Annotated in this window: 50 protein-coding genes and 1 pseudogene (2 of these 51 only partly in view); 38 read left to right on the forward strand and 13 right to left on the reverse strand. The window is 71.2% G+C overall.

All coding sequences use genetic code 11. The annotated features are described in order from the left end of the window. Both GA0070607_RS25315 and GA0070607_RS25320 read left to right on the forward strand, forming a co-directional pair. Positions 1–1,392 carry the 3' portion of a beta-propeller domain-containing protein gene (locus tag GA0070607_RS25315; RefSeq protein ID WP_231930334.1) on the forward strand. 552 nt of this gene lie to the left of the window's left edge, so only the last 1,392 of its 1,944 coding nucleotides appear in the window; the start codon falls outside the window, past its left edge; its stop codon occupies positions 1,390–1,392. Between the two features lie 99 nt (positions 1,393–1,491). Then, the gene (locus tag GA0070607_RS25320) at positions 1,492–1,842 is read left to right on the forward strand and encodes a hypothetical protein (RefSeq protein WP_231930336.1); all 351 of its coding nucleotides are present in this window, start codon (positions 1,492–1,494) and stop codon (positions 1,840–1,842) included. A gap of 64 nt (positions 1,843–1,906) precedes the next feature. On the opposite strand, the gene GA0070607_RS25325 is transcribed toward GA0070607_RS25320, so the two are convergent. The 5 genes from GA0070607_RS25325 to GA0070607_RS25345 form a co-directional block, all read right to left on the reverse strand. Continuing rightward, positions 1,907–3,364: an NAD(P)-dependent oxidoreductase gene (locus tag GA0070607_RS25325; RefSeq protein ID WP_157743258.1), complete on the reverse strand. Its 1,458-nt coding sequence runs from the start codon at positions 3,362–3,364 to the stop codon at positions 1,907–1,909. A 136-nt stretch (positions 3,365–3,500) separates the two neighbouring features. After that, a complete protein-coding gene (locus GA0070607_RS32835; RefSeq protein WP_089020413.1) occupies positions 3,501–3,785 on the reverse strand; it encodes a hypothetical protein in 285 nt (94 codons plus the stop codon). Continuing rightward, on the reverse strand, positions 3,785–4,930 hold the full coding sequence (locus GA0070607_RS25335) for a WXG100 family type VII secretion target (RefSeq protein ID WP_231930338.1): 1,146 nt from the start codon (positions 4,928–4,930) through the stop codon (positions 3,785–3,787). Before GA0070607_RS25335 ends, GA0070607_RS32835 begins: the two co-directional genes overlap by 1 nt. Next, on the reverse strand, positions 4,927–5,247 hold the full coding sequence (locus GA0070607_RS25340; RefSeq protein WP_089020414.1) for a type VII secretion target: 321 nt from the start codon (positions 5,245–5,247) through the stop codon (positions 4,927–4,929). Before GA0070607_RS25340 ends, GA0070607_RS25335 begins: the two co-directional genes overlap by 4 nt. Next, positions 5,234–5,635 (reverse strand): YbaB/EbfC family nucleoid-associated protein, encoded by a 402-nt coding sequence (locus GA0070607_RS25345; RefSeq protein WP_089020415.1) that lies wholly within the window; start codon positions 5,633–5,635, stop codon positions 5,234–5,236. Before GA0070607_RS25345 ends, GA0070607_RS25340 begins: the two co-directional genes overlap by 14 nt. A gap of 283 nt (positions 5,636–5,918) precedes the next feature. Between GA0070607_RS25345 and GA0070607_RS25350 the strand changes: the two genes are divergently transcribed. Beyond that, positions 5,919–6,896 (forward strand): Fic family protein, encoded by a 978-nt coding sequence (locus GA0070607_RS25350; protein ID WP_231930346.1) that lies wholly within the window; start codon positions 5,919–5,921, stop codon positions 6,894–6,896. A gap of 42 nt (positions 6,897–6,938) precedes the next feature. Then, positions 6,939–7,832, forward strand: coding sequence for an NAD-dependent epimerase/dehydratase family protein (locus tag GA0070607_RS25355; RefSeq protein WP_089020416.1), 894 nt, complete (start codon positions 6,939–6,941; stop codon positions 7,830–7,832). Positions 7,833–7,838: 6 nt separating this feature from the next. Here the strand turns inward: GA0070607_RS25355 and GA0070607_RS25360 are convergent, their stop codons facing one another. Continuing rightward, positions 7,839–9,710: a sigma-70 family RNA polymerase sigma factor gene (locus tag GA0070607_RS25360; protein ID WP_231930348.1), complete on the reverse strand. Its 1,872-nt coding sequence runs from the start codon at positions 9,708–9,710 to the stop codon at positions 7,839–7,841. Between the two features lie 226 nt (positions 9,711–9,936). Here GA0070607_RS25360 and GA0070607_RS25365 point away from each other — a divergent pair, with 226 nt between their 5' ends. Beyond that, the gene (locus GA0070607_RS25365; RefSeq protein WP_197701166.1) at positions 9,937–12,747 is read left to right on the forward strand and encodes a family 78 glycoside hydrolase catalytic domain; all 2,811 of its coding nucleotides are present in this window, start codon (positions 9,937–9,939) and stop codon (positions 12,745–12,747) included. 182 nt (positions 12,748–12,929) lie between these two features. Here GA0070607_RS25365 and GA0070607_RS25370 read toward each other — a convergent pair whose 3' ends face one another. After that, a complete protein-coding gene (locus GA0070607_RS25370) occupies positions 12,930–14,042 on the reverse strand; it encodes an RNA-guided endonuclease InsQ/TnpB family protein (RefSeq protein WP_089020418.1) in 1,113 nt (370 codons plus the stop codon). Between the two features lie 81 nt (positions 14,043–14,123). On the opposite strand from GA0070607_RS25370, the pseudogene GA0070607_RS33605 reads away from it, so the two are divergent. Both GA0070607_RS33605 and GA0070607_RS25385 read left to right on the forward strand, forming a co-directional pair. Next, positions 14,124–15,404: pseudogene (locus GA0070607_RS33605) on the forward strand (family 78 glycoside hydrolase catalytic domain); the annotation flags it as partial. A 64-nt stretch (positions 15,405–15,468) separates the two neighbouring features. After that, the gene (locus GA0070607_RS25385; RefSeq protein WP_089020419.1) at positions 15,469–17,595 is read left to right on the forward strand and encodes an alpha-L-rhamnosidase-related protein; all 2,127 of its coding nucleotides are present in this window, start codon (positions 15,469–15,471) and stop codon (positions 17,593–17,595) included. Positions 17,596–17,690: 95 nt separating this feature from the next. Here the strand turns inward: GA0070607_RS25385 and GA0070607_RS25390 are convergent, their stop codons facing one another. Next, a complete protein-coding gene (locus tag GA0070607_RS25390; RefSeq protein ID WP_089020420.1) occupies positions 17,691–18,722 on the reverse strand; it encodes a LacI family DNA-binding transcriptional regulator in 1,032 nt (343 codons plus the stop codon). Positions 18,723–19,031: 309 nt separating this feature from the next. Between GA0070607_RS25390 and GA0070607_RS25395 the strand changes: the two genes are divergently transcribed. The 14 genes from GA0070607_RS25395 (at position 19,032) to GA0070607_RS25460 (ending at position 34,509) form a co-directional block, all read left to right on the forward strand. Continuing rightward, the gene (locus tag GA0070607_RS25395) at positions 19,032–20,555 is read left to right on the forward strand and encodes a sugar ABC transporter ATP-binding protein (RefSeq protein ID WP_089020421.1); all 1,524 of its coding nucleotides are present in this window, start codon (positions 19,032–19,034) and stop codon (positions 20,553–20,555) included. Next, positions 20,552–21,613 (forward strand): ABC transporter permease, encoded by a 1,062-nt coding sequence (locus tag GA0070607_RS25400; protein WP_089020422.1) that lies wholly within the window; start codon positions 20,552–20,554, stop codon positions 21,611–21,613. Before GA0070607_RS25395 ends, GA0070607_RS25400 begins: the two co-directional genes overlap by 4 nt. Further along, positions 21,603–22,658 (forward strand): ABC transporter permease, encoded by a 1,056-nt coding sequence (locus tag GA0070607_RS25405; protein WP_089020423.1) that lies wholly within the window; start codon positions 21,603–21,605, stop codon positions 22,656–22,658. Before GA0070607_RS25400 ends, GA0070607_RS25405 begins: the two co-directional genes overlap by 11 nt. Positions 22,659–22,695: 37 nt before the next feature. Then, complete coding sequence (gene rhaS / locus GA0070607_RS25410) at positions 22,696–23,781, forward strand: rhamnose ABC transporter substrate-binding protein (RefSeq protein ID WP_089020424.1); 1,086 nt, start codon at positions 22,696–22,698, stop codon at positions 23,779–23,781. A gap of 62 nt (positions 23,782–23,843) precedes the next feature. Beyond that, positions 23,844–24,221 (forward strand): L-rhamnose mutarotase, encoded by a 378-nt coding sequence (locus GA0070607_RS25415; protein WP_089020425.1) that lies wholly within the window; start codon positions 23,844–23,846, stop codon positions 24,219–24,221. Then, the gene (rhaI, locus tag GA0070607_RS25420) at positions 24,218–25,399 is read left to right on the forward strand and encodes an L-rhamnose isomerase (RefSeq protein ID WP_089020426.1); all 1,182 of its coding nucleotides are present in this window, start codon (positions 24,218–24,220) and stop codon (positions 25,397–25,399) included. Before GA0070607_RS25415 ends, rhaI begins: the two co-directional genes overlap by 4 nt. Positions 25,400–25,433: 34 nt before the next feature. Then, positions 25,434–27,467, forward strand: a complete 2,034-nt coding sequence (locus tag GA0070607_RS25425; RefSeq protein WP_089020427.1) for a bifunctional aldolase/short-chain dehydrogenase — start codon at positions 25,434–25,436, stop codon at positions 27,465–27,467. Positions 27,468–27,494: 27 nt separating this feature from the next. Next, positions 27,495–28,937, forward strand: coding sequence for a rhamnulokinase (locus GA0070607_RS25430; RefSeq protein WP_231930349.1), 1,443 nt, complete (start codon positions 27,495–27,497; stop codon positions 28,935–28,937). A 2-nt stretch (positions 28,938–28,939) separates the two neighbouring features. After that, positions 28,940–29,716 (forward strand): (Fe-S)-binding protein, encoded by a 777-nt coding sequence (locus GA0070607_RS25435; RefSeq protein ID WP_089020428.1) that lies wholly within the window; start codon positions 28,940–28,942, stop codon positions 29,714–29,716. After that, entirely contained in the window at positions 29,713–31,167 is a 1,455-nt protein-coding gene (locus tag GA0070607_RS25440) for a lactate utilization protein B (RefSeq protein WP_089020429.1), read from the forward strand. The genes GA0070607_RS25435 and GA0070607_RS25440 overlap by 4 nt, the downstream gene beginning before the upstream one ends. Next, a complete protein-coding gene (locus GA0070607_RS25445; RefSeq protein ID WP_089020430.1) occupies positions 31,164–31,778 on the forward strand; it encodes a LutC/YkgG family protein in 615 nt (204 codons plus the stop codon). The genes GA0070607_RS25440 and GA0070607_RS25445 overlap by 4 nt, the downstream gene beginning before the upstream one ends. A 196-nt stretch (positions 31,779–31,974) precedes the next feature. Continuing rightward, positions 31,975–32,793: a basic amino acid ABC transporter substrate-binding protein gene (locus tag GA0070607_RS25450; protein ID WP_089020431.1), complete on the forward strand. Its 819-nt coding sequence runs from the start codon at positions 31,975–31,977 to the stop codon at positions 32,791–32,793. Between the two features lie 76 nt (positions 32,794–32,869). Continuing rightward, entirely contained in the window at positions 32,870–33,664 is a 795-nt protein-coding gene (locus GA0070607_RS25455; RefSeq protein ID WP_089020432.1) for an amino acid ABC transporter permease, read from the forward strand. Positions 33,665–33,669: 5 nt separating this feature from the next. Further along, the gene (locus tag GA0070607_RS25460) at positions 33,670–34,509 is read left to right on the forward strand and encodes an amino acid ABC transporter ATP-binding protein (RefSeq protein ID WP_089022100.1); all 840 of its coding nucleotides are present in this window, start codon (positions 33,670–33,672) and stop codon (positions 34,507–34,509) included. Between the two features lie 35 nt (positions 34,510–34,544). Here GA0070607_RS25460 and GA0070607_RS25465 read toward each other — a convergent pair whose 3' ends face one another. Then, entirely contained in the window at positions 34,545–35,711 is a 1,167-nt protein-coding gene (locus GA0070607_RS25465; RefSeq protein ID WP_172899224.1) for a D-alanyl-D-alanine carboxypeptidase family protein, read from the reverse strand. Between the two features lie 217 nt (positions 35,712–35,928). On the opposite strand from GA0070607_RS25465, the gene GA0070607_RS25470 reads away from it, so the two are divergent. Next, the gene (locus tag GA0070607_RS25470) at positions 35,929–36,387 is read left to right on the forward strand and encodes a YdeI/OmpD-associated family protein (RefSeq protein ID WP_089020433.1); all 459 of its coding nucleotides are present in this window, start codon (positions 35,929–35,931) and stop codon (positions 36,385–36,387) included. A 54-nt stretch (positions 36,388–36,441) separates the two neighbouring features. On the opposite strand, the gene GA0070607_RS25475 is transcribed toward GA0070607_RS25470, so the two are convergent. Further along, entirely contained in the window at positions 36,442–36,999 is a 558-nt protein-coding gene (locus tag GA0070607_RS25475; protein ID WP_089020434.1) for a dihydrofolate reductase family protein, read from the reverse strand. A 308-nt stretch (positions 37,000–37,307) separates the two neighbouring features. On the opposite strand from GA0070607_RS25475, the gene GA0070607_RS25480 reads away from it, so the two are divergent. Beyond that, positions 37,308–38,426 carry a low temperature requirement protein A gene (locus GA0070607_RS25480; RefSeq protein WP_157743261.1) on the forward strand — a complete coding sequence of 373 codons (1,119 nt, stop codon included), beginning with the start codon at positions 37,308–37,310 and terminating at the stop codon, positions 38,424–38,426. 35 nt (positions 38,427–38,461) lie between these two features. On the opposite strand, the gene GA0070607_RS25485 is transcribed toward GA0070607_RS25480, so the two are convergent. After that, on the reverse strand, positions 38,462–39,364 hold the full coding sequence (locus GA0070607_RS25485) for an anti-sigma-D factor RsdA (RefSeq protein ID WP_089020436.1): 903 nt from the start codon (positions 39,362–39,364) through the stop codon (positions 38,462–38,464). Continuing rightward, a complete protein-coding gene (gene shbA, locus GA0070607_RS25490; protein ID WP_089020437.1) occupies positions 39,361–39,933 on the reverse strand; it encodes an RNA polymerase sigma factor ShbA in 573 nt (190 codons plus the stop codon). The genes GA0070607_RS25485 and shbA overlap by 4 nt, the downstream gene beginning before the upstream one ends. A 166-nt stretch (positions 39,934–40,099) precedes the next feature. On the opposite strand from shbA, the gene GA0070607_RS25495 reads away from it, so the two are divergent. The 13 genes from GA0070607_RS25495 (at position 40,100) to GA0070607_RS25555 (ending at position 53,682) form a co-directional block, all read left to right on the forward strand. After that, a complete protein-coding gene (locus tag GA0070607_RS25495) occupies positions 40,100–41,092 on the forward strand; it encodes an ABC transporter ATP-binding protein (protein ID WP_089020438.1) in 993 nt (330 codons plus the stop codon). Positions 41,093–41,097: 5 nt separating this feature from the next. After that, entirely contained in the window at positions 41,098–41,868 is a 771-nt protein-coding gene (locus tag GA0070607_RS25500; RefSeq protein WP_089020439.1) for an MlaE family ABC transporter permease, read from the forward strand. Position 41,869: 1 nt separating this feature from the next. After that, complete coding sequence (locus GA0070607_RS25505; protein WP_089020440.1) at positions 41,870–42,673, forward strand: MlaE family ABC transporter permease; 804 nt, start codon at positions 41,870–41,872, stop codon at positions 42,671–42,673. Positions 42,674–42,675: 2 nt separating this feature from the next. Then, positions 42,676–43,959, forward strand: coding sequence for an MCE family protein (locus GA0070607_RS25510; RefSeq protein WP_089020441.1), 1,284 nt, complete (start codon positions 42,676–42,678; stop codon positions 43,957–43,959). After that, entirely contained in the window at positions 43,956–44,987 is a 1,032-nt protein-coding gene (locus tag GA0070607_RS25515) for an MCE family protein (protein ID WP_089020442.1), read from the forward strand. Before GA0070607_RS25510 ends, GA0070607_RS25515 begins: the two co-directional genes overlap by 4 nt. Beyond that, positions 44,984–45,964 (forward strand): MCE family protein, encoded by a 981-nt coding sequence (locus GA0070607_RS25520; RefSeq protein ID WP_231930350.1) that lies wholly within the window; start codon positions 44,984–44,986, stop codon positions 45,962–45,964. The genes GA0070607_RS25515 and GA0070607_RS25520 overlap by 4 nt, the downstream gene beginning before the upstream one ends. Continuing rightward, positions 45,964–47,214: an MCE family protein gene (locus GA0070607_RS25525; protein ID WP_089020444.1), complete on the forward strand. Its 1,251-nt coding sequence runs from the start codon at positions 45,964–45,966 to the stop codon at positions 47,212–47,214. Before GA0070607_RS25520 ends, GA0070607_RS25525 begins: the two co-directional genes overlap by 1 nt. After that, on the forward strand, positions 47,211–48,629 hold the full coding sequence (locus tag GA0070607_RS25530; RefSeq protein ID WP_231930351.1) for an MCE family protein: 1,419 nt from the start codon (positions 47,211–47,213) through the stop codon (positions 48,627–48,629). Before GA0070607_RS25525 ends, GA0070607_RS25530 begins: the two co-directional genes overlap by 4 nt. Beyond that, positions 48,626–49,882 (forward strand): MCE family protein, encoded by a 1,257-nt coding sequence (locus tag GA0070607_RS25535; protein ID WP_089020445.1) that lies wholly within the window; start codon positions 48,626–48,628, stop codon positions 49,880–49,882. The genes GA0070607_RS25530 and GA0070607_RS25535 overlap by 4 nt, the downstream gene beginning before the upstream one ends. Then, positions 49,879–50,661 (forward strand): hypothetical protein, encoded by a 783-nt coding sequence (locus tag GA0070607_RS25540; RefSeq protein ID WP_157743262.1) that lies wholly within the window; start codon positions 49,879–49,881, stop codon positions 50,659–50,661. The genes GA0070607_RS25535 and GA0070607_RS25540 overlap by 4 nt, the downstream gene beginning before the upstream one ends. Positions 50,662–50,675: 14 nt before the next feature. After that, the gene (locus GA0070607_RS25545; protein WP_089020447.1) at positions 50,676–51,203 is read left to right on the forward strand and encodes a hypothetical protein; all 528 of its coding nucleotides are present in this window, start codon (positions 50,676–50,678) and stop codon (positions 51,201–51,203) included. Between the two features lie 192 nt (positions 51,204–51,395). Continuing rightward, a complete protein-coding gene (locus GA0070607_RS25550) occupies positions 51,396–52,613 on the forward strand; it encodes a PP2C family protein-serine/threonine phosphatase (protein ID WP_231930352.1) in 1,218 nt (405 codons plus the stop codon). A gap of 127 nt (positions 52,614–52,740) precedes the next feature. After that, positions 52,741–53,682, forward strand: a complete 942-nt coding sequence (locus tag GA0070607_RS25555; RefSeq protein WP_089020449.1) for a sensor histidine kinase — start codon at positions 52,741–52,743, stop codon at positions 53,680–53,682. A 33-nt stretch (positions 53,683–53,715) separates the two neighbouring features. Here GA0070607_RS25555 and GA0070607_RS25560 read toward each other — a convergent pair whose 3' ends face one another. After that, positions 53,716–54,669 carry an AraC family transcriptional regulator gene (locus GA0070607_RS25560; RefSeq protein ID WP_172899103.1) on the reverse strand — a complete coding sequence of 318 codons (954 nt, stop codon included), beginning with the start codon at positions 54,667–54,669 and terminating at the stop codon, positions 53,716–53,718. A 244-nt stretch (positions 54,670–54,913) separates the two neighbouring features. On the opposite strand from GA0070607_RS25560, the gene GA0070607_RS25565 reads away from it, so the two are divergent. Together GA0070607_RS25565 and GA0070607_RS25570 are read left to right on the forward strand one after the other, a co-directional pair. Beyond that, a complete protein-coding gene (locus GA0070607_RS25565) occupies positions 54,914–56,449 on the forward strand; it encodes a flavin-containing monooxygenase (protein WP_089020451.1) in 1,536 nt (511 codons plus the stop codon). Between the two features lie 219 nt (positions 56,450–56,668). Next, positions 56,669–57,671 carry the 5' portion of a low temperature requirement protein A gene (locus GA0070607_RS25570; RefSeq protein ID WP_089020452.1) on the forward strand. Its footprint extends 197 nt past the window's final position, so 1,003 of the gene's 1,200 nt are visible here — the first part of the coding sequence; the start codon lies at positions 56,669–56,671; its stop codon lies off the right edge, out of view.

Genomic DNA, 57,671 nt, shown 5'->3' on the forward strand with positions numbered 1-57,671 from the left:
GGGCGCGTCGCAGACGCCCCGACGCCGGACGGCATCGTCGGCCCCCGGCTGGTCATGGTCGACCTGTCCGGCCAGCCGAAGATCCTCGGCGAGTACCGGATCGACGGCAATCTGGTGGACGCCCGCCAGGTCGGCACGATGGTCCGGGTCGTGGTCCGATCCGCGCCCCGGCTGAACTTCCCGCACCCGCAACAGGCCACCGACGAGCAGCGCACCGCCGCCAACCGGGAGATCATCGACAACGCCACCGTCGACGACTGGCTGCCCCGGTACGAGGTCACCTCCGATGGGCGAACCAGCGCCGGACGGGTCGGCTGCGAACGGGTCAGCCGGCCGACCGCCTACTCCGGCACGTCGCTGGTGACCATGCTCAGCTTCGACCTCGGCACCGCTGCGCTCGGCGCTGGCGACCCGGTCACCGTGATCGCCGACGGCGACACCGTCTACAGCAACGGACCCCGGCTGTACGTCGCCAACGACCAGCGCTGGCGGGTGCTGCCGACGCTGACCGCGCGGAACATCGCACCCGATCCCGAAGACGAGACCACCGAGATCTACCAGTTCGACATCTCGGGCGCGGGTGCCCCGCGGTACGTCGCCGACGCGTCCGTACCGGGCTGGCTCATCAACCAGTACGCCATGTCCGAGTGGGACGGTCACCTGAGAGTGGCCACCACCAGTGGCCGTACCTGGGGCAACAAGCCGGACTCGACGTCCAGCGTGCACGTCCTGCGCGCCGACGGCACGGCGCTGACCCAGGTCGGCAAGGTCACCGGCCTGGGCAAGGGGGAGCGGATATACGCGGTACGGTTCGTCGGCGGCACCGGGTACGTCGTCACCTTCCGGCGGACCGACCCGCTCTACACAGTCGATCTGCGTGATCCGGGGGCGCCGAAGGTGAGCGGCGAACTGAAGATCAACGGGTATTCGGCGTACCTGCACCCGGCCGGCGAAGGACGGCTGCTCGGCGTCGGCCAGGAGGCGTCCGACCAGGGCCGTGTCCAGGGGACACAGCTCTCACTCTTCGACGTCGCCGATCCGGCCAGGCCGACCCGGATCGCCCAGTATCACGTCAAGCAGGGACACTCCGAGGTGGAGTTCGACCCGCATGCGTTCCTCTACTGGCCGGCCGAACGCCTGGTGGTGGTCCCACTGACCGTCTACGGCAAGGGCATGCCGAGCAACGTGGCGCTGGCCCTGCGAGCCGGCGACGGCGGCTTCACCGAGGTCGCCAGGATCGACCACACGCTGGGCACCGGGCGTACCGCGGGGTTCACGCCGATCCGCCGGTCACTGGTGGTCGACGGAGTGCTCTGGACCGTCTCCGCCGCAGGCCTCAAGGCGACCAGCCTCTCCACCATGAAGACTCTCGGCTGGCTGCGTACGACGTGAGCGGGACGGTGGTGTCGGCCGGCCGCGCATTGCCCTGACGTCCGCTCGACTACGAGTGATCAGGCCCGTGGTGATCAGGCGGCGGGTACCGTGAACGCCGTGGAGGATCTCGGCGCGAAGGTCTCGTACCTTGCGCTCGCCGTCGGCACCCGGGTCTACGACGTCGACTCGGCACCCGTCGGCGTGGTCGAGCACGTGCTCACCGACGAACGCTCCGACATCTTCCACGGCGTGATCGTGGCCCCGCCGAAGCCGTACGGTTCCCACCGCTTCGCCCACCGGGAGCAGATCGCCGACCTGTACGAGCGGGGGGTCATGCTGTCGGTACCCGGCGGCGAGATGCACGAGCCGGGCGAGGACACGCCGGCCAGAGAGGTCGAGGGCGCGGATGGCGACCCGGTGCGGGTGGCCCTCCGCCGCGCCTGGGAATGGCTGAGTCGACCACGCTGAATCTGGCTGCCTGCTGCCCGGTGAGTTCAACGGTCACCGGACGGGCCTGCCGCACGGCCAGGTCTCAGGCTGATCGCGCCGCGTCGGTGATGTGCGCGATCACGGCCGAGTAGTCCCGGTCGCCAAGGCCGGCCTCCCGGGCTGACGCGACCCACTGCCGCGCGGCCGCCGCGACCGGCAGGTCGACGCCTGCCGACTCGGCGGCCGACACGACCAGATCGGCGTCCTTGAGCGCGAGTGACAGCGCGAACCGCAGTGGGAACTGACCGGACTCGACCGCTGGTCGTCGCCGATCCGCCTGGGAGCCGACGGGAGTCGCGGACAAGACCTCGAACGCCGTGTCACGCGGCAGTCCAAGCCCATCCGCGAGAGCGAGCGCCTCACCGAGAACGGCGAGCACTCCGAACAGGGTCGAATTGGCGACCAGTTTGGCCGCAGCGCCGGCACCGAGCGGTCCGACATGCATCGGCGAGCCGAGCGCGCCCAGCACCGGCATCCACCGTTGGGCGAGCTGCTCCGGCCCTCCGACGAAGATCCGCAGCGAACCCGACTCGGCCTCCGAGACGCTGCCCAGCACCGGCGCGTCGAGCAGGCCCACACCATCCGGCAGCATCTCGGCCAACCGTCGCACCGCCGGCGGCCCGACCGTGGACATCTCAGCGAGCGTGGTGGACGCGGTAGCGCCGGCGAGGATGCCCTGCGGGCCCTCAGCCACCTCTTGCAGCGCGGCCGGGTCGGCCAGCATGGTGATGACCAGATCGGCCCGGCGGGCAGCCTCTGCCGGACTGTCGGCAGCGACCGCGCCGCGCGCCACGAGATCGCTGGCCCTCTGCGGCGTACGGTTCCAGACAACGAGGTCATGGCCGGCATCGAGCAACCGGCCCGCTATCCGGCTACCCATCCCACCCAGACCGATCACAGCGACCGTGGCCATGGGCCAATCCTGCCAACTCCGCGGCTTGACCGCTGCCCGTTCCCTCCGAAGCGGATCCAGATGGTCCGTCACCCCGTTCAACCAGTATGGAGTAGCGGCTGATTGACGGCCCGACATCGACTGTGCGGGCTCGTTCGGCCCGGCGACACCCGCGGAGTACGTCGCGTCGACCAGTTCCTGAAGATGACGGATGACATCGGCCTTGTGCTCGGTGTCCGGCAGTTGCTGCTCCCCGGCCGCGACCAGGCCGTCTCGCCAGTGGTCGACAACCTCCTGCCGGGCTGCGGCGGGTAGGTCGTCGATCCAGAAAGATCCGAGGTTGTCGTCGACAATCTCCTGAAGGTGGGCCGCGGTCTGCCTGTCCGAGAGGCGGGCGATCAGGAACTCCAGCGTCCAGTCGAACAAGCCGCTCGTCGCGCTCCAGTCGACCCCGGGTTTCAGCACGACAAGGCCAGCCATCATTTCCCCACGATGAAACTCGCGGACCGAGGCTCCGGTCCGGTGTGAACTGTTCGATCCGAGCAACCACCCGGGCGCTGTTGGGTGAGGACGCTGTCGGTCGATCAATGGGCTGAGGCCGTCGAGCACATTGATCAGCTCGTCGTTCTCGAGTCGCGTCGTACCTCCGGCCTGCGTGCCACCAGTGTGATTGCGAGTCAGCCCTCTCAGCGGGAGTGCCAGTCTGTGGCCGATGCCGTAACCGACCTTGCTCGTTCAGAGAACGCTACGTGACGATCCGATAGTCGGGGATTCCCCTGTTGCGGTCCTCGGCCGGAGCATCGAGGGGTCGTGCCGCTACTCCGTCCGGGATAGGCACTCTGGACAGGTGGATACCCTCCAGGCACGTGTCGCACCAGAACGAGGCGTAGCCGTATCCAGATCCGCGTGGCCCGGTGAAGACCAGACGCAGCGTCCGGTGGCCACAGTTCGGGCATCGCAGGTCCGACGTCACCGGCAGCGTGCGGTAGACAACGTCGTACGCGTCCAGCCACTCGTCGAAGGTCGCCATCAACTCGTTCCCTCTGGCCTGATCCGGTGGCTACTCCACCACTGTTCCTCGTGGGCGTAGGCCCGATCCTCGAAAGCGTCGGCACGATCGCGGGTCGTGGGGTACGGGCTTCCATCCTGGAGCTCCGACACGTGGAACCTCTCGTGTTCGAGAGTGCGCGCCAGGTCCTCCTCGCTCCGGAACGCCTCTCGGCAGAGCATGACCGACTGATCGGGCTTGGTCACCCCGCACACGCCCGAGATTCTGTTGTTGATGGTGAACGTGATGCCCGAGACGTCGCTGCCGTACTTGGCGGCGATCGCCTGTACCGACTCCATGTTCATCGGCATTCGGGGTCCACGGCCTCTGCCACGTACCCGAGCCAGGTCGTCGGGGTCTGGTCCAGTTCGCCTCGAACAGCTGAGCACCTGCTTCAGCATCTCGATCAGATCGCCGAGCCGTCGGATCTCGGGTACCAACCTGCGCAAGCTGGCCAGCAGGCCCCGCAGCAGCCGGGCGATGCGTGCCCCCCATGAGGCCACCGTGGTGACGACCTGCTCCACCACCAGCGGTGTGGCGAGCCCGCCGGTGAGGACCAGTTCGCCCGCGTACACGATGAGGCGGGAGACGCAGGTGGCGATGGCGTCCCGGACCAGCAGTCGGATGGCGGCGACCAGACCGGCGGCGCCCTCGGTGATCGCGGCCAGGGTGTCGGCGCCCGAGGCGAGCCCGGTGATGGCCTGGGTCTGCTGCGCGTTCCAGGCCCGGTACGCGGGGCCGGCGCTGCCGCCCCAGCCGGCGACGTCAGCGCGGACGGCGGCGGCCAGGCCGGCGGCCTCCTCGCGCAGCGAGGCGGCGACGTTACGCCAGGTCTGCGCGTGGGCGACGATCTCTGCCGGGTTGCCGGCGAGCCAGTCCAGAGCCTCACCGAGCGGCTTGACGTGCTCGATGAGCCAGGCGATGCCGTACTGGAGCAGCGCGCTGACCGGGTCGGAGACGACAGCGAGAGCGTCGAGGCCGGCGTTGACCACGCCGAGGCTGCCGTCGATCCAACTGCCGTCACGAACACCCTGGGCGATGAGCTCGATGTCTTCGCAGATCCAGATGCCGGCCCAGGAGCTGGGTGGGGTGTCGGAGGCGGTGGCGATGAGCGGATTGGCCGTCACCGCTGGCGCCCAGCCTGGCGCAACACCTGCTCGGCGCGGGCGTCGGAAGCCCGATAGTGGGCCGCGCTCGTGCGCAGCTTCCCGGCGGTGTCGCGCACCGATCCGGCGGCGGTGCCGATGCCGTCGACCAGGGTGCGCTGCAGCCCGTCCAACAGGACGGGCATGATCGCGCAGAGCTGCCCGTAGGCCTCGGTGCTCAAGCGGACGTGCTGACCGGCCTGACGGGCGGTATCGAGGCTGTCGGCGTTGCGGTCGAGGCGTGCGGCGTGGGCGGTCAGACCGTCCGGGTCGACCTGGATGCCGTCACCGCTGGGCATCTGGCGCGCTCTCGTCCGACCCGAGTCGGCGCTGGTAGGAGTCGATCAGCGCTCGTCCGGTGGGGTCGTTGTTACCGAGCGCTTCGGTGGTCGTCTCGGTGAGCCGCTTCAGCAGATCGGCGTGGGCGGCCCTGGTGGTTTCCATGATCTGGCGGGCGGTGTGGGCCGCGGAACGCTGCCGGATCCGCTCGTCCAGCCGTAGGTCAGTCAGCAGGCCGGAGGAGTCGACGGTTACTTCGATCATCCGGTCGCAGCTGGTGGCGACGCCGGTCAGTGCCTGGAGCCGTTCGGACAGGGTCGTCGCCCGGGCCGCTCGTTCGGCCAGGGACGACTCCCACTCATCGAGCCGGCGTCGCGCCGCGTCCAAGGCAGCCTCGTCCGCCCACATGTCGGCCCTCCCCAGGGACATCGGCGGCCATCACCGCCGAAACCGACGCCACGTTACCAATCGATAGCCCTCCGTGTTGTCCCCGTGCGTGCCTTACTGATATTGGTTTCGCTGCGCGCCCTCGCTCACCGACTCGCAGAACTTGATAAGTTCAATTAGCCGTCGGAATCCTATGACAAGTTTTGTTCATCGATATGCGAACGGCGGTTGCTGAGAAGGGGTGTGCGTGGTCGGTAGAGGGCGCCCAAGCCGGGCCACCGTTTACCAGCGTCTGGATCAGGCGTTGGGCGAACTGAACCAGCGACTCGGTGGCCTCCCGAGCCCGAAGGAGGCCCAGACGATCTGGGACGATATCTGGCACCAGGAGGCCCATCACTCCACAGCGCTGGAGGGCAACACGCTCGTACTGCGTGAGGTGCAGGCGCTGCTCGAACGGGGTCGGGCCGTCGGGTCGAAGCCGCTGAGGGAGTACAACGAGGTCCGCGGCTATGCGGACGCCGCCCGCTGGGTCTACAGCCAGGCCCTCGAACCCGACGGATGGCACGATGGTCGCCTGGTCAGCGTCACAGAGGTCCGCCAGGTCCATCACACCGCCATGACTCCCGTCTGGGACGTTGAACCTCACCCTGACGCCACCGGCAGCGAAGGGCCCGGAAGCTTCCGGCAGCACGATATTCGCCCGTTCTCCGCCGGGATGACCCCGCCGGCATGGCCCCTGATTCCGGCTCAGGTGGACCGATGGACCGAGGATGCCTGCACGACAGGGCAACGTCTCGCGTCCGGCGGCCCGCTGCGTCGGCCGTTGCCGGAGGAACTAGCCCGGCTGCACAACGACTTCGAGCGGGTGCACCCCTTCATCGACGGAAACGGGCGCGCAGGTCGGCTGCTGCTCAACCTGATCCTCGTACGCCTCGGCTACCCGCCGGTGATCATCTTTAAGCGCCAGCGTGACGCCTACCTCGCCGCGATGCAGAGGGCAGATCTCGGAGACTACGGTGCGCTGGGCGAACTCATCGCGCGTGCCATGTATGACAACCTGAATCGCTTCATCGTGCCGAACGTCGCCGGCCCCGCCCGCCTCGTGCCGCTCGCGGCCCTGGTGACAGCGGAGTTCAGCCTTGCAGCCTTGCGACAGGCTGCGCAGCGCGGCCGTCTGGACGCCGTACAGGGGGCGGACGGCATCTGGCGAAGTTCCCGCAAGGCGGTCGAGGCGTACCGCGCGACGAGGAACCAGAGGCGGCGCCGCTCCGAGGGAACCTGACCCAGTTGACTCGCATCGCTCCTCGCCGGAGAAGATGTCGGCATGACCGAACCCGTACTGCCCAAGCGCGTCGTCGTCACCGGTGCCACCGGCAAACTCGGCCGCGCCGTCGTCGCGCACCTGCGCGCCGCGGGTGTCGACGTGCTGGCCGTCGACCGCGCCGGAGGCCGTGACCCCCGCGACGTCAACGGCGAGTTCCTCCTGGTCGACCTCACCGACTACGGGCAGGTGGTGGAGGCGTTCACCGGCGGCGCCGACGAGCACGCCGGCGGGATCGACGCCATCGTGCACCTGGCGGCGGTTCCGGCCCCCGGGCTGATGTCGAACGCGACCACCTTCGCGAACAACTCCGCCGCCACGTACAACGTCTTCGCGGCGGCGAGGGCGGCGGGCATCAAGCGGGTGGTGTGGGCGTCGAGTGAGACGGTGCTGGGGTTGCCGTTCGACACTCCGCCGCCGTACGCGCCGGTCGACGAGGAGTACGCGCCGCGACCGGAGTCGACGTACTCGCTGAACAAGGCGCTCGAGGAGGAGATGGCGCGGCACTTCTGCCGGTGGGACCCGGAGCTGGTGATGGTGGGCCTGCGGTTCTCGAACGTGATGGACGTCGAGGACTACACGCCGTTCCCCTCGTTCGACGCGGACCCGCAGCTGCGTCGGTGGAACCTGTGGGGCTACATCGACGCCCGTGACGGGGCCCAGGCGGTCGAGCGGGCACTTGCCCACGGTCAGCCGGGCGCCGAGGTCTTCATCATCGCCAACGCCGACACCGTGATGAGCAGGTCCAGCGCGAGCCTGATGGCCGAGGTCTATCCGGGTGTCGAGGTTCGCAAGGAGCTCGGCGAGCACGAGACTCTGCTCAGCATCGACAAGGCGCGCCGGGTGCTGGGCTACGAGCCCCGGCACTCGTGGCGGGACCACGTGGACGTGCTGTAGTCCAGGTCAGCGCGCCGCCTGGTAGGCGCGGCCGACGGCGGTCGCCGTGCTGCCGGTACGGAAGAGCCCGGTCTGGTCCTTGTCCGTGGCGGGCAGGCCGAACCAGGCGTACCGGTGCAGCCAGGGCAGCCCGCCCAGCATCCGGGTCGCCGCGGTGAGGAACGCGGCCTGCTGGGCCTGGCTCGGGAAGCGGACGCCGTTGGAGAAGTCGATCAGGGCGAACTCGGTGAGCCAGATCGGCAGCTTGTAGCGGTTGTGGACCGCCTGGAGGTACGACCTGAGCTGGTTGACCGCGTTGGCGGTGGTGAAGTCGCCGCCGTACCAGTGCAGCGCGATGAAGTCGACCCGGTAGCCGCGGTCCTTCGCGCCGGTCATGAAGCGGTCGAGCCACTCGCCCGGTCGGTCGCCGCCCCAGGCGACGGCGGGGCTCCCCAGCGGGAGGCCGGTCGACTCCAGTCGCGGCCACAGGTCCAGCGCCTGCTCCACGCTCATGTTCGCCTGGCCGCCCATGTCCGGCTCGTTGAAGCCGAGCAGGTAGCGGCCGTTCTTCTTGGCCTGTTGCAGGTTGCCGGCGGTGACGCTCTTCGCCCCCCAGATCATCGGGACGAACTCGCTGCCCTTCGCGCTGGTGACGCCCGGGTGGCCCGCGTTCCAGGTGTAGTACCAACTCGCCCCGGAGTTGGCCAGTGCCTCGCTGACGCCGTCGAAGGTCCACACACCGGCGCCCTTCCTCTTCGAGGTCACCGCGGGCGCCGGGGCGGCCGGGCGCGCGGTCGTCGGCTTCGGCTTCGGGGTCGTCGCCGGGGACGTGGTGGCGGCGGGCGTCGCGGAGGGCGGGGTGACGAGCGGGGTGGTGGACGGCGGCGCTGCGATCGCCGGGGCCGCCGCGGGGGATGGGGTCGATCCGGTCGGTCGCGCTACGACGATGGCCCCGATCACCAGTGCGGCGACCCCGGCGGCCGCCGCGATCGGCCCCAGCACCCCCTTCGACCCGAACGTGAAGGGGGTACGCGGCCCGCCGGTGATCCGGAGTGCCTCGACGCCCAGGGGTTCGGCGGGTGTGGGCAGGGCGGTAACGCCGGCCGCGAGGTGCTCGGCCGTTCCGGGTGGGATGGGCAGCAGCGGGAGCCCGGCGAGCAGGCGGTCGACCGGGAGCAGGTCGCGGGCCCAGGAGCCGCAGGCACCGCATTCGCGTACGTGCCGGGCCAGGCGCTTGCGCCACAGCGGGCTCGGTCGGCCGTCCCAGGTGCGGGTTACGTCGCGCAGGGCGGGGCAGGTGGCGCTGGCGTGCAGCGCGCGCACCACGGTCCGGGAGACCTCCAGCTGTTCCTTCATCCGCTGGATCCGTACCGCCGTGTGGCCCTCGGTCAGGCCGAGCGCCGAGGCGAGGTCGGCCCGGTCGAGGTTGCCGGTGGCCTCCAGCCACCAGAGGGAGAGCAACGTCTGGTCGTCGTCGTCGAGCCAACGCGTCGCCTCGGCCACCTCGCGGCGCTGGTCGGTCAGGCCGAGCCGGAGAATGGTGATCCCGGCGAAGTCCGCGGCCGGGTCGGGCACCCCGTACGCGGTGTCGAGGTCGGCGGTGTGGGCCAGCGCGGCGCGGCGCTGCTGTTCGCGGTCGCGTACCTGGCGCACCGTGATGGCGATCAACCAGGACCGGTACGCGGCCGGATCGCGCAGGTCGGGCAGGTGCCGGACGACGCGGAGCAGGGTCTCCTGGACCACGTCGTCGACGTCGGCGTGCCCGCGCAGCGCCCGGCCGACCACGTTGTAGACGAGGGGGAGGGACGCCGCCACCAGGGCGTCGAGCGCACGCCGGTCGCCGTTGCGGGCGGCGACCACCATCTCGGTGTCGGCTCCACCCCGACCGGTTCCGCGCATCGTTTCACTCCCTTGTGGTGGTCGTACCGCTACCCGGTGGAGGACCGTGGTGGTCCCACCACCAGCGCCTCCCCTCAGGAGACGGGCTGGCCGCACCGAGATAACAGTTTCCACGGCTGGACCGCGCGGAACCAGGCGCCGTCGGCGATCCATCGCGGTGAACGTCTTCACGTGGCCACAACGAGCGCGTAGCCTGCCTGAAACGATTCATAGAGCGGAGGCCCGCGTGACTCGTCGTACTCTCGGATTCCGGCCGGCTGCCCGGCGGCGTCGGACAGCGGTGCTCCTGGCGGCGACGACCGCCGTCGCGGTGGTCCTCAGTGGGGCGCCGCCGGCGTTGGCCGCACGGGGCCACGCGCCGGGCGCACCGGCCGCGCTGACGGTCGGCGACCGGAGTCGCCCGCTCAACGTCGAGGGCGTGCCCCGCTTCGGCTGGCTGCCCCGCGACGCCGATCCCGGTGAGACGCAGAGCGCCTACCGGATCACCGTCACGGCGACCGGCGGCGACCGGGTCTGGGACTCCGGCAAGGTCTCCTCGGACCAGCAGGCCTACGTGCCGTACGCGGGGCCGGCCCTACGAGCGGGCACGGCGTACGAGTGGACGGTCCGCACCTGGGACCGCACCGACCGGCAGTCCCCGCCCGCCACCGGCGCCTTCGAGACCGGCATCGACGACACCCAGTGGGAGGGCGCGAGCTGGATCCGGCGCGCCACCACCGAGGCCGACGACTACACACTCGCCCGCACCGAGGTACGCCCCAACGCCAGCCGCGTCGTGCGGGCCCGCGCCTACACCGCCGCCGACCACACCTACGAGCTCTACCTCAACGGCACCCGCGCCGACCGCGGCACCTCCTTCAGCTACCCGGGGGAGGACTACTACCAGGCCGCCGACGTCACCACGCTGGTGAAGGCCGGCGCGCCGCTGGTCATCGGTGTGCGCTACCACTGGTACGGCAGCGGTCAGGGCCGCCCCGCCGGCGCCCGCGGCCTGCTCATGAAGCTGGTCGTCGAGCACGCCGACGGCACCCGCGAGGTGTACGGCACGGACGGCTCCTGGCGGGTCGCCCGGGACACCCAGTTCGTCGCGAACGCCGAGCGTCGCAACGGCGAGGGCGACCGGATCGAGCGGCAGGACGCCCGCGCCGAGGTCGCCGGCTGGATGCGGCCCGGGTACGACGACAGCGCCGGAGGGTTCACCGCCGCCGAGGTGCTCGGCGCGCACCCGACCGCGTCGTCTCCGCACCTGATCGGGCAGGAGACCCGGCTCGTCGAGACCCGGGTCGAGCCGGTCGCGCTGCGCACCGCCGCCGACGGCACTGTCGTCGCCGACTTCGGCGTGGTCATCCCCGCCCGCCCGCTCGTCCGGTTCGACGCCGGCGTCGCCGGGCGCACGGTCGACCTCCGGGCCGGCTACACCCTCACCGACACCGGCCGGGTCGACACGTCCACCCTGCAGTCGCAGGGCACCACCATGAGCTTCCCGTACCTGCAGAAGGACGGGCCGCAGGAGTTCCACGCCTTCAGCCACCTCGGCTTCCGCTACCTGGAGATCCCCGCCGCCGGCGAGAGCATCTCGGCGCGCGACGTCTCCGCCGTCGTCGTGCACACCGACGTACCGGCCGGCCGGGAGGCGAGCTTCACCAGTTCGAACGCGACCCTCGACGCGGTGTGGACGATGATGAAGCGGTCCGCGATCTACTCCGTCCAGGAGGCGTTCGTCGACACCCCCACCCGGGAGAAGGGCCAGTTCCTCGGCGACGCCGCCAACATCTCGTACGCCACGATGGCCGCCTTTGGCGAGCGTGACGCCACCCAGCAGGCCATCCGCGAGTTCCTCCGGTCGGCCGCCCGCTACTGGACCGCCGAGGGCGACCGCGGCCGCTACAACGCCGTCTACCCCAACGGCGACGGCAAGCGGGACATCCCCGACTACTCGCTGATGTTCGTCGACTGGGTGTGGCGGTACTTCACCGAGACCGGCGACCGGGAGCTGCTGGCCGAGGCGTACCCGGCGATCCGGGACACCGCCGAGTACGTGCTGCGGCACATCCCGGCCACCGGCCCCACCGCCGGCCTGGTCACCGACCTGTCCGGCGGCAGCGGCGCCTACCGCTACGGCATCATCGACTGGCCCGAGCCCGGCCGCTTCGGCTACGACATGGCCACCGCCGCCCGGACCACCATCAACGCCCAGAGCGTCGACGTGCTGCGGACCACCGCCCGGATGGCCGAGGCGCTCGGCCGGCCCGCCACCGAGGTGACCACGTACGACGGGCGGGCCGCCGATCTCACCGACGCGGTCAACGCCACGCTGCGCGCCGCCGACGGCAGCTACGTCGACGGGCTCTCGGCCACCGGTGAGCGCAGCGCCCATGCCGGGCAGCACGCCACGTCGTACGCCATCGCGCACGGGCTGGCCCCGCGGGCCGACCTGCCGGCGCTGGCCGACCATGTCGCCGCCATGGGCATGAAGCAGGGCCCCATGACCGCCCACTGGCTGCTGCGGGCGCTCGCCGACGCCGACCGGCCCGAGGCGGTGCTGCGGCTGCTGACCAACCCCGACGACCTGGGCTGGGCGAACATCCTCGCCCAGGGCGGCACCTTCACCTGGGAGGCCTGGACCCTCGACCCCGGCAGCAACTTCAGCCAGTCGCACGGCTGGGGCGCGCAGGCGGCGGTGGACGTGCAGGAGACCCTGCTCGGCGTGCGCACCGCCAGCCCCGGTGCCACAGTCGTCGATGTCGTGCCCCCCGCGACCGGGCTCGACCGGGCGAGCGGCGCGGTGCCCACCCAGCGCGGACCGGTCCGCCTCGACTGGCGGCGCACCGGCGCCGGCCTGCGAGTCGACCTCGACGTGCCGGTCAACGTCACCGCCCGGGTCGCACTGCCGGTCGTGCCCGGAAAGTCCTACCGGGCGGCCGGCCCGAGCAAGGCCACCTTCGTCGGCATCCAGGACGGTCGGGCCGTCTTCCAGGTCGGCTCCGGCCGGTCCAGCTTCCACCCGGTCGCCGGTCCGGCGGCCCAGCCGCGCTGACCTCCCGTTCGGGGCCGGTCGCCGGTCCGCCGTCACCACCGGAAGGATGAGGACCAGGATTGACATCCTCCACCGCCCTGAAGGGCGGGGATTCCCTCGGTCACCCGAGGGGGTTCCTGTTTCAGCGGGCCGCGCCTTCACCGCTTGCGCGGGTCGGGTCTTACCGTCCCTCCACAGGCGTTTCAGCTCTCCGCCAGCCCGGCGGCGAGAATGTTGCGGGCGGCGTTGACGTCCCGGTCGTGCACGGCATCACAGCCGGGACACGTCCAGGCGCGAACGCCGAGGGTCATCGCGGTGTTGATCCGCCCGCACGCCGAGCAGGTCTTCGTGCTCGGATGCCAGCGGTCGACGGCGATCACGGTCCGTCCGTACCAGGCGGCCTTGTACTCGATCATGCTGCGCAGTTGCGTCCACGCCGCATCGGAAATGGCGCGGGCCAGCGAGTGGTTGCGCAGCATGTTGCGCACGCTGAGGTCTTCGATCACGACCGTTTGGTTCTCGCGGACGAGTCGAGTCGACAGCTTGTGCAGGTGGTCCCGTCGCCGGTCGGCGATGCGGGCGTGGATGCGGGCCACCGCCACGCGAGCCTTGGCCCGGTTGGCGGAGTCCTTGGCCTTGCGGGCCATAGTGCGTTGCGCCTTGGCCAACTTGCGCCGGTCGGCGCGCTCGTGCCGCGGGTTGGTGATCTTCTCCCCGGTGGACAGGGTGAGCAGGCTCGTGATGCCCACGTCCACCCCGACCGCCGTGGACAGCGGCGGCAGTGCCTTGACGGTGGGGTCGTCGACCAGCAGGGACACGAACCATCGACCGGCCGCGTCGCGGGACACCGTGACCGTCGACGGTTCGGCCCCTTCGGGCAGGGGCCGCGACCACACGATGCCCAGCGGGGCGTCCATCTTGGCCAGGGTGAGTTGCCCGTGACGCCAGCGAAACCCCGAGCGGGTGTACTCCGCCGATGCCCGGGATTTGCGCTTGGCCTTGAAACGCGGGTAGCGCGACCGCTTGCCCCAGAACGCGGCGAACCCGGCTTGCAGGTGCCGCAGCGTCTGCTGCAACGGCACCGAGCTGACCTGGTTAAGGAACGCCAGCTCCTCGGTCCGCTTCCACTCGGTCAGCCACGCCGAGGACTGCACATAGGTGCTGCGCTGCCGGTCAACGGCCCACGCACGGGTGCGCGCCTCCAAGGCCAGGTTGTAGACCTTGCGCACGCACCCGAAGGTGCGGTTGAGCTGATCGGCCTGCCCTGGGGTCGGATAGAAGCGGTACTTGTATGCCCGCTTCACCACCTCACCCACGCCTCACATTCTAGCATTTGCCTATGTGAGTCTGCTCTTGAAGGGAGCAAGCGGCGTTTCCTCCCCCGCCTGAAGTACGACGTGACCCGTCAGCTCCGCGCGGGCGACAACGCCCTCGGCGCCCTGCTCGGCGACGGCTGGTACGCCGGCAGCATCGCCTGGTTCGGCACCGACAACTACGGCTCCCGGCCACACCTCAGCGCCCAGCTGCTGATCGACTACACCGACGGGCGCAGCGACACGATCGGCACCGACGGCTCGTGGCGCGCCACCGCCGGGCCCTTCCTGCAGAGCGACCTGATCCACGGCGAGACCTACGACGCGCGGCGACTGCCGGCCGGCTGGGACCGGCCCGGGTTCGACGACTCCGGCTGGTCGCCCGCCACCGTCGACGACGTCGACGCCACCGACCGGATCGTCACCCAGGTCGACCCGCCGGTGCGGGTCACGCAGGAGCTGCCGGCCAGGGCGCTGACCCAGCCCACCCCCGGCACCTGGATCTTCGACCTCGGGCAGAACATGGTGGGCAAGGTCCGGCTGAAGGTCGACGGCCCCGCCGGCGCCACGGTCCGGATCCGGCACGCCGAGGTGCTCAACCCGGACGGCACCGCCTACACCGCCAACCTGCGCACGGCCCGGGCCACCGACCACTACACCCTGCGCGGCGGCGGGGCCGAGGTCTACCAGCCGACGTTCACCTTCCACGGCTTCCGCTACGTCGAGCTGACCGGCTACCCGGGCACGCCCGACCTGTCCACCGTCACCGGCCTGGTGATGCACACCGACGGCGAGCTCACCAGCGAGTTCGAGACCTCCAACGCGATGGTCAACAAGCTGCACAGCAACATCACCTGGGGGCAGCGCGGCAACTTCCTGTCCATCCCGACCGACACCCCGGCCCGGGACGAGCGGCTCGGCTGGACCGGTGACATCAACGTCTTCGCCAACACCGCGACGTTCAACATGGACAGCCTGACGTTCCTCACCAAGTGGCTGCAGGACCTGCGGGACGCGCAGTCGCCCAACGGCGCGTACCCCGACGTCGCGCCCCGCGCCTGCTGCGGGGACGGCGCGACCGGATGGGCCGACGCCGGGATCACCGTGCCGTACGCGCTCTGGCAACGGTACGGCGACACCCGCGTGGTGCAGGAGCACTACGCGTCGATGGTGCGGTACGCGACCTGGCTGGAGAGCACCAGCTCGGGTCACCTGCGTACCAACGCCGGCCCGTACCTCGACTGGCTCAACCTCGACGACCCGACGCCCGCCGGCGTCGTCGGCACCGCCTACTACGGGTACAGCATCCGTCTGCTGGCCGAGCTGGCCGGCGCCATCGGGCGCGACGCGGACGCCGCCCGCTACACGGCGCTGTCCCAAGGACATCGCGCAGGCGTTCGTCGACACGTACGTCTCCGCCGACGGCACAGTGCAGGGCGACAGCCAGACCGGGTACGTGCTGGCCATCGGCATGGACCTGCTGCCCGAGGCGTTGCGGGCCAGGGCCGCCGACCGGCTGGTCGACAACGTACGGCGGCACGACTGGCACCTCTCCACCGGCTTCCTCGGCACCCCGGACCTGCTGCCGGCGCTGAGCGACACCGGGCACCTGGACGTCGCCTACCGGCTGCTGCTCAACGACACCTACCCGTCGTGGGGCTACGAGATCGCCAAGGGCGCGACCACGATCTGGGAGCGCTGGAACTCGATCATGCCGGACGGCAGCTTCGGCGACGTGGGGATGAACTCCTTCAACCACTACGCCTACGGGGCGGTGGGCGACTGGATGTACCGGACCGTGGCCGGCATCCAACCCGACAACGGCAACCCCGGGTACGCGCACCTCACCTTCGCCCCGCAGCCGGGTGGTGACCTCACCTCGGCCAGGGCGTCGTACCGCTCGGCGTACGGCACGATCGGCAGCGACTGGGATCTCGACGCGCGCGGGGACATGCGGCTGCGGCTCACCGTGCCGGCGAACACCACGGCGACCGTACGCCTGCCCGCACCGGGGCGGAACGCGGTCACCGAGGGCGGCCGGCCGGCGGAGCAGGCCGACGGCGTGCGGTTCGTCCGGATGGACGGCACGGTCGCCGTCTACGAGATCGGCTCCGGTTCGTACTCCTTCGCCGTCGACCGCGTGCTCGGCGACCTGGGCGACACCGGCGACACGGTACGGGAGCTGGTGACGCTCACCGACCAGCTCGCCGGGAAGCTGGGCCGACCGGTGACCGAGTATCTGCGCGGCCGGTTCAGCCGACTCGCCGCGGAGACGACGGCGGCGCGGACGGCGTACCTGGCGGGCAACTCCCGTTCCGCCGCCGGTGACGTGCACCGGGCACTCGCGAGCGCCGCCGACACCGCCCGGTGGCTGCGGACCCAGGTCGCCGCGGGTCGCCTCGACCAGGCTGACGCGGACCGGTTCACCGTGCTGCTCACCCGGGTCGACCAGCGGCTCTCCGCGGCATCGTCGACCCTGGTCGGCGCCGTGGTGAAACTCGACCTGCCGGTGGGGGAGCGGTTGCCCGGCGCGGTCGTACGCGCCACCGTCACGGTGACCAACGGTGGACAGGACCCGTTGACCGGAGTGACCTCCGACCTGCGGGCGCCCGACGGTTGGACGGTGACCCCGGTGGGCAAGCGGGCCAGCACCGTCGCACCGGGGCGTACCGTCCGCCACGGCTACGACCTGCGGATCCCCGCCGGTCAGTCGCCGGTGAGCGGGGCCGTCGACGGCTCGGCCAGCTACCGCCACCGGGGTGGCAGCGCGACACTGCCCGTCGCGGGAACGGTCGCCGTCGCGCCGGCGGTGCAGATCGTGTCGGCCGCCCCGGTCCCGGCCGACGTCACCCCCGGTGGCGCGACGACCGTCGGCACGGTGCTGCGTAACCGGGCCGGCGTGCGGGTGACGGGGCGGTTGACCGTCACCGCGCCGGACGGTTGGCGGGTGGCGCCGGCCACCACCGGGTACGACCTCGCCGCCGGCGCGGAAACCACCGTGTCGACGGTGCTCACCGCACCGGTGTCGGTGACGCAGGGGCCGGTGGAGGTCACGGTGGCCACCGGCGACACGGCGGCCGAACGGCGCGCGGTCGCGATCCCTGTGCGGTTCGACAACCCACCCCGGGGGGCGTACGACCACGTCGACCTCGGTGACGCGGCGTCCGAGCAGGCCCACCGCCTGGCGGCCTCGACCTATTCGGCCACCAGCACCGAGGCCGGTCTGACCCGGAGGTACACCGACACGACCCGCCCCGGCGGCTGGTTCGAGTTCGACCTCGCGGTCGAGCCCGGCGAGCCGTTCGTGCTGCACTCGATCGAGACGTACGACGGGCCGCAGTTGAAGGACTACGAGGTGGTAGTGGACGGGGTGGTGGCCCACACCCGTTCATGGCGGCGCACGGCGGGCGGGGCCGGCACGGTCAGCTACCAGTTCGTGGTCGACCTGCCGGACGCGACCGGCGACGGTGTGGTGCGGGTGCGGTTCCGGGACACGGGTGACGGCTACGACCCGTCGATCGCCGACGTCTGGGCCACGCCGGTCCCGGCGGCCTGAGGCACCCGCGTCGACGAGGAGCCGGGCGGCACATCGCCCGGCTCCTTGCTCGTGGGGCGGGCACCGGGCGTTCCGGTCGACCGGCGGGCCGCCGGTCAGCGCCGGGCGCGGCGGGGATGGTCGCTGGAGCGGCGGACGACCAGCTCCGGCTGGAAGACCACGTGCCTGTGCCGGTGCGTGTCGCCTGGTTCGGCCTCCTCCAGCAGCAGCTGCGCGGCGGTGCGGCCGAGCTGGTCGCGGGGCTGGCGTACCGATGACAGCGGCACCGCCGCGGCGTCGGCGAACTCGATGTCGTCGTAGCCGACGATGGCAACGTCGGCCGGCACCCGCAGGCCGCGCGCGGTCAACTCCTGGAGCACGCCGAGCGCGATCAGGTCGTTGGCGCAGAAGACGGCGGTGGGGCGCTGCCGGGCCGGCAGCGTCAGCAACTCCTCGGCGGCGCGCCGGCCGGCGGCGACTGTCAGACTGCTGGTCACCGCCACCCGGAGTTCGGCGCCGTTGCCGCGTTCCTCCAGCGCCGCGGCGGCACCGGCGTGCCGATCGGCGACCTGGGCGAGCGAGAGCGGGCCGCCGAGGTAGGCGATGCGGTGGTGGCCCTGGTCCAGCAGGTGGTCCATGGCGAGCCGGCCGCCGAGGACATCGTCGACCGCCACCGAGCAACGGTTCGCCCGGCCCGTGCCCCGGTCCACCAGCACCACCGGGATGCCCCGGTCGATGAGCTTGTCCAGGTTGGGCTGCGGTCCGTGGCCGACCGGGGTGATGAGGACGCCACGGACCCGCTGCTCCTCCAGCAACTCGAGGTGGCGGCGCTCGCGGGCGCTGTCCTCGCCGCTGTTGCAGACGACGAGCATGGCGCCGGCTTCCTCGACCACCTGTTCGGCGCCGCGCACGACGTCGGTGAAGAACGGGTTGGCCACGTCCAGGACGACGATGGCGACGGTGCGGCTGTGCCCGGCGCGCAGTTGGCGCGCCGAGTCGTTGCGGACGTAGCCGAGGGTGCTGATGGCGTCGAGCACCCGCTGGCGGGTGGCGGGGGCGACCGTGTCGGGCCGGTTGAGCACGTTGCTCACCGTGCCGAGGGAGACGCCGGCGTGCCGGGCAACCTCCTTGATGTTCGCCGTTGCCATGACTCCCTCGACGTTCCGTGCGGTGGTCGCGGCCCCGAGCCCGGCGGGTCGCGGTCGCGGTGATCCCCGGAAAGGCCGTCGCGGGGGACGGCCGGACCGGGTAGCTCCGGCAGTGTATAGCGGCTAAAACGTTTCATCCAGCCGGCCAGTGCCCCCGCGCGTCGCGTCGCCGACCGGCAGCGCGCGTCCGATGGGGCGCGGAGCCCGCATCCGCAACCCGGAGGAAATCATGGCGAAACCCTTGACGCTCACGAATGCCTCCCCCTACGGTCCATGCACGACTCGTGAAACGATTCAGGAGGGGATCGGATGACCGCCGACCCACCAGGTACGGACGGCGCTCCGCTGCTGGTACTCGACGGCGTGACGAAGTCCTTCGGGGCCGTCGCCGCGCTGCGTGGGGTGCACCTGGCGCTGCACGCCGGCGAGGCCCACGCCCTGGTCGGCGAGAACGGGGCGGGCAAGTCCACCCTGGTGAAGATCCTGGCCGGCGCGCACCCGCCGGACGCCGGCGAGATGACCCTGGACGGGCGACCACTGCGGGTGCGCGGTCCCGCCGACGCCCGGGCCGCCGGCATCGCGGTCATCTACCAGGAGCCGACACTCTTTCCGGATCTGTCCGTGGCGGAGAACATCTTCATGGGCCGCCAGCCGCTTCGCGGCCTGCGCCGCATCGACAGCGCGGCGATGCACCGCGATGCCGAGCGGCTGTTCCAGCGGCTCGGCGTCCGGATCGACCCGACCCGCCCCGCCCGGGGGCTCTCCATCGCCGACCAGCAGCTCGTCGAGATCGCCAAGGCGATCTCCTTCGACGCCCGCGTCCTGGTCATGGACGAGCCCACCGCCGCGCTCTCCGGTGTGGAGGTCGAGCGGCTCTTCGCGGTCGCCCGATCGCTGTGCGAACGCGGTGCGGCGGTGCTGTTCATCTCGCACCGGTTCGACGAGGTGTTCGACCTCTGCCACCGCGTCACAGTGCTGCGCGACGGCGCCTGGGTCTCCACTGATCGAGCCGCCGACCTCACCGTCAACGAGGTGGTGCGGCGCATGGTGGGCCGGGACGTCTCGTCGCTCTACCCCAAGCAGGCCGCCGAGCTGCGCGACACACTGCTCGAGGTCCGTGGGCTGACCCGGTCCGGCGTCTTCACCGACGTCTCGTTCTCGGTCCGGGGAGGGGAGATCGTCGCGCTCGCCGGGCTGGTCGGCGCCGGCCGCAGCGAGGTCGCCCGCGCGGTCTTCGGCATCGACCGCTATGACGCGGGCGAGGTGCTGGTGGCCGGACGAGGTGTCCCGGCGGGCACGCCGGGCCGGGCCATCGCCGCCGGCATGGCGCTGGTCCCCGAGGACCGGCGGCAGCAGGGCCTGGTCATGGAGCTGTCGGTGGAGCGCAACGCGACGCTGGCCCGCCGTCGGGCGCTGAGCCGACTCGGTCTCCTGCTCGGCGGCGCGGAGCGCGCCGAGGCCCGCAGTTGGACGCGGCGGTTGCAGGTGAAGGCCGCCCGGCTCAACGCCCCGGTGGCGACCCTCTCCGGCGGCAACCAGCAGAAGGTGGTGCTCGCCAAGTGGCTGGCCACCGAACCACGGATCCTGATCATCGACGAGCCCACCCGTGGCATCGACGTCGGCACCAAGTCCGAGGTGCACCGGCTGCTCTCGGAGCTGGCCGGCGAGGGACTGGCCATCCTCATGATCAGCAGCGAACTGCCCGAGGTGCTCGGCATGGCCGACCGGGTCCTGGTCATGCACGAGGGGCGACTGGTCCGCGAGCTGTCCCGGGCCGAGGCGGACGAGACCTCCATCATGTTCGCCGCCACCGGTCAAGGAGTGCCCGCATGAGCCGCACCGACACCGGCGCGCCCGAGCAGGTCGCCGGGAACGCCCCGACCGACCCCGGCCGGCAGCGCAGCGGCCTCACCGAGCGGCTGCTCGCCGTACGCGAGCTGAGCCTGCTGATCGCCCTCGGACTGCTGGTCCTGGTGACCACCGTGCGCAACGACCGGTTCCTGAGCGGCCAGAGCGTCAAGGACCTGCTGCTGGGCTGCGCGATCCTGGTGATCCTGGCGGTCGGGCAGACCCTGATCATCGTCACCCGCAACGTCGACCTCTCCGTCGGCTCGATCCTGGGTCTGGTCGCGTTCGCCACCGGCTCACTGTTCCTCACCGCGCCCGGCACCCCGTGGCCCGTGGCGCTCGCCCTGGGTGTCGCGCTGGGCGCGCTCTGCGGCGTGGTCAACGGCGGCCTGATCGCGGTGGCCCGGGTGCCCGCACTGGTCATCACCCTGGGCACCCTCTACGCCTTCCGCGGCGTCGACTACTACTGGGCGTCCGGCCGGCAGATCAACGCCGCCGACATGCCCCCGTCGTTCCTGCGGCTGGGCAACCAGACCGTGCTCGGCGTACCCGTGCTGTTCCTCGTCGCGCTGGTCGTCGTCGCCGCGGTCGGCTACTACCTGCGTTCGTACCGCAGCGGCCGTGAGCTGTACGCGATCGGCTCCGAACCGGCCGCCGCCCGGCTCTCCGGCATCCCGGTGGGCCGGCGGGTGTTCGCCGTGTTCGTCGCCAACGGCGCGCTGGCCGGCCTCGCCGGCGTGCTCTACGCGGCCCGGTTCGGCACCCTCGACGCGGCCGCCGGCACCGGCCTGGAACTCCAGGTCGTCGCCGCCGCCGTGGTCGGCGGGGTGGCGATCTTCGGCGGCAGCGGCAGCGCCTACGGCGCGGCGCTCGGGGCGGTGCTGCTGACCACGATCGGCAGCTCGCTCGCCGTCCTGCGCATCGACCCGTTCTGGCAGCAGGCCGTGGTCGGCGCGCTCATCCTCGCCGCCATCGGGCTGGACCGGCTCCTGGCCCTGCGGGTGGCGGCCCGGCTCCGAGGGAGAAGCGCCCATGGCGCATGACAGCCTGTACGCCGCACCGCCCACCGTCGAGCCCGAGCCCGGCGCGGGCCGACTCGCCACCCTGCGCGGGCTGCTCGGCTCCTGGGACGCGGTGATCGTCGGCGCCCTCGTGGTGGCGGTGCTGGTCGCCGGGCTGACCGTGGAGAACTTCGCCACCGGCCGCAACGCCCAGTTCCTGCTGCTCGACCTGGTGCCGCTGGCGCTCATCGCGCTGCCGATGACCCTGATCGTGATCACCGGGGAGATCGACCTCTCGGTGGCCAGCATGGTCGGCCTGTGCAGCACGCTGATGGGGCAGCTCTGGCTCTCCAGCGGACTGTCACTGGAGCTCATCTGCGTCCTGGTAGTGCTGCTCGGCGCGGTGCTCGGCGCGGTGAACGGCCTCTTCGTCACCGGCTTCGGCCTGCCGTCGCTGGCGGTCACCATCGGCACGCTGGCCCTCTACCGGGGGCTGTCCTTCGTGGTGCTCGGCGACCAGGCGGTCGCGGACTTTCCGGCCGACTGGACCGCCGCCGTGGTGCGGAACATCCCCGGCACGTCGATCCCGGTCGTGCTGGTCCCGCTGCTGCTGCTCGCGCTGGTCTTCGGGGTCGTGCTGCACGCCACCCCGGCCGGACGGGCGCTCTACGCCATGGGCAACAACGACCAGGCCGCCACGTTCACCGGCGTCTCGGTGGCCCGGACGAAGTTCTGGCTCTTCGTGGTCTCCGGTGCCGTGTGCGGGCTGGTCGGCATCTTCTGGACCCTGCGGTACGCCAGCGCCCGCGGCGACAACGCCACAGGTCTGGAGTTGACGGTGGTCACCGCAGTGCTGCTCGGTGGTGTCTCGATCTTCGGCGGTCGGGGTGCCCTGCTCGGTGTGCTGGCCGGCGTCCTGCTCCTCGGCGTCCTGCGCAACGCCTTGCAGCTCGCCGACGTCGACGCCAACGCGCTGACGATCGTCACCGGCACCCTGCTCATCGCATCCGTGGTGCTGCCCAACGCCGTCGCGGACATCCGCGCCCGGCTGCACCGTCGACGACAGCGGCACCCGGTCGCTTCGTGACGTCCCCCGCTCACCAACCACCCCCGGAAGGATGACGATGTCCGCATACCGCAGAGGCCTCCGTGTCGGGGCCACCGGCCTCACCCTCGCCGCACTGCTGCTCAGCGCCGCAGCGTGCGGCGGCACCACCCGGGACAACTCCGGCAACGACGCCGGTGGCGGCACCCAGGCGAGCGGCGCTGCCAATCCCGACGCCGCCATCAAGGAAGGGCTCAAGATCGCCTTTCTGCCGAAGCAGCTGAACAACCCCTACTTCACCGTCTCGGACAACGGCGGCAAGGACGCGGTCACCGAGATCAAGGGTGAGTTCAAGGAGGTCGGCCCCTCCGAGGCCAGCGCCTCCTCCCAGGTCAGCTACATCAACACCCTGTCCCAGCAGGGCATGGACGTCATCGTCACCTCGGCCAACGACCCGAACGCCATCTGCGGGGCGCTGAACCAGGCGAAGGCGGCCGGCGCGAAGATCGTCACCTTCGACTCGGACACGAAGCCGGAGTGCCGGCAGATCTTCGTCAACCAGGTCACCGCCGAGGGCATCGCGGAGAACCAGGTCAAGCTGATCTCGCAGCAGATCGGTGGCGCGGGCGAGATCGCGATCCTCTCCGCGACGGCCAACGCGACCAACCAGAACGCGTGGATCGCGCTGATGAAGGAAGAGCTGAAGAAGCCCGAGTACAGCAAGATCAAGCTGGTCACCGTGGCGTACGGCAACGACGACGACCAGAAGTCCTTCCAGGAGACCCAGGGACTGCTGCAGTCGTACCCCAACCTCAAGGGCATCATCTCGCCGACCACGGTCGGCGTCGCGGCCGCCGGGCGCTACCTCAGCGGGTCGCAGTACAAGGGCAAGGTCAAGTTGACCGGCCTGGGCACCCCGAACCAGATGCGCCAGTACGTCAAGGACGGCACCGTCGACGCGTTCGCCCTGTGGAGCCCGGCCGACCTGGGCTACCTGGCGGCGTACGCGGGCGCGGCGCTGGCCTCCGGCCAGATCACCGGCGCCGAGGGCGACAAGTTCAAGGCCGGCAAGCTCGGCGAGTTCACCGTCGGCAAGGACGGGGTTGTCATCCTCGGCCCGCCCACCGTCTTCGACAAGAGCAACATCGACCAGTTCCAGTTCTGACCGCCCTTCCGGTCGGTGCGGCGGACACTGCCGCACCGACCGGGGGAGCCGACGGGAGAACCATGCCCCGCGTCTGCTTCACCCTCCAGGTCGACCCCGACCGGCTGGACGAGTACCGCGCCCGCCACACGCGGGTCTGGCCGGAGATGCTCGCCGCCCTGGCCGAGAGCGGGTGGCACGACTACTCGCTCTTCCTGCGCGAGGACGGCCTGCTCGTGGGCTACCTGGTCACCGACGACTTCGCGGCGGCACAGGCCGCCATGCAGACCAGCGACGTCAACGCCCGCTGGCAGGCGGAGATGGCGCCCTACTTCGTCGGCCTCGACCAGGGCGCCGCCGACCAGGCCATCCGACCGCTGGCCGAGGTCTTCAACCTTGAGGCGCAACTCAGCGCAGAGCGTGAGACGCGGCTCGCCGCAGAGACGGGAGACACCCCATGACGCAGCCCGACGCGCAGACCCTCGAGCGGGTCCGGTCAGCACTGCGCGCGCAGCGCATCGAGACCCCGTCCTGGGCGTACGCCAACTCCGGCACCCGGTTCAAGGTGTTCGCGCAGGAGGGTGTGCCCCGCAACCCGTACGAGAAGGTCGCCGACGCCGCGGTGGTGCACCGGCTCACCGGCGTGGCGCCGACGGTGGCCCTGCACATCCCGTGGGACCGCGTCGACGACTACGCCGACCTGGCCGGGTACGCGACCGACCACGGGGTCGGCCTGGGCGCGATCAACGCCAACGTCTTTCAGGACAACGACTACAAGCTGGGCAGTGTCACCAACCCGGATCCGGGTGTGCGCCGCAAGGCCATCGACCACCTGCTCGAGTGCGTGGACATCATGGACCGCACCGGCTCGCGGGACCTCAAGCTCTGGTTCTCCGACGGGACCAACTACCCCGGCCAGGACGACCTCCGCGCGCGGCAGGACCGGCTCGCGGCGGCGCTGCGCGAGACGTACGACCGGCTCGGCGACGGCCAACGGCTGCTGCTGGAGTACAAGCTGTTCGAGCCGGCCTTCTACGCCACCGACGTGCCGGACTGGGGCACCGCGTACGCGCACTGCCTGGAGTTGGGCCCGAAGGCGCAGGTGGTCATCGACACCGGGCACCACGCGCCGGGCACGAACATCGAGTTCATCGTGGCGTTCCTGCTGCGCGCCGGGAAGCTCGGCGCCTTCGACTTCAACTCCCGCTTCTACGCCGACGACGACCTGATGGTCGGCTCGGCGGACCCGTTCCAGCTGTTCCGGATCATGCACGAGATCGTCCGGGGCGACGCGTTGGCGCCGGAGGCCGGCATCGCGTTCATGCTCGACCAGTGTCACAACATCGAGCCGAAGATCCCGGCCATCATCCGTTCGGTGCTCAACGTGCAGGAGGCCACGGCCAAGGCGTTGCTCGTCGACCCGGACGCGCTGGCCGAAGCGCAGCGGGCCGGCGATGTGCTCGCCGCCAACGCCGTGCTGATGGACGCGTACAACACCGACGTGCGGCCGCTGCTCGCCGAGCTTCGTACGGACCTGGGCCTGGACCCGGACCCGATGGCCGCGTACGCCCGCTCCGGCTACTTCGAGAAGATCCGCGCCGAACGAGCCGACGGCCAGCAGGCCGGCTGGGGCGCCTGACCACCACCGAACGCAGACTGGGGACGTGAGGACGATGCAAGCCGAGGTTCAGGCGCTGATCGCGCGCAGCAACCGGCTCGGTGCCGATCCGACCACCACGAACTACGCCGGGGGAAACACCTCCGCCAAGGGTGCGGACACCGATCCGGTCACCGGCCGGCCCGTCGAGCTGCTGTGGGTCAAGGGCTCCGGTGGCGACCTCGGCACGCTAACCCGGGACGGCCTGGCCGCGCTGCGGCTGGACCGGCTCCGCGCCCTCGCCGCCGTCTACCCGGGCATCGAGCGCGAGGACGAGATGGTCGGCGCGTTCGACTACTGCCTGCACGGCCGTGGCGGCGCCGCGCCATCGATCGACACCGCGATGCACGGCCTGGTCGACGCGGCGCACGTCGACCACCTGCACCCCGATGCGGGCATCGCGATCGCCGCCGCCGCCGACGGGCCCGAGCTGACCAAGGAGGTCTTCGGCGACCGGGTGCTGTGGGTTCCGTGGCGGCGGCCCGGCTTCCAGCTCGGCCTGGACATCGCCGCCGTGGCGCGGGCCAACCCGCAGGCGATCGGCGTGATCCTCGGCGGACACGGCATCACCGCGTGGGGCGCGACCAGCGACGAGTGCGAACGCAACTCGCTGGAGATCATCCGAACCGCGCAGGCCTTCCTCGACGAGCGGGGCCGAGCCGAGCCGCTCGGCCCGGTCATCAGCGGTTACCTGCCGCTGCCGCCCGACGATCGACGGCGTCGGGCGGCGGCGCTGTTCCCTGTGCTGCGGGGCCTCGCGTCCACCGACCGACCGCAGGTCGGCCACTTCACCGACAGCGAGGTGGTGCTCGACTTCGTCGCGCGGGAGAAGCACCCCGCGCTCGCGGCCCTGGGCACCTCGTGCCCGGACCACTTCCTGCGTACCAAGGTCCGCCCGATGGTGCTCGACCTGCCGCCCACCGCCCCGATCGAGGCCGTGATCGCCCGGCTCAGGGAGCTGCACACCGCCTACCGCGACGACTACCGCGCCTACTACGAGCGGCACGCCGGCCCGGACAGCCCTCCCATGCGCGGCGCCGACCCGGCCGTCGTCCTGGTGCCGGGTGTGGGCATGTTCAGCTTCGGGGCCAACAAACAGACCGCCCGGGTCGCCGGGGAGTTCTACGTCAACGCCATAAACGTGATGCGCGGCGCGGAATCCGTGTCGCGGTACGCGCCGATCGACGAGGCCGAGAAGTTCCGGATCGAGTACTGGGCCCTGGAGGAGGCGAAGCTGCGGCGCATGCCGAAGCCCAAGCCCCTCGCCACCCGGATCGCGTTCGTCACCGGCGGTGGCTCGGGCATCGGCCGGGCGATAGCGCGGCGGCTCGCCGCGGAGGGCGCCTGCGTCGTGGTCGCCGACCGGAACGCGGAGGCGGCCGCCGCCGTCGCGGCGGAGATCGGCAGCGCCGACGTGGCGGTCCCGGTTGCCGCCGACGTCAGTGACGCGGACGCCGTCGCCCGTGCTCTGCGCGACGCGGTGCTCGCCTTCGGCGGGGTGGACCTGGTGGTCAACAACGCCGGGCTGTCGCTGTCCAAGTCGCTGCTGGAGACGACCGAGGCGGACTGGGACATCCAGCACGACGTGATGGCCAAGGGCTCCTTCCTCGTCTCCCGGGAGGCCGCGCGGGTGCTGCTGGCGCAGGGGATGGGTGGCGACATCGTCTACATCTCCAGCAAGAACTCCCTGTTCGCCGGCCCCAACAACGTGGCCTACGGAGCGGCCAAGGCCGACCAGGCGCACCAGGTCCGGCTGCTCGCCGCGGAGCTGGGCGGCCACGGCATCCGGGTCAACGGCGTCAACCCGGACGGGGTGGTCCGCGGCTCGGGCATCTTCGCCGGCGGTTGGGGTGCCAAGCGGGCAGCCGTCTACGGCGTGCCGGAGGAGAAGCTCGGCGAGTTCTACGCCCAGCGCACGCTGCTCAAGCGTGAGGTGTTGCCCGAGCACGTCGCCAACGCCGTCTTCGTGCTCACCGGCGGGGAGTTGTCCCATACGACGGGGTTGCACATCCCGGTGGACGCCGGCGTCGCCGCGGCCTTCCTGCGCTGAGCACGGTTCGCCGGAAAGGAGGACGACGTGGGCAGCGGGTCCGTGCACCTCGCCGCCGTGGACCTGGGCGCCTCCAGCGGCCGGGTGATGGTCGGCCGCGTCGAGCCTGGACGCTTGGAGCTCACCGAGGCGCACCGGTTCCGCAACGATCCGGTGCGGGTGGCCGGCACCCTGCACTGGGACGTCCTGGCGCTGTACCGCGGCGTCCTGGACGGCCTGCGTGCCGCCGGCCCCGTCGCCAGCATCGGCGTCGACACCTGGGCGGTGGACTACGGGCTGCTCGACGCGACGGGCGCTCTGCTCGGCAACCCGGTGCACTACCGGGACGGCCGCACCGAGGGCGTCGGCGACCGGGTGGCCAAGCAGCTGGGCCAGGAGCGGCTGTACGCCACGACCGGGTTGCAGCACCTGCCGTTCAACACCCTCTACCAGCTCGTCGCCGCGGCCGGTACGCCTCAGCTCGACCTGGCGCACCGCCTGCTGCTGATCCCGGACCTCATCGCGTACTGGCTCACCGGCGAGATCGGCGCCGAGATCACCAACGCCTCCACCACCCAGCTGTACGACCTGCGCCGCCGAACCTGGGCGACCGACCTGATGCTCGACGCGGGAATCCGCTGCGAGCTGTTCCCGCCACTGCGAGAGCCGGGCACGCGGATCGGCCCGGTGCTGCCCGCGCTGGACCTGCCCGGAGAACCCGCAGTCGTGGCCGTGGGGTCCCACGACACCGCGTCCGCCGTGGTGGGCGTACCGGCGGCGGGTGAGCACTTCGCCTACATCTCCTGCGGCACCTGGTCGCTCGTCGGGGTCGAACTCGCGGCGCCGGTCCTCAGCGCGGCGAGCCGGCGGGCCAACTTCACAAACGAGTCCGGGGTGGACGGCACGATCCGCTACCTGCGCAACGTGATGGGTCTGTGGCCACTGCAGGAATCGCTGCGCGCCTGGGGCACCACGGACCTGCCCGCCCTGCTCCGGCAGGCGGCCGGGCAACCCGCGTTCCGCTCGGTCGTGGACCCGGACGACCCCGCGTTCCTGCCACCGGGTGACATGCCGGCGCGCATCGCCGACGCCTGCCGTCGTACCGGCGAGCCGGTGCCGGCCACCCCGGCGGCGACCGTCCGGTGCATCCTCGACAGCCTCGCGCTGGCGCACCGGCGCGCGGTCCGGCAGGCGCAACTGCTCGCCGGTCGGCACGTCGACGCGGTGCATGTCGTCGGCGGCGGAGCACGCAACGACCTGCTGTGCCAGCTCACTGCCGATGCGTGCGGTCTGCCCGTGCTCGCGGGGCCGGTGGAGGCCACCGCGCTGGGTAATGTTCTGGTGCAGGCCCGCGCCCTCGGCGTCGTCGGCGGCGACCTGGCGGCGCTGCGGGCCGTGCTGCGCGACACGCAACAGATCCTGCGGTACGAGCCACGCGCCACGCAGACGGCCTGGCGGGCCGCTGCCCGGCGCCTCGGATGGGAGGACTGAGTATGCGAATAGCCCTGTTCGTCACCTGTCTGGCCGACACCCTGTTCCCCGAGGCGGCCAAGGCGACGGTGCGGCTGCTGGAACGGCTCGGTCACGAGGTCGTCTTTCCGCAGGATCAGACCTGCTGCGGGCAGATGCACATCAACACCGGCTATCCGGATGACGCGCTGCGCCTGGTTCGCCGGCACGTACGGACCTTCGCGCCGTACGACGTGGTGGTGGCCCCGTCCGGGTCGTGCGTCGGTTCGGTGCGGCACCAGCACGCGACGGTGGCTCGGGGAGCCGGCGACGAGCGCCTGGCCAGTCGGGCCGAGGAGGTCGCCGGGCGCACGTACGAGCTGTCGGAGCTGCTCGTCGACGTGCTGGGGGTGACCGACGTGGGCGCCTTCTATCCGCACCGCGTGACGTACCACCCGACCTGCCACTCGCTGCGGATGATCCGGGTGGGGGACAAGCCGCTGCGGCTGCTGCGCCAGGTGCGCGGCCTGGACCTGGTGGAGCTGCCGCAGGCCGAGCAGTGCTGCGGCTTCGGCGGCACGTTCGCGGTGAAGAACGCGGACACGTCAACGGCGATGCTGGCCGACAAGATGCGCCACGTGTTGTCCACCGGGGCCGACGTCTGTACCGCCGGGGACGCCTCCTGCCTGATGCACATCGGCGGTGGGCTGTCCCGGCTCCGGGCCGGCGTACGCACAGTGCACCTCGCGGAGATCCTGGCCAGCACCGAGCCCGCCGGCAACGCGCCCGAGCAGGCGCAGCGGGAGGGGGTGACGGCATGAGCGAGACGTTCCTCGGCATGCCGGCCACCGCGCCACGCGGTGTGGGGCACCTGCGCGGCGACGAGCCGTTCCCGGTCGCGGCCCGGCGCAGCCTCGCCGACGCCCAACTGCGCCGCAACCTCGGCCACGCCACCGCCACGATCCGCGCGAAGTCGGCGGCGGTGATCGACGAGGTCCCCGACTGGCAGGAGCTGCGCGCGGCCGGCCGGGCCATCAAGACCGATGTGATGGCCCGCCTGCCCGAGCTGCTCGAACAACTGGAGGTGGCGGTCACCGCCGCCGGTGGCACAGTGCACTGGGCCGCCGACGCCGTCGAGGCCAACCGGATCGTCACCGACCTGGTCCGGGCCACCGGCAGCGACCGGGTCATGAAGGTCAAGTCCATGGCGACCCAGGAGATCGGCCTCAACGAGGCGCTGGAGGCCGCCGGCATCGAACCGGTGGAGACGGACCTCGCCGAGCTGATCGTCCAGCTCGGGCGGGACAAGCCCAGCCACATTCTGGTGCCGGCGATCCATCGCAACCGGGCGGAGATCCGTGAGATCTTCCTGCGCGAGATGCCCGGCGTCGACCCGGCGCTGACCGACGAGCCGGCGACCCTGGCGGCGGCGGCCCGGCGTCACCTGCGCCGCACCTTCCTCAGCACCCGGGTCGCCGTCTCCGGTGCGAACTTCGCGGTAGCCGAGACCGGCACCCTCGCGGTGGTCGAGTCGGAGGGCAACGGCCGGATGTGCCTCACCCTGCCGGACACCCTGATCACGGTGATGGGCATCGAGAAGATCATCCCCACCTGGACGGACCTCGAGGTGTTCCTGCAACTGCTGCCCCGGGCCTCCACCGGGGAGCGGATGAACCCGTACACCTCCATGTGGTCCGGTGTCGCGCCCGGCGATGGGCCGCAGGCGTTCCACCTCGTGCTGCTGGACAACGGCCGCAGTGCGGTCCTCGCCGACGAGGTCGGCCGTCAGGCGTTGCACTGCATCCGCTGCTCCGCCTGTCTGAACGTCTGTCCCGTCTACGAGCGCACCGGCGGGCACGCGTACGGCTCGGTCTACCCCGGGCCGATCGGCGCCGTGCTCTCCCCGCAGCTGACCGGCGTGGAGGACAACGCCTCCCTGCCCTTCGCCTCCTCGCTCTGCGGGGCGTGCTTCGACGCCTGCCCCGTGATGATCGACATCCCGTCGATCCTGGTGCACCTTCGTGCCCAGCACACGGCGGCGTACCGTAGCGAGCACCGCCTGCCGAGCGCGGAGGCGATCACCATGGCCGCCGCCGCGTACACCATGGACCACCCGCAGTTGTACGAGGCCGCCCAGCGCGCCGCGCGGGTCACCCGCTTCGCCGGCCGCCGCGGCGGCGGCCTACCCCCGCCGCTGTCCGGCTGGACCATCGGCCGCGACCTACCGCAGCCGCCGCCGCAGACCTTCCGGGAATGGTGGGCCCAACGATGACCTCCCGCGAGTTGATCCTCGGCCGCCTCCGCGCCGCTCTCGGCCCTACCCCGAGCGCCCCTGCCGAGGTGGCGCGGGACTACCGGCCGGCCGGCGGCGCCGTCGACCTCGACGTCCTGGTGCACCGGCTCACCGACTACCGGGCCACCGTGCACAGGTGTGCCGACGATGAGGTCGCGCAGGTCGTCGACGCCATCCTCGGCGGCCGACGCGTCGTGGTCCCCCCGGGACTGCCACGGCACTGGCTGCCCGACACCGTCCAGGTGCTGACCGACGACGATCTTCCGAGGGACCAGGTCGACGCGGCCGACGGGGTGGTCACCGCGGCGGCGGTGGCCGTCGCCGAGACCGGGACCGTCATCCTCGACGCGGGCCCGTCCCAGGGCAGAAGGGTCATCACACTCCTGCCCGACGTGCACATCTGCGTGCTCCGTACCGATCAGGTCGTCGCCGGGGTGCCGGACGCCCTCGCGCGCCTCGACCCGGGCCGCCCGCTCACCTGGATCAGCGGCCCGTCCGCCACCAGCGACATCGAACTCAACCGGGTCGAGGGCGTCCATGGCCCCCGCAACCTGCACGTCGTGATCGTTCCGGCTGACCAGTCACGGTAGGCGACCGCTCGGGCACGTCGTCCCGTTACGGGCCGGCTGTCCGGTGTACCGAGCGTGACGAGTGCCGCACTGCTCACAACGACTCGACGTGATCTAGGTACGGCTTGTCCGATCAGGTAGCGTCGCCTGTCACACCGTCTTCGCACCAACCCTGGCTGCCCGCCCGCACGGGGAGCCGAACCGGAGGGACACAGCCGTGAGGTTCCACAGCGCAGCCCGCAAGGCCGGCCTCGTCGCGGCGATCGCCGCCCTGTCGCTCAGCGCGGGATGCGCCAAGAAGGACGAGGGCCAGGTCCAGGCGAACGGGGTCAAGCTCGTCCAGGCCGGCAAGCTGACCGTCTGCACCCACCTGCCGTACCCGCCGTTCCAGTCGAAGGACGCCAGCGGCAAGGTCGTCGGGTTCGACGTCGACCTCATGGACCTGGTCGCCAAGGACCTCGGCGTCGAGCAGACGATCGTCGACACCCCGTTCGAGGGCATCAAGTCCGGCCAGGACCTCAACACGGGCAAGTGCGACGCCGCCGCCGCCGGCATGACGATCACCGGGGAACGGCAGAAGGTCATGAACTTCTCCGATCCCTACTTCGACGCCACCCAGGCGATGCTGGTCAAGACCGGCAAGCCCTACAAGTCGCTCGACGACCTCAAGGGCAAGAAGCTCGGCGTCCAGGCGGCGACCACCGGCCGTGACTACGCCCGGAAGTTCGAGAAGGAGAAGGGCCTCCAACTCGTCGAGTTCGAGGACCTCGCCGCCCTGCAGCAGGCCGTCTCCAACGGTCAGGTCGAGGCCGCCATCAACGACCTGCCGGTCTGGACCGAGTACCTCAAGGAGAACCCGGGCGGCTTCGCCGTCGCGGCCGAGTTCGACACCGGCGAGCAGTACGGGTTCTCGGTGAAGAAGGACACCAACCCGGAACTGCTCAAGAAGATCAACGAGGCGCTGACCAAGGCCAAGCAGGACGGCACGTACGACACGATCTACGAGAAGTGGATCGGCAAGCGGCCGAGCGCGTGACCGAAGCTGTTGGCAGGAGGGCGCGCGACTCGCGCGCCCTCCGTGTAGGCACCCCCCGGGAACTCAAGGAGCGAACGTGAAGCTGCGACGCCGCCAGCGAGAGCGGCTGTCCCTCTGGCTCCAGTACCTGGCCTTCATCGCCGTCATCGCCGTGGCGGTCTATGCCGCGGACTGGGGCAGGCTGAGAGCGGCGTTCTTCCGCGTCGACATCATCGAGTCGATGTTCCCGACGATCATCACCGTCGCGCTGCGCAACACGATCCTCTACACGCTGGGCGCCTTCGCCTTCGGCCTCGTGTTCGGCACGATCCTCGCGCTGATGCGGCTGTCCCGGGTCGCTCCGTACCGCTGGGTGGCGACCGCGTACATCGAGCTGTTCCGGGGTCTGCCCGCCCTGCTGGTGCTCTTCCTCGTCGGGTACGGCATCCCCATCGCCTTCCCGGAGCGGGAGATTCCCGGTGGCGTGTTCGGTTCGATCGCGATCGGTCTGGGGTTGACCGCCGCGGCGTACATGGCCGAGACCATCCGGGCCGGCATCCAGGCGGTGCCGAAGGGACAGATGGAGGCGGCGCGCACCCTCGGCATGTCGCACTTCACCGCCATGCGCACCATCGTCATTCCGCAGGCGTTCCGGATCGTCATTCCGCCGCTGACGAACGAACTGATCCTGCTCACCAAGGACTCGTCGCTCGCCTATGTGCTCGGCGTGACCGCGCAGACCATCGAGGTCACCAAGTTCGGCCGGGACATGCTGAACGACCGGGTCAACGCCACCCCGCTGCTGGTGGCCGGCCTCGCCTACCTGGCCATCACCCTGCCCCTGTCCCAGGTGGTACGACGCCTCGAACTCCGCTACGCCAAGGCTCGGTGACCCGCATGACGACTCCCCAACCCCGGCCCGCCGTCGAGATCCGCGATCTGCACAAGTCGTTCGGGCCGCTCGAAGTGCTCAAGGGCATCGACTTCGAGGTCGACCACGGCGAGGTGGTCTGCGTCATCGGGCCGTCCGGGTCCGGCAAGTCGACGCTGCTGCGCTGCGTCAACCTGCTGGAGGAGCCGACCGCCGGCAAGATCTGGGTCAACGGCGTCGAGGTGACCGACCCGGACGTCGAGATCGACACCGTACGCCGCGGCATCGGCATGGTCTTCCAGTCGTTCAACCTCTTCCCGCACCTGACCGTGCTGGACAACCTCACCATCGCCCAACGTCGGGTGCTCCGCCGCGGCCGCGGCGAGGCCGAGCGGATCGCGCGGGACAACCTCGAGCGGGTCGGCCTGACCGACAAGGCCGCAGCGTTCCCGGCCCAGCTCTCCGGCGGGCAGCAGCAGCGCGCGGCGATCGCCCGGTCGCTGTCGATGGAGCCCAAGCTGATGCTCTTCGACGAGCCGACCTCCGCCCTCGACCCGGAACTGGTCGGCGACGTGCTCACCGTCATGCGCAAGCTGGCCGAGGACGGCATGACGATGCTGGTGGTCACCCACGAGATGGCGTTCGCCCGGGACGTCGCCGACCGGGTCGTGTTCATGGATGGCGGCGTGGTGGTCGAGCAGGGCCCGCCGCGGGAGGTCCTCGGCGCGCCGCAGCACGAACGCACCCGCTCGTTCCTCTCCCGGGTCCTCGACCCGACCCATGTCGCGCAGCTCGGTCAGCCCGACCAGGCCCCGGAGCCCCCGGAGCCGCCGCACCTGCCGGCCGACGACCGCCACAACCTGTGACCGCCGTTCCGTCGACAACCGGCGGTGCCCGATTCCTACCGCCTGCCGGCTTCCTGTCGCGCACCTCTGCGCCGCCACGGGGCCGCCAGGAACAGGACGGCCAGCACGACGGCAGCGCCGAGACCGAGCCCGGTGTGCAGCGGGATTGAGGATTCACCGGTCGGGGCGGGGCGCTCGCCCTTGACGGGGACGACGGGGCTGTCGTGCTTCTTCTCCTCGGGTGTGACGAGGCGGCCGACGGAGGCGTCGCGGGGCAGGGCGTAGCCCCAGTTGAGCAGCGCCGCGGCCTCGCCCAGGCTCCCCAGCGGCGCGGTCTCCGCTCCGAGTAGGGTCACCGCGAGCCGTCGACCGTCGCGTTCGGCCACACCGACGTACGTCTGCCGAGCCAGGTCGGTGAAGCCCGTCTTCCCCCCGAGCGTCCCCGGATAGCGGCCCAGCAGCGTGTTGTCGTGAGTGATGGCGAATGCCGGGTTTCCCGGCCCTGCCGGTATCTGCGCCACCGTCGTCGCTATGTACCGCCGGAAGTCCTCCCTGGCGAAGGTGGCCCGTGCGATCAGCGCGAGGTCGTACGCGCTGGTGTACTGGCCGGGGCCGTCCAGGCCCGAGGGCGTTGCGGCGTGGGTCTGGTTCGCGCGCAGCCGACGCGCCTCGTCGTTCATCGCCTCGACCCCGCCCGGCCTGCCCGCACTGCCGCCGCCGAGCCGAGCCAGCACGTTGGCCGCGTCGTTTCCCGACTTGAGCAGCAACCCCAGCCACAGGCTCTCGATGGAGTACCGGCCACCCGCGACCACGCCCATCAGCGAACTGGCCGGATCGAGATCGCGCAGATCGGCCCTGGTCACCTCGACCATCTGGCTCGGATCCAGGCGGGGCATCAGCGATGCCGCCAGCAGCAGCTTCTGCACGCTCGCCGGCGTTCGGCGCTCGTGCGGGCCGCATCCGCCCAGGACCTCACCACTGTTGAGGTCCGCCACGAGCCATGACGTGGCCGTCACTGCCGGCGCCATCGGTGCTCCCACGGGGATGGCCAGGCCTGCCGTCGCCAGCGCCTGCCCGCCGACCGCCCGGTCGGTGGGGTCGACCGGCGGCGGGGACGGCATGGCGGGCGGTGGAGTCGGCGGCTTCACGGCCGGGCACGGCACGTACGGCGCGGCTGAGGCCCGCACTGGTAGTGGAATCGCCACAGCGGGCATGACCAGCATCGCGCTGAGCGTCACGGCGGCAAACCGAAAGTCGGTCACGTCAACGAACGTAATCGTCAGCGGGCTTGACGCCGGTCGAATTGGCGAAAGCACGCCGGGTCGTCGCGTTCGGGCAGCCTGTCTGCGCCATTAGCGTCCGCGATGACCCGTCTCTGTGTCTTTTCGCGAGTGCAGCGGTTGGCGAACATCTTCCCCGCGTGGGTCTACTGTCCTCGCCATGAGATTTCGTACGACGCTGTTCCTCGGCGGCAGGACGGCCACCGGCATGACAGTGCCGGCGGAGATTGTGCAGGCCCTCGGTTCCGGCAAGAAACCGCAGGTCACGGTTACCATCAACGGCTACACCTACCGGAGCACTGTGGCCGTCTACGGCGGGCAGTTCATGCTCCCCGTCGCCGCCGAGGTGCGTGCCGGTGCGGGTATCGCCGCGGGAGATGAGATCGACGTCGACCTGGAGCTGGACACCGCGCCGCGAGTGGTCGACGTTCCGGCGGATCTGGCCGTTGCGCTCGACGCGGAGCCGGGCGCCAGGCGGCAGTTCGAGGCGCTGTCGTACTCGAACAAACGCCAGCACGTGCTTTCGGTCGAAGGTGCGAAGACCCCGGAGACCCGGCAACGACGGGTGGCCAAGGTCGTCGCGGCGCTGCTCGACCTGGCAGCGGGGCGCGGCGGGTGAGCGCAAGGAAAACGCCGCGCTGCCGGTGAGCCGGCGGCGATGGACTCCTGTGATTCAGCGCGCGCGGCGGTAGTGCATGGCCACCGCGCCGTTGCGGAGCGGCTCCGCTGAGAGCAGCTCGAGCTGGCGCGTGCCAGGCAGCCCGCCCTGGTGCAGCGTCGGGCCGTGGCCGGCGATCCTGGGATGGACGAGCATCTTGTACTCGTCGATCAGGTCCATCCGGTCGAGCTCGGTCGCGAGCTTGCCGCTTCCGAGGAGGACACCGGCCGGGGTCTCGTCCTTGAGCTTCTGCACGCCCTCGCGCAGATCACCGGCGATGTGGTGGCTGTTGGCCCACGGGAAGTCCTTGCGCGTCGACGACACCACGTACTTGGGTTTGGCCTCCAGCTTGACCGCCCACTCGCGCATGGCCGGCGGCGCCTCCTCGCCGCCGCGGGCGACGGCCGGCCAGTAGCTCTCCATCATCTCGTAGGTGACGCGACCCCAGAGCATTGCCCCGCCCTCGTCCATGAGACGGGTGAAGAAGGCGTGCGTCTCGTCGTCGGCGATCCCCTCCTGATGGTCGACGCAACCGTCCAGGGTGACGTTGAGGCTGAAGATGAGCGGTCCCATGGCCGGCGAGTCTAACGCCACTACGGCGTCGGCCCAGGCGGGCGACGCGTCAGCGAACTCGCGGGCTGGCCGACGAATGCGTTACGGCCGACGAGCCGACCCGGACCTGCGGCGGGGTGGAAGGGAGTCCATGGGCCCGCTCGTCGCCCGGATGTGGAGTGAGGCCGGTCAAGGCCGGGCGGCAGCGCATCCACATCCACCAGCGCCTGTCGCGTGGTACGACTGCTCGACAGACAGAAGCGGCGGAAACGGGTTGATCGATGACAAGTGGGGCAGGCCGGCTGCGGCGGAGACCCGAGAAACCGAAGGTGACAGGCCTGGAACTGTTGTTCGACGTGGTGTTCGTTCTCGCGCTCGCACAGCTGTCGACTCTGCTGGAGGAGGATACGAGCTGGACCGGCGCCGTCCAGACGCTGATCTTGCTGCTTCCCCTGTCGGTCGTCTGGGCCGTTACCGCAGAGGAATGCGATAAGTACGACCCGCAACAACTGCCGATACAGCTGCTGGTCCTCGGAGCCCTTCTCGGCACACTGGTGATGGCCGCCGCGGCGCCTGAAGCGTTCGGCGAACGGGGCCTTTACTTCGCCGGCGCGTACCTCGCCATCCAGCTCGGTGCCTCCGGCATCCTCGTGCATCTGCTGCGTGGCGGCGAGATGCAGCGCTCCGAGGCGCGGGAGGCCTTCTGGTTCGGCGTGTCCGCGGTGCCGTGGATCGTCGGCGCGATCATGCATGGTTGGGCCCGTGCGGTGCTGTGGGCGCTGGCGTTGGCCGTGGAATACCTGGCTGCCGTTCTCCGCCTACCCACACCAGGGCTTGGCCGCGGGCGAGCGACGGAGTTCGGGTACTCCGGTGAGCACCTCGCCGACCGGTGCCGGCAATTCTTCACCATCGCGCTCGGCGAGCTGATCCTCGTGACCGGGCTGACGCTCGACCAGAGCGGGTTTCGGGTTGCGACCTTTGCAGCGGTATTGGCAGCGTTCGCCACCACTGTGCTGCTATGGCGCGTCTACTTCTACAGTGCCGGGGAACAGCAATCGAAGGCCCTCGCAGAAGCCTCCGGACCGGTTCACGGACGCCCAGTGGTTTTCGCCCATCCGATCCTGGTCGCCGCCGTCATTGCAATTTCGATCAGCTACAAGTTCGTGATTTCGCATCCGCTCGGACGCACACCGCCGGCCTGGGTCGCCCTCATCGTCGGCGGACCCGCATTGTTCCTCGCCGGGCGCGGCTTCTTGGAGTACGCCGTCTTCCGCCGAGTGTCCTGGGATCGGCCGATCGCAATCCTCGTGCTCGTCGTCATCTCACCGGCGATGATCCTGGTGCCGCCGGTCGGGGCCGCCAGCGCCGCTGCCCTCGTCCTGGCCGGGGTCGCCTTGGTCGACACCGCACGTGGGCCACGACGCGGCCAGCCGGCAGGAGCCGGCTAGTGCTAGTCCGAGGTGCGGTTGTGCTGCGCGCGCGGTCAGCCGAGCAGGTCGCCGGTCGGCAGTGGCAGTACGGGTAGCGACGGCAACACCGACGGCAGCGGCACCGGCGGGAGCGGCACCGACGGGAGCGGCACCGACGGCAGCGGCAGTCGGGGCAGCGTCGGGTTGGCGCCGGATGTCGGCGAGTCCGTCGGCGCGGGGCGCGCTGGCGCTGGTGCCGTCCTGCCCGGTGTCGCGGCGCCGGAGGGCTCGGGGGCGGCGGCCGTCGACACGCCGGGCGACGGCGTCGGGGCCAACGGGGACACCTCGCAGCGGGGCCAGCCCGGGCAACCGAGCGCGGCCAGGTCCCGTAGGACGGCGTCGATGTCGGCGCGCAGGCGGGTGGCGTCGGCCGGATCGGTGACCCGTCCCAGGTCGCGCTGGGCCTGGTCGATCAGCTCCCGGGCCTCGTCGTACCGTCCCGCCGCGACGGCCGCGCGGGCACGGGCGGTGCTGTGTTCGACGCCGAGCACCTCCGCCCGCTCGGGATGGAGCACCTTGGTGAGTGACCACAGGGGACTGGTCGGCCCGGCGTCGTGGCTGGCGACTCCCAATCCCGTCGCCAGCATGAGCACGGCGACCACGGCGGCGGCAAACCCCAGGGCTCGCCGCACGGACGGTTGCCACCGGGGCGGGCCGGGAACGGGGGAGGTGGGGGCGCCGGCCCGGAGCGTGCCCGACCGACCGTCCGGAGGCGGCGGGACGACGTGGGCGGGGCCGTCGACCACGGTGTCCGCCTGGTCGGCGGTGACGTCGGCACGCCAGGCGGCCAACATCGCCGTGAGGCCGTCGGCGTCGGCCTCCTGCTCGCCGCGGCCGAGCGCGTCGAGGAGCAGGTCGTCACTGTGGATCGCGGCGAGGTCCACCTCCTCGCCACCGTCCGGCCGGGGCTCGCTCATGCCGCCACCTCGTCAAGTCCGTCGCCGGCAAGAGTACGGAGCCGAGCCAGGGCGCGGGACTGGGCCACCCGTACCGCCGGCGCCGACATTCCGAGGATCGAGCCGACCTCCTCGGCGGTGAGGCCGACCGCCACGCGGAGGGTGATGATCTCCCGCTGGACGTCGGGGAGGCGGTGCAGCAGCACCGAGAGTCGTCGGGCCAGATCGGTGGCGACGGCCTGCTGCTCCGGCCCGGGGGCGGTGTCCACCTGCTCCAGGTCGGCGTCGGTGACGGCGGCGTCGCGGACCGCCGCGCGCTGGGCGTCGGCCACCTTGTTCGCCGCTATGGCGTAGACGAACGCGGAGAACGGCCGGCCCTGGTCGCGATAGCGGGGAAGGGCCTTGAACACCGCCAGGCAGACCTCCTGGGCGACGTCGTCGGCCGTGGTGTACGCGCCGCCGACGCGGCCCAGTCGGGCCCGGCAGTAGCGGACCAGCCCCGGCCGGACGCTGGTGAGCAGGGCAGCGACCGCCGCCTGATCGCCGTGGGCGGCCAGGTGGACGAGCTCTGGCTCGATCGCTGTGGTCATGGGGGACGCGAGGCACCTTCGTTACCGGCGGGTTAACCGCACGCTATCGAGACGCACGCCACTTTGCCTAGTTGACGGTCGGTGCTGGCGACGTAGCGCAAAGAAGTTGTTACGCCCGGCCGGGCCGCCGCGATGTCTCAGGTAGCGACCCGAGAAGGGAGGGTGGATGGGCGTCGAGGTGGCGGTGCGGGGGCTGACGAAGTCCTTCGGTGGCCAGCCGGTCTGGTCGGACGTGAGCCTGACCCTGCCGGCCGGCGAGATATCCGTGCTGCTCGGCCCGTCCGGCACCGGCAAGTCGGTGTTCCTCAAGACGCTGGTGGGGCTGCTCCGCCCCGATGCCGGGTCGATCTGGATCGAGGGCAAGGATCTGCCCCGGCTCTCCGAGCGGGCGCTGTACGAGGTGCGCAAGCTGTTCGGGGTGCTGTTCCAGGACGGCGCGCTGTTCGGCTCGATGACGATCTACGACAACGTCGCCTTCCCGCTGCGGGAGCACACCCGCAAATCCGAGTCCCAGATCCGCGAGGTGGTCACCGAAAAGCTCGACATGGTCGGCCTGGTCGGTGCCGAACAGAAACTGCCGGGGGAGATTTCCGGTGGGATGCGCAAGCGAGCCGGCCTGGCCCGCGCCCTCGTGCTCGACCCGCGCATAGTCCTCTTCGACGAGCCCGACTCCGGGCTGGACCCGGTGCGCACCGCGTACCTGAACCAGCTGATCATCGACCTCAACCAGCGGACCGGGGCGACCTTTCTGATCGTCACGCACGACATCAACACCGCGCGTACGGTGCCGGACAACATCGGCCTGATCTACCACGGGCATCTGGCCATGTTCGGGTCGCGGGAGATGCTGCTGTCCAGCACCGAGCCGGTGGTGCGGCAGTTCCTCAACGCCCAGCGCTTCGGACCGATCGGCATGGCCGAGGAGAAGGACGCCGAGGAGCTGCAAGCCGAGGCGGACGCCGGTGTGGAGCTGCCACCGCTGCCACCCATTCCGCTGCAACTGCCGCCGTCGGACGGACTGCCGCGCGCCGCCGAGCGGCCGCCGGGGCAGTGGTGCCGGGAGCACGGCGTCACGCCGCCCTCCGGCTCGTTCGCCGGGCCGGCCGACAGCGGTGTGCCCACTTCGGGTGGTCCGCCGCCCGGGAACGGGCGGAGGTGACTCCGATGAGCGGACCCGTCACCGCCATACGCCACACCGGTGAGTTCTTCGCGTTCTGCCTGGACACCCTGCGCGGCCTCGGCCGGCGACCGGTGCAGGTCCGCGAGTTCGTCCAGCAGGCCTGGTTCATCAGCTCGGTGTCGATCCTGCCCGCCGCGCTCGTCTCCATCCCCTTCGGCGCGGTCATCGCGTTGCAGCTCGGCTCACTGGTCCGCCAGCTCGGCGCGCAGTCGTTCACCGGAGCGGCGTCGGTGCTCGCGGTGGTCCGCGAGGCCGGGCCGATCGTCACCGCGCTGATCATCGCCGGCGCCGGTGGCTCGGCGATCTGCGCCGACCTCGGCTCCCGGAAGATCCGGGAGGAGCTCGACGCGATGCAGGTGTTGGGCATCGACCCCGTCCACCGCCTCGTGGTGCCCCGCGTGCTCGCCTCGATGCTGGTCGCCGTGCTGCTCAACGGACTGGTCAGCGTGGTCGGGGTGACCGGTGGCTACCTGTTCAACGTGGTCCTGCAGGGCGGCACGCCCGGCGCGTACCTGGCCAGCTTCCAGGCCCTGGGGCAACTGCCCGACCTGCTGGTGGGAGAGGTCAAGGCGCTGCTGTTCGGCGCTGCCGCCGCGCTGGTCGCCTCGTACAAGGGGATGACCGCCAAGGGCGGCCCCAAGGGGGTCGGCGATGCGGTCAACCAGAGCGTGGTGATCACCTTCATGCTGCTGTTCGCGCTGAACTTCATCGTCACGGCCGTGTACTTCCAGGTCGTACCGCAGAAGGGAAGCTGACGTGCCGGCGCTGCGCCAGCTCGACAATCTGGGCGGACAGCTCGCCTTCTACCTGCGGGCGATCGCCTGGGCGCCGCGCACCGTGCGCCGCTACAAGCGCGAGGTGATCCGGCTGCTGGCGGAGGTGAGCTTCGGCTCCGGCGCGCTCGCCGTGCTCGGGGGCACCGTCGGTGTCATCTGCTTCCTGACGTTCTTCACCGGCACCGAGGTCGGGCTCCAGGGCTACCAGGCGCTCAACCAGCTGGGCAGCAGCGCCTTCACCGGTTTCGTCTCGGCGTACTTCAACACGCGTGAGATCTCCCCACTGGTCGCGGCGCTGGCCCTGTCGGCCACCGTGGGCTGCGGGTTCACCGCCCAACTCGGGGCGATGCGAATCTCCGAGGAGGTGGACGCCCTCGAGGTGATGGGGGTGCCATCGCTGCCGTTCCTGGTCACCACCCGCATGATCGCCGGATTCATCGCGGTCATCCCGCTGTACGTGGTGGGGCTGCTCGCCAGCTACCTGGCCACCCGCACCATCGCCGTCTTCTACTTCGGACAGTCGGCCGGGACGTACGACTACTACTTCCACCTGTTCCTGCCGCCGCAGGACGTGCTCTGGTCCTTCGGCAAGGTGCTGGTGTTCAGCGTGATCGTGGTGCTGGTGCACTGCTACTACGGCTACACCGCCAGCGGTGGGCCCGCCGGCGTCGGCGTCGCGGTCGGACGGGCCGTGCGGCTCGCCATCGTCGCGGTCAACATCGTCGACTTCTTCCTGTCGCTGGCCATCTGGGGCGCCACCACCACCGTCCGGATCGCGGGGTGACCATGAGACATCGCATTCTCGGCATCGTCTTCATCGTCGTGCTGAGCGCGGCGTTGACCGCCTCCGTGCTGCAGTACCGCAAGGCGTTCACGCCGGTCACCTGGGTCACCCTGCAGGCCGGCCGGTCCGGCCTGCAGCTCAGCCCGGGCGCCGACGTCAAGGTCCGCGGGGTCGTCGTCGGCGAGGTCCGCTCGGTCGCCAGCGCGGGCGCGGGCGCGAGCATCCGGCTGGCCCTGGACCCGGCCACCACGCCGCGGATCCCCGCCGACGTCACCGCGCGGCTGCTGCCCAAGACGCTCTTCGGCGAGCGGTACGTCGAACTCGTGCCGCCGGCCGGCGCCAACGGCACACCGATCGGTGACGGCGCGGTCATCACCCAGGACCGCAGCCGCACCGCCGTCGAGCTGGAACGCGTCCTCGACGAGGCGCTGCCACTGCTCCAGGCGGTGCGGCCCGACCAGCTCGCCGCGACGCTGGGCGCGATCGCCACCGCGCTCGACGGACGCGGCGAGCAGCTCGGCGCGAACGTCGAGCGGCTCGGTGCGTACCTGCGGCAGCTGAACCCGGCGATGCCGGCCATCACCGAGGACGTGCGGAAGCTCGCCGTCGTGCTGGACAGTTACGACGCCGCGCTGCCCGACCTGCTGGCCCTGCTGCGGGACGTCACAGTCACCGCCCGAACCGTCACCGACCAGCGTGCACAGCTGGCGGGGTTCCTCGCCGACACCACCGACACCGCCGACGCCACCCGCGGTTTCCTCGACCGGCACGGCGACCAGCTCATCGAGCTCGGCCAGGTGAGCCGCCCGGTGTTGGAGTTGCTCGCCACGTACGCCCCCGAGTATCCGTGCCTGATGAGCGGCCTGGTCGCCCTGCAACCCCACGTCGAGGAGGCCTTCGCCGGCGGGCGGATGCACATCACCCTGGAGGTCACCCGCGACGGTGGCAGGTACGAGAAGGGCCGCGACGAGCCCGTCTACGGCGCGCACGACGGGCCGCAGTGCCGGGGCCTGCCGCAACCGGGGAGGCCGGCGCCCGGCGTGTCGATCGTCGACGGTTACGACCACGGCGGCGCTCGCCCGCGTACCCCCTTGCCGGTCGGCCTGCCGGCAGCCGTGCCCGCCAGCGGCTCCCCGGAGATGGGCCAGGCCGCCACCGGCGAGGAACGCGTGCTGGTCAAGCCGCTCGTCGGTGCCGTCACCGGCATCCTGCCCGCGGAGGTTCCCGACATCGCGGTCCTGCTCTGGGGGCCGTTGCTCAGGGGAGGGGTGGTGAACGCGCGATGAGCACCAGAACGATTGCACCACTGCTCAAGCTGGCGGTCTTCGCCGCGGTGACCCTGCTGCTGACGGCACTGCTCGCGCAGACCCTCGGCGCCTTTCCATCGGGGGGCGTCACCTACCGGGCCCGGTTCACCGACGTCACCGGTCTGCTCCCCGGCGACGACGTCCGCGTCGCCGGTGTGCAGGTCGGCCGGGTCCGCGACATCAAAGTCGTCGACGACACGCTCGCCGAGGTGGCCTTCACGGTCACCTCCGACATCCCGGTGGGCACCAGCGTCCGCGCCAAGATCCGCTACCGCAACCTGGTGGGCCAGCGGTACGTGGCGCTGAGCGAGGGGCCGGGGGAGGGGCGTCCACTGCGCCCGGACGGCCTGATTCCGCTCGGCCAGACGACGCCGGCACTGGACCTCACTGTGCTGTTCAACGGGTTCCGGCCCCTGTTCACGGCGCTCGACCCGGAGGACGTCAACAAGCTCGCCTACGAGATCATCCAGGTGCTGCAGGGCGAGGGCGGCACGGTCAGCAGCCTGCTGCGACGCACCGCGTCGCTGACCAACACCCTCGCCGACCGGGACGCCGTCATCGGGCGGGTCATCACCAACCTCAACGGCGTGCTGGGCACACTGGCCGAACGGGACCAGAACCTGGACCAGAGCATCAGTCAGCTGCAGCAGTTCGTCTCCGGGCTGTCCGCCGACCGCACGGCCATCGGCGAGTCGCTGGTCAGCATCGGTGAACTCACCACCGCCACGTCGTCGCTGCTGCGCGACGTACGACCACCGCTCGCCGCGGACGTGCGCGCCCTGGACGAGCTCTCCGGCACCCTCAACCGCAACGCGGCCGTCATCGACAGCACCCTCGGCCGGCTGCCCGAGCGGTACGAGTCCCTGACCCGGGTCGCGTCCTACGGCTCGTGGTTCAACTTCTACCTCTGCGACTTCGACGGCAACCTGGCGGTGTCGGGCCGCGCACCGCTCGACCTGCCCACCTTCAGCGCCCCGGCCGCCCGATGCGCCGGAGGCAGCCAGTGACACCGTTTCGGGAACGCAATCCGGTCATCGTCGGCACGCTCGGCCTGGCCCTGATCATCGCCGTGCTGCTGAGCGCCTTCCAGCTCGACCGGCTGGCCGACCTCACCGGACGCGGCTACCAGGCGGCTTTTCACGACGCCAGCGGCCTCGTCACCGGCAACGAGGTGCGGGTCGCCGGGGTGCGGGTCGGCAAGGTGACCGCCGTGGAACTCGCCCGCGACGGCGCGGCGTACGTGCGGGTCGGGTTCCGGGTGGACGACGACAGTGTGCGGCTCGGCACCGACACCGGCGCCACGATCAGGATCAAGACGGTGCTCGGCCAGAAGTACCTGGCACTCTCGCCGGCCGGGCCGGGTCGGCTGCGCGAGGGCGGGCAGATCCCCCTGGCCCGCACCGCGGCGCCGTTCGACGTGGTGCAGGCGGTCACCGGGCTCGCCGACACCCTCGACAAGGTCGACACCGACCAGCTCGCCGCCGCCTTCACCACCCTGTCCGAGACCTTCGCCGACACCCCCGAAAGCGTCAACGCGTCCCTGGTCGGCCTCTCCCGGCTCTCCCGGACCGTCGCCGGGCGTGACGCCGAACTGCGGACGCTGCTCGACCGCGCCCGCCAGGTGACCGCCGTGCTCGCCACCCGGGACGACGAGTTCCGGGCACTGGTCACCGACGGAGAAGCGCTGTTGACCGAGGTGAGCCGGCGTCGGGACGCCATCCACAAGCTGCTCGTCGGCACCGACGAACTCGCCACCCAGCTGTCCGGCCTGGTCAGCGACAACCGCGCCCAGCTCGCTCCCGCGCTGCACAAGCTTCGGGAGGTCGTCGCCATCCTGCAACGCAACCGGGACGACCTGGAGAAGACCATCCAGCGGATGGGGCCGTTCGTCACCGCGTTCGCCAACGTGGTGGGCAACGGCCGCTGGTTCGACTCGTACGTCTCCGGTCTGCTCCAGCCGTACCAGCCCACGGGAGGCCGCTGATGCCCGGTCCCATCCAGCGGTGGCGTCGGCCGGTCGCCGTCACCACCACCCTCCTGGTAGCCGTCGCCGCCGGCGCGGTCGTTCTCCGCGACGGCACGCCTCCGCGGCGGGTGGTGGCCCACTTCACCCGCGCCGTCGGCGTGTACCCCGGATCGGACGTCCGGGTGCTGGGCGTCCGCGTGGGCGAGGTGGTCGCCGTGACCCCGCAGGGCCGCACCGTCCAGGTGACCATGTCCTACGACCCCGCGATGACCGTTCCCGCCGACGCGCAGGCGCTCATCGTGCCGCCCAGCGTGGTCAGCGACCGCTACGTCCAACTCACTCCCGCCTACGCCGGCGGCGCCGCCCTGGCCGACGGGGCCGAGATCCCGCTGGAGCGGACCGCCGCTCCGATGGAGATCGACGACATCTACCAGGCGCTCGACGACTTCAACCGCACCCTCGGCCCGGAGGGTGCCAACCGCGACGGCGCCCTGTCCGACCTGGTCGCCACCGGCCGCGCCAACCTGGAGGGCAACGGCCAGAACCTGCACGACACCCTCGACGGCCTGTCCCGGGCACTGGCCACCCTCTCCGACGGGCGGCAGGACCTGTTCGGGTCGGTCGCCAACCTGCAGCGCTTCACCACAGCGCTGGCCCGCAGCGATCGGGAGGTGCGCGCCTTCAACCAGCAGTTGGCCGACGTCGCCCAACAACTGGCCGGGGAGCGCGACGAACTGGCCGCCGCGCTGCGCAACCTCTCCACCGCGCTGGCCGACGTGACCACATTCGTGCGGCAGAACCGCGACGCGTTGACCTCCAACGTCGCCGCGCTGGCGGACATCACAGGCATCCTGGTCCGCCAGCAACAGGCCGTCATCGACATCCTCGACGTCGCCCCGCTGGCCCTGAACAATCTCAACCTGGCCTACAACCCCCGGTCGGGCACCCTGGACACCCGCGACAACGTGATGGGTCCCTACGACCCCGCCGGTTTCGCCTGCTCACTGATAGTGGACCAGCTACCCGGGGCGCAGGTGCCCGCCACGTGCAAGGCACTCGCGCAGACCCTGCACTCGCGCGGACTGCCCATGACCGACCAGCTCCGCAAGCTCCTCAAACTGCCGCCCGGCGCCCCGGCGACCGGCGGGTCCTCACCGGGGAAGCCGCCCCTCAGTTCCCCCGGTGCGCCGATCCTCGACCAGGCGCCGAGCGGCCCCGGCATTCCCAGCGACCCCACCCTCGGCGGCATCCTGCGGGGCGTGTCATGAACGCACGGGTTCTGCGTACCCTGGCGTGCGCGATCGTGGTGGTGATGCTGCCGGCCGGGTGCGGCCTGCCCGACCTCGCCGACCTGCCGCTGCCCGGCGGCGCCCCGAAGGGCGACGGGTACGTCGTGACCGCCGAGTTCAGTGACGTGCTCGACCTGGTGCCGCAGGCCGCCGTGAAGGTCGACGACGTGACGGTCGGCAGCGTGCAGAAGATCTCCCTGGCAGGCTGGACCGCCCGGGTCACCCTGCGCATCGGCGCGGACGTCCACCTGCCGTCCAACGCGACGGCCGCCGTCCGGCAGAGCAGCCTGCTCGGCGAGAAGTACGTGACTGTCGCGCCGCCGCCCACCGGCGCCGCCGCCGGTCGACTCGCCGACGGTGACCTCATCCCCCTGTCGCGGACCGCTCGCGGCGCCGAGGTGGAGGAGGTCCTCGCCGCGCTCGGGCTGCTGCTCAACGGCGGTGGCCTGGCGCAGCTGAGGACCATCAACCAGGAGCTCGGTGCCGCGCTCGACGGACGCGAGCCCGCCGTCGGCGACGCGCTGGACCAACTGGACACGTTCATCGGCGGGCTGGACAAGCAGAAGGCCGACCTGGTCCGCGCACTCGACGCCCTGGACCGGCTCAGCGGACGGCTCGATCGCCAGAAGCAGGTGCTCGGCGACGCCGTGGACTCCCTCGCCCCGGGCCTGACCGTGCTGGGCGCGCAGCGCGCCCAACTGACCCGGGCGCTGACCGCCCTGGACCGGCTGGGCGACGTCGGCACCCGGGTCGTCAACCGGAGCCGCGACGACACGCTGGCCGACGTACGAGCGCTGCAACCGATCCTGGAGCAGCTGACACGCGCCGGGGACGATCTGCCGAAGTCGCTGGACTTCATGCTGTCCTACCCGTTCCCACCCAACGTCACAGGCGCGATCGTCGGCGACTTCGTCAACCTCTCCCTCACCGCCGACCTCGACTCGGCGTCGATCCTGGCGAACCTGGTCGCCGCTGCCCCCGCCGCGCCGACCCGTCCGCGCACACCGGCCAAGGGGGCCACCCACGGCGGGGCACCGGCGGCCGGTGGCGCCGCACCGACCGTGCCGCGGCCCGGCGGCGGGTCCCGCCCGCTGCCCGACCTGCCGATCCTCAAGTGCCTGCCCGACCCGCTCAACTTCCCCGCGACCTGGACGCCGCCGAAGGACTGTCTGCTACCGAAGGGCTGCGTCCTGCTCAAGCCCGGCTCGAAGGTGCCCATCGGCGGGCTGATCCTGCCGAAGGGCCTCGTGCCACCGGGCACGGTCTTTCCCGTCGGGACCGAACTGCCCTCCGGCACGGTCCTGGCGGCACAGTGCGTCCTGCCGCTGACCGGCGCGGTGATCGGGCAGATCGGCACCCTGCCGGACCTGCTGTCCGAAGGGTTGCAGCCATGATCGGACGTACCGCGAAGGTGCAGGTGCTGGCGTTCCTGCTGGTGAGCGTGCTCGGCATCAGCTACGTCGGCGTCCGCTACGTCGGGCTGGGCGACCGACTGCTCGGCGGAAGCTACGTCGTCCACCTGGACCTCGCCCGGGCCGGCGGCATCTTCCCCAACGCCCCGGTCACCTACCGGGGGGTGCCGGTCGGCCGGGTCGCCGCGGTCGCCCTGCGCGGTGACGGCGTCCGGGCCGACCTGCGGTTGCGGCGCGACGTCCGGATACCGGACGACCTGCGGGCCGTGGTGGCACACCGCTCCGCCGTCGGCGAGCAGTACGTGGACCTACGTCCGGAGCGCGACAGCGGGCCGTATCTCGCCGACGGCGCGGTGATCCCGGTCGAGCGGACAGGTGTCCCGCTCGCACCGGAGGTCCTGCTGAGCAACCTCGACGCCCTGGTGCGCTCCGTCGGGCCGGAGGACCTCCGCGTCCTGATCACCGAACTCGGCGCGGCGTTCGAGGGCAACGAGTTGGCGCTTGCCCGGATCCTGGACCACGGCGACGCGCTGCTGACCGATGCGACCACCCGCCTGCCGGAGACACTGGCGCTGATCAACGACGGGCGAACCGTGCTCACCACCCAGGCCGAGTCGGCGCAGGCGCTGCGCCGGTGGGCGGCGGGCCTGGCCCAGCTGGCGGCCACCGTCCGCGACGCCGACCCGGACCTGCGGCGGCTGCTCGCCGCCGGGCCTCCCGCAGGTCGGGAGCTCGTCGCGTTGCTGCGGGGGCTGGAACCGACCGTCGGCGCCCTGCTCGGCAACCTGGTGACCGTCAACGGCATCGCCGCCCGGCGGCTGCCCGGCATCGAGCAACTGCTGGTGGTGTACCCGATTGCCGTCGCCGGCGGGTTCACCGTCACCCCGGGCGACGGCACCGCCCACCTCGGCCTGGTCGTCAACCTCAACGATCCGCCGTCCTGCGTGTACGGGGCCGGCCGAACCACCTGCGGGGCGGGGGAGCGGACGGCCGGTGCCAGCGTGCGGGGCGCCGCCAACGCCCCCCGACCGGGTGGCCGGGAACCGGCTCCCGACCCGGGGCCGTCCGGGAGCGCCCCGACCGGCGGGGCCGAGCCCGGCGGGTACGACCCGGCGACCGGCCTGGTGCTCGGCTCGGACGGCCGGCCGTTGCAGTTCGGCGGGACCGGGGGCCAGGCCCGGACGGCCGGGGACCAGTCGTGGAAGCAGTTGCTGCTCGCCGGGGTGACGCCGTGAGCGGTGCGAAGAAGGAGGCGCGGATGCGGGCCCGGAGGGACCACACACTGAAAGTCATCAAGGGCGCGAAGCCCGGGGTGCCCGGCCGGGTGGCGCAGCGCCGGATCGTGCCCCGCCAGTTTCCCCGACCGGTCGAGCCGATCGAGGACCTGCTGAGGCGACTCGACGAGGAGCCGGTCGACGATCCGGCGGACCTCGCGGACCCGGCGAACGGAGACGATCCCACGAGCGCGGACAGCTCGCCGGAGGACGCCCCGGGTACCCGCCGCACGGGCGAGCCGGCCCCGTCGGCGCCCCGGCGACGGTCGCTGATCATCCTGCTCGTGGCCGTGCTCGCCGCCACGGTCGTGGCCGGCGGTGTGACCGGGCACCGCTGGTACGTAGACCGGGCGACGGACCAGGCCCGGCAGCAGGCCCTCGCGGCCGCAAAACAGGCCAGCGTCAACTTCGTCTCGGTCAGCGCGGCCAGCGTCGACCGGGACATCCAGCGGATCACCGCCGGAGCCACCGGCGACTTCAAGGACGAGTTCACCCGGGGGCAGTCGCAGGTCCGCGCCGCGGTGGTGGAGAACAAGGTCGACTCGCGCGGATCGGTGCTGCGGGCCGGGCTGGTCTCCGGGGATCGCCGCCGGGCCGTCGTGCTGGTGGCCGTCGACGCCACCGTCAAGAACGTCAAGGCACCCGAGGGGCGGCCGTCGCACTACCGGATCCAGCTGGACATCGTCCACGACGAGGCCTCCGGGCGGTGGCTCGTGTCGCGGCTGCAGTTCGTCGGTTGAGAGAGGGAGGACACGTGCGTACCCTGGTCCGATTCCCGCGACGGCCGCGGGTTCCCCGGCTGCGTCCCGCCCGGATCCGGCTCGTCCCGGCCCTGGTCGTCGCGATCATGCTCGCGACGGCCGTCGCCGGCGCCAGCTGGTGGGGCGACCACCGCGCCGAGCAGCGGGACGACGCCGTACGCCAGGCGCTGGCCACCGCGCCCGCCGCCGCCAAGGCGATCTTCTCCTACGACTACCGCACGTTCGACGACAGCGTCGCCAACGGCCGCACCTTCGCCACCGGACAGTTCGGCACGGAGTACGAGCAGACCACGGCGGCGTTGAAGCAGACCGCGGCCACCCAGCAGGCCATCGTGGCCGCGGAGGTGTCCGCGACGGGTGTGGTTACCGCCACCGCCGAACGGGTCGAGTTGCTCGTCTACCTCAACCAGTACCGGCGCAACGTGAACACCGCCGGGGAGAAGGTCGACCAGAATCGGGTGGTGCTCACCCTGGTCCCGGTGGACGGGGAGTGGAAGGTGACCAAGGCCGCGGCCATCTGACGTGCACCGGTGCGGCTCTCGGCGTCCCACGCATCGGCTAAAAACGGCGAAAAGCCTCAAATGTTGTGGATGACCGACCCCGGTGGGTCAGCTCCTGGCCCCCACGGTGACCGATGGGTGCTCGACCGGCGGGATCGATACGGGATGTCCTCATGACCTGCTCCTGGCCCGGGAGGGGTTACGCTTCCTGCCGTGATTGACGTGCAGGGGAGCGGGAGCGACGAGCGGCTGCGTCGCATCGAGGCGGTTACCGACGCCGCGCTGTCCCAGCTCGACGTCAAGGACCTTCTGGAAGAGCTGGTTGATCGTGTCCGCGAGGTGCTTGGCGTTGACACCGCGGCCATCCTGCTGCTGGACCTGCACGCCCAGCAGTTGGTGACCACCGCGACGAAGGGCCTGGGGGAAGAGACCCGCGAAGGTGCCCGGATCCCCGTCGGCCGGGGCTTCGCCGGCCGGATCGCCCAGGAGAGACAGCCCGTCATACTGGACGACGTCGCCGACGCCGACGACCCGGCTCTGATCGGCCGAGGGGTCCGCTCGTTGTTGGGTGTGCCCATGCTCGTCGGAGGCGAGCTGATCGGCGTCCTGCACGTCGGCAGCCTGCGGCCGCACCGATTCACCGATGACGACGTGCGGTTGCTGCAGCTCGCCGCCGACCGGGCAAGCCTTGCCAGTCGGACCCGGGCCAGTGGCCTCGACCGCAGCGCCGCCCTCGCGCTGCAACGAAGCCTGCTGCCCACCCACCTGCCCGACGCGCCAGGTGTGGACATGGCAGCCCGCTACGTACCCGGTCACGACGCCGGCGTCGGCGGCGACTGGTACGACGTGTTCACCCTGCCGTCGGGTTGGCTGGGTGTCGTCATCGGCGACGTGTCCGGACACGGCCTGCGCTCGGCGGTCGTCATGGGGCGTCTGCGCAGCGCGCTGCGCGCCTACGCGCTGGTCTGCGACGACCCGGCCAGCGCGCTGACCCTGCTCGACCGCAAGATCCAGCATTTCGAGACCGGCAACCTGGCCACGGTTCTCTACGCCATGATCTCCCCGGACCGGACCATCATCCGGGTTTCCCTCGCCGGCCACCTGCAACCCGTCCTGGCCGCACCAGGGCGCCCGGCCGAGACGGTGCAGATTCCCGTCGATCTTCCCCTGGGTGTCGGCCCACGTCAGCCGGTCCGCCGGTGCACCGACGTCGTGTTCCCCTCCGACGCGGTACTGATCTGCTACACCGATGGGCTCGTCGAACGCCGCGGCGAGGTCATCGACGTCGGCATCGACCGGCTCTGCGCGGCCGTCGAACCAGGTCGCGCCGAGGAGGTCTGCGCCCGTGTCATGACCACGCTCGCCGGCGAGCAGAGCACCGACGACATCGCCCTGCTCGCCATCCACTCGGCCAACAGACCTATCTCGTGAACGACTCTGACCGGCTGTTCCAGAGCTGTCGCCCGTACACTGCACCTGACCGGTGCCACGCAGGTCCCCGCACTGATCCTGCCGGAGCCGACGCGGCGGCCGGATCACGCACCTCGGAGGCCGCAGCTTGAGTATCTCCGTCGCCACCAGGACCGACAGCTTCGCGCACCCCGCTCTCTTCTACGCGGACCACGACGAGTACCTGGCCGGCACGCTGCCGTTCATCCAGGCCGGTCTCGCCGCCGACGAGCCGGTCATGGTCGCCGTCCCGGGGGACAACCTCCACCACATCCGCGCCGCGCTCGGCACCGACGCGGGCCGGGTCCAGCTGCACGACATGAGCGTGGCCGGGCGCAACCCCGCGCGGATCATCCCGGGCGTCCTGCTCGCCTTCGCCGCCGCCCACGCCGGGAAGCGGGTGCGCATCATCGGCGAACCGATCTGGGCCGGCCGTACCGCGACCGAATACCCCGCCTGCGCCCAGCACGAGGCACTGATCAACGCCGCGTTCGCCGGCCGGCCGGCCACCATCCTCTGCCCCTACGACACCCGTCACCTGGACCGGCGCTGGCTCGACGACGCCCACCGCACCCATCCCGTCGTCCAGCTGGGCAGTGTGGTGCGGGAGAGCCCGCACTACGCCGACCCGGTCGCGGTGGCCGCAGGGTTCAATCTGCCGCTGCAGGACCCGCCCGCCCGGGCGACCACCATCACCATCGACCTGCACGCCCTCTCGGTCATCCGCCGGGTGGTGACCGCCGAGGCCATCGCGGCCGGCCTGCCCTCCGACCGGGTCGCCGACCTCACCCTGGCGGTCAGCGAACTGGCCGCGAACACGATCAAGCACACCGCCGGCGGCGGCACCCTCGCCGTCTGGACCGACGACACCCGGCTGATCTGCCAGCTCACCGACACCGGGCACATCACGAATCCACTCGCCGGCCGGATTCCCGTGCCGCCGCAGCAGCCTGGCAGCCGAGGGCTCCTCCTGGTCAACCAGCTCTGCGATCTCGTGCGGGTCCACACCGTGCCGGGTGCCACCACGATCCGCCTGCACATGCACCGCTGACGGCCGAGCGCTACTCCCGGCAGCCGGAGACGGTCAGCCACGCAGGGTGGTGGACGGCGACTCGCCGAAGCGCACGCGGTAGTCGCCGGCGAAGCGGCCAAGGTGGACGAACCCGTGTTGCAGGGCGACGGTCGTCACGGACGTACCGGGACCGGCCGCGCGCAGCGCACGGTGGACCGCGTCGAGCCGGCATGCGCGCAGGTACGCCGTCGGCGTGGTCCGCAACTCCCGGCGGAAGCAGTCCTGCAGCGTTCGTACGCTCACCCGGAGCGCCTCCGCGACATCCCCGACCGTCAGTGCCTCGTCGTGGTGGTCCGCGATCAGGGCGCGGGCCCGGCGCACGAGGCGCCCGGGAGCCGTATGGCCCGCCGGCTCGGCGAGCTGGTCGGAGTAGGTGTGCCTGTGGGCCAGCAACAACTTGCCGATGAGTCCCTGCTCGAACCGAGCGGCGACCTGAGGGTGGTCGAGCAGGGACGTGTCCATCGGCTGCGACAGTTCGTCGGCGAGGAAGTCCACCCCGCGTGCCCACGCTCTCGCGGCGGCCGTGGTCATGCTCATGCCGATGTCGAGGCGGACCGGGCCGTCCACCGGACGACCCAGCAGGCGGGCGAGCTCCCGGTCGACCGCGCGCCGGTCGGCGTAGAAGATGCGGTGCGGCGAACCCGCGGACCAGTGCATGTCGGACGCGTCGTAGGGGGAGAGGACGGACGCGACGTCGGGCGTCGAGGTCACGCTACGGCCGGCGTGCCGCATCATCGTGCTGCCGCTGCGCGGGATCTGCACGAGATAGAACGTCTCCAGCGGGCCGGGTTGGATCCGCACCGCCTGGCCGTAGTCGAGGTCGATGATGCCCACGCCGCCCACGCGGCGGGCCGCCATCCGCAGTCGAACGTCGCGGACACCCGCCTGTGGTGTGAGCCGGTGCGGGCAGAAGACGCGACCCACCTCGGCACGAGCGTGCTCGACGTTGTCCGTCCTGACCGTCACGGCATCCATCCGACACCTCCCGGGGCGCCCTGCTGCGCTGACCCTAGGACGCGACCCGGGCCGACAGCGCACGAAAGCCGCCCACCCGACAGGGAACAGCTCGGCTGCCGGCTGCGCACAGCGGACACACCTCGCGCGCGGCGGATAGCGGACCGTGCGCCGTGCCCGTTAGCGTGCTGACACCGCCGGCGCCCCTGCTGCCGCGGTACCTCGCCAGCGGGTCACACACTCTCCGGAGGCTGCCATGAGGATCGCCGTCGTCGGCGCTGGATTCGCCGGTCTGAGCGCAGCGAAGGTGCTGCGGCAGAGTGGCTTCGACGTCACAGTGTTCGACAAGGCGCCCGACGTCGGCGGGGTGTGGAGCCGTACCCGTCGTTACCCCGGCCTGCGTACCCAGAACGACAAGGGCACCTACCACCTCTCCGACCTCCCGATGCCCGCGCACTACCCGCAGTGGCCCACGGGCGGGCAGGTCCAGCAGTACCTGGAGAGCTACGTGGAGATGTTCGGGCTCGGCGCCGTCCTGCGTCTCTCCACGGAGGTCGTCTCCGCGGCACTCCTGGACGACGAGACCGGCTGGCTGCTCGCGTCGCGCCCGGCGGGTCAGGACCCGGTGACCGTGGAGCGGTACGACCACCTCATCGTCGCCAACGGCATCTTCTCCGATCCTCTCGTCCCGTCCTTCGACGGACGCGAGGACTTCACCGCCGCGGGCGGACGCGTCCTGGCGGCGGGCGATATCCACGACCTCGCGGCGGCCCGGGGAAAGAACGTCCTGGTCGTCGGCTACGGCAAGTCCTCCTGCGACGTGGCGGTCCCCCTGAGCGACGTCGCCGCCCAGACCCACCTCGTCGCCCGAGAGCTGCTCTGGAAGATGCCCAGGAAGCTCGGCAACGCGCTCAACTACAAGTACCTCCTGCTCACCAGGATGGGTGAGGCGCTGTTCCGCTACCTCGAACTGAAGGGCGTCGAGCGGTTCCTGCACGGTCCGGGAGACGGTCTGCGCCGTGCCCTGCTGGACAGCGTCGGGTCGGTCGCGACCCGGCAGCTCAAGCTGCGCCAGCTGGGCCTCGTGCCGAACGGCACCTTCCAGGACATCGCCCGCAGCACCGTCAGCCTCGCCACGGAAGGCTTCTTCGAGCGCGTCGCCGACGGCCGCATCACCGTCCATCGGGACCGGACGATCAGAGAGCTCCTGGTCGACGGCGGTCGACCGGCCGCCCGCCTCGACGACGGCACGGTGCTCGCCGCGGACCTGGTGGTCTGTGGCACCGGTTTCCGGCAGCACGTTCCGTTCTTCGATGACGCGTTGCACGCCCGGCTTCAGGACGCCGCCGGCAACTTCATGCTCTACCGGCAGATCCTGCCGATCGACGTCCCACGCCTGACCTTCGCCGGCTACAACTCCTCGTTCTTCAGCCCGCTGAGCGCGGAGATGGCGGCGGTCTGGACCGCCGCGTACCTGCGGGGCGGGATCGCGCTGCCGCCCCGGGAGCGGATGCGCGAGGAGGTTCACACGCGGGTGGCCTGGATGGCGGCGCGGACCAGCGGGCGGCACGCCCGGGGCACGAACGTCATCCCGTTCTCCATGCACACCATCGACGAGGTGCTCGATGAGCTGGGCCTCAACCTCGGCCGGTTGGCACGGGCCCGACAGTGGTTGTTGCCCGTCGACCCGCGCTCCTACCGGGGGGTGACGCCCCGCATGATCCGGCGTACCGCCGGTGGCGGCGCGACGGGCCGGGTCGAACCGAATCCCGCCCCTCGCGCGGCGCGGTGAGAGGGCTGGACCGTCACCCGGAGGTGTGTTCGCGATAAGCGTCAGAAGCGGGGTAACTACCGGGATAAAATGCCTCATTACCGATGAAGCTGAACCGGTCGGCGAGGAGGCGCGGGGGCGATGGCGGCGGGGCAGATCACCGAGCATCGCTGCCAGGCTTGGCGGCTGGAGGTCCCGGTGCCCGTGCCGGCGGCCCTGGCCGGTAGCTGACCCCCTCCGGTGCTGACCGGCGCAGCGACTCGAGGGCTCGGGGACAGCAGGACCCCGGACCGGGCAACCGTCCTGGAGTTGCTCTTCGACATCGTCTACGTCTTCGCGCTCGCCCGCCTCGCCGGGCGGGTCGCCGACGACCTGACCATCGTCCGGCACGCGCTGCTGTCCGAGGCCGGTCAGACGCTGCTGTTCTTCGCGGCGATGTGGATGATCTGGTCGCTGAACTCCCTGATGGCGAGCACCTACGACCCGCGCCGAGCCGATATCCAGATCGTCCTGCTGGCGACGATGTTCGGCACGCTGGTGCTGGCGGTCACCCTGCCCCAGGCGTTCGGGCAGCGTGGTGTGATCTTCGCCTGCGCGTACGTCCTCATCCAGGTCGGCCGCCCGCTCTACCTGACGTGGGCCCTGCGGGGCCACCCGATGCGAGAGGTCTCGGCCCGGGTGCTGAGCTGGCACGCGGTGTCCGGCGTGCTGTGGATCGGCGGCGGCATCAGCGGGGGGCTCGGCCGCGGCGTCTTCTGGACCGTCGCCCTCTGCATCGAAGTCGTCGGGGCGGCCACCAACTGGCCCGCCCTCGGAATTTCCGGCGCGCGCCGCAGCGCCCTGGCCGGAGTCTCCTACACACACCTCGCCGAGCGGTACAACCAGTTCTTCATGATCGCGCTCGCCGAGGTGGTGCTGGAAGCTGGCATCACCATCAGCTACCCGGGCTTCTCGACCCTGCGGACCATCACCCTCATCGCCGCGTTCGTGGCCGTGGTGGCGTTCTGGCGGATCTACTTCTACCACGTGTATCCAGGTCGGGACACGACCGCCAGCTCGGCCGGAGAGGGGATGCAACTGTCCCGGTGGGCGAGCTTCAGCCTGCTGCTCATCGTCGGTGGCATCATCTGCACAGCGGTCGGCTTCGGGCAGGTCATCGAGGACCCGGATCCACCGATCGACTGGGCGTTGGTGGTCATCATCTTCGGCGGGCCGGTGCTGTTCCTGATCGGGCGGACCTACC

Origin of the sequence: Micromonospora coriariae, from assembly GCF_900091455.1 — a bacterium.
GTDB lineage: Bacteria > Actinomycetota > Actinomycetes > Mycobacteriales > Micromonosporaceae > Micromonospora > Micromonospora coriariae.

Excerpts from the sequence above, each read along its gene's own strand:
- rhaI (WP_089020426.1), top strand. The coding sequence starts at position 24,218 with ATGACGCAGCCCGACGCGCAGACCCTCGAGCGGGTCCGGTCAGCACTG.
- GA0070607_RS25345 (WP_089020415.1), bottom strand. The coding sequence starts at position 5,635 with ATGTGGGCGGACGAGGCTGCCTTGGACGCGGCGCGACGCCGGCTCGAT.
- GA0070607_RS32835 (WP_089020413.1), bottom strand. The coding sequence starts at position 3,785 with ATGGCGACCTTCGACGAGTGGCTGGACGCGTACGACGTTGTCTACCGC.
- GA0070607_RS25390 (WP_089020420.1), bottom strand. The coding sequence starts at position 18,722 with ATGGCAACGGCGAACATCAAGGAGGTTGCCCGGCACGCCGGCGTCTCC.
- GA0070607_RS25405 (WP_089020423.1), top strand. The coding sequence starts at position 21,603 with ATGGCGCATGACAGCCTGTACGCCGCACCGCCCACCGTCGAGCCCGAG.
- GA0070607_RS25515 (WP_089020442.1), top strand. The coding sequence starts at position 43,956 with ATGAGCACCAGAACGATTGCACCACTGCTCAAGCTGGCGGTCTTCGCC.
- GA0070607_RS25525 (WP_089020444.1), top strand. The coding sequence starts at position 45,964 with ATGCCCGGTCCCATCCAGCGGTGGCGTCGGCCGGTCGCCGTCACCACC.
- GA0070607_RS25475 (WP_089020434.1), bottom strand. The coding sequence starts at position 36,999 with ATGGGACCGCTCATCTTCAGCCTCAACGTCACCCTGGACGGTTGCGTC.
- GA0070607_RS25425 (WP_089020427.1), top strand. The coding sequence starts at position 25,434 with ATGCAAGCCGAGGTTCAGGCGCTGATCGCGCGCAGCAACCGGCTCGGT.
- GA0070607_RS25500 (WP_089020439.1), top strand. The coding sequence starts at position 41,098 with ATGAGCGGACCCGTCACCGCCATACGCCACACCGGTGAGTTCTTCGCG.
- GA0070607_RS25485 (WP_089020436.1), bottom strand. The coding sequence starts at position 39,364 with ATGAGCGAGCCCCGGCCGGACGGTGGCGAGGAGGTGGACCTCGCCGCG.
- GA0070607_RS25440 (WP_089020429.1), top strand. The coding sequence starts at position 29,713 with ATGAGCGAGACGTTCCTCGGCATGCCGGCCACCGCGCCACGCGGTGTG.
- GA0070607_RS25415 (WP_089020425.1), top strand. The coding sequence starts at position 23,844 with ATGCCCCGCGTCTGCTTCACCCTCCAGGTCGACCCCGACCGGCTGGAC.
- GA0070607_RS25495 (WP_089020438.1), top strand. The coding sequence starts at position 40,100 with ATGGGCGTCGAGGTGGCGGTGCGGGGGCTGACGAAGTCCTTCGGTGGC.
- rhaS (WP_089020424.1), top strand. The coding sequence starts at position 22,696 with ATGTCCGCATACCGCAGAGGCCTCCGTGTCGGGGCCACCGGCCTCACC.
- GA0070607_RS25355 (WP_089020416.1), top strand. The coding sequence starts at position 6,939 with ATGACCGAACCCGTACTGCCCAAGCGCGTCGTCGTCACCGGTGCCACC.
- GA0070607_RS25340 (WP_089020414.1), bottom strand. The coding sequence starts at position 5,247 with ATGCCCAGCGGTGACGGCATCCAGGTCGACCCGGACGGTCTGACCGCC.
- GA0070607_RS25360 (WP_231930348.1), bottom strand. The coding sequence starts at position 9,710 with ATGCGCGGAACCGGTCGGGGTGGAGCCGACACCGAGATGGTGGTCGCC.
- GA0070607_RS25435 (WP_089020428.1), top strand. The coding sequence starts at position 28,940 with ATGCGAATAGCCCTGTTCGTCACCTGTCTGGCCGACACCCTGTTCCCC.
- GA0070607_RS25465 (WP_172899224.1), bottom strand. The coding sequence starts at position 35,711 with ATGCTGGTCATGCCCGCTGTGGCGATTCCACTACCAGTGCGGGCCTCA.
- shbA (WP_089020437.1), bottom strand. The coding sequence starts at position 39,933 with ATGACCACAGCGATCGAGCCAGAGCTCGTCCACCTGGCCGCCCACGGC.
- GA0070607_RS25565 (WP_089020451.1), top strand. The coding sequence starts at position 54,914 with ATGAGGATCGCCGTCGTCGGCGCTGGATTCGCCGGTCTGAGCGCAGCG.
- GA0070607_RS25395 (WP_089020421.1), top strand. The coding sequence starts at position 19,032 with ATGACCGCCGACCCACCAGGTACGGACGGCGCTCCGCTGCTGGTACTC.
- GA0070607_RS25535 (WP_089020445.1), top strand. The coding sequence starts at position 48,626 with ATGATCGGACGTACCGCGAAGGTGCAGGTGCTGGCGTTCCTGCTGGTG.
- GA0070607_RS25470 (WP_089020433.1), top strand. The coding sequence starts at position 35,929 with ATGAGATTTCGTACGACGCTGTTCCTCGGCGGCAGGACGGCCACCGGC.
- GA0070607_RS25460 (WP_089022100.1), top strand. The coding sequence starts at position 33,670 with ATGACGACTCCCCAACCCCGGCCCGCCGTCGAGATCCGCGATCTGCAC.
- GA0070607_RS25530 (WP_231930351.1), top strand. The coding sequence starts at position 47,211 with ATGAACGCACGGGTTCTGCGTACCCTGGCGTGCGCGATCGTGGTGGTG.
- GA0070607_RS25510 (WP_089020441.1), top strand. The coding sequence starts at position 42,676 with ATGAGACATCGCATTCTCGGCATCGTCTTCATCGTCGTGCTGAGCGCG.
- GA0070607_RS25445 (WP_089020430.1), top strand. The coding sequence starts at position 31,164 with ATGACCTCCCGCGAGTTGATCCTCGGCCGCCTCCGCGCCGCTCTCGGC.
- GA0070607_RS25400 (WP_089020422.1), top strand. The coding sequence starts at position 20,552 with ATGAGCCGCACCGACACCGGCGCGCCCGAGCAGGTCGCCGGGAACGCC.